This window comes from Mesorhizobium sp. B2-5-3, from assembly GCF_006441005.1.
Lineage (GTDB): Bacteria > Pseudomonadota > Alphaproteobacteria > Rhizobiales > Rhizobiaceae > Mesorhizobium.
The window spans coordinates 226,110-280,936 of the sequence record NZ_VFUS01000002.1 but is presented as its reverse complement, the minus strand read 5'-3'; the positions used below and the strand labels follow the sequence as shown (position 1 = coordinate 280,936).

58 protein-coding genes and 1 tRNA gene (1 of these 59 only partly in view) are annotated in these 54,827 nt (G+C 64.1%); 27 read left to right on the top strand and 32 right to left on the bottom strand.

The window, feature by feature from the left end:
• The 3 genes from rpoN to ptsN all read left to right on the top strand — a co-directional run.
• Positions 1-244 carry the 3' portion of an RNA polymerase factor sigma-54 gene (gene rpoN / locus FJ867_RS05970; protein ID WP_140558403.1) on the top strand. It extends 1,283 nt beyond the left edge of the window, so only the last 244 of its 1,527 coding nucleotides appear in the window; its start codon lies off the left edge, out of view; it ends in the stop codon at positions 242-244.
• Positions 245-508: 264 nt separating this feature from the next.
• Positions 509-1,087, top strand: a complete 579-nt coding sequence (gene raiA / locus FJ867_RS05965; RefSeq protein WP_140816781.1) for a ribosome-associated translation inhibitor RaiA — start codon at positions 509-511, stop codon at positions 1,085-1,087.
• A gap of 58 nt (positions 1,088-1,145) precedes the next feature.
• Complete coding sequence (ptsN, locus tag FJ867_RS05960; protein ID WP_135898701.1) at positions 1,146-1,610, top strand: PTS IIA-like nitrogen regulatory protein PtsN; 465 nt, start codon at positions 1,146-1,148, stop codon at positions 1,608-1,610.
• 69 nt (positions 1,611-1,679) lie between these two features.
• On the opposite strand, the gene FJ867_RS05955 is transcribed toward ptsN, so the two are convergent.
• A complete protein-coding gene (locus FJ867_RS05955; RefSeq protein WP_140558405.1) occupies positions 1,680-1,937 on the bottom strand; it encodes a DUF1150 family protein in 258 nt (85 codons plus the stop codon).
• 76 nt (positions 1,938-2,013) lie between these two features.
• Positions 2,014-2,439, bottom strand: a complete 426-nt coding sequence (locus tag FJ867_RS05950; RefSeq protein WP_013893014.1) for an Hsp20 family protein — start codon at positions 2,437-2,439, stop codon at positions 2,014-2,016.
• Positions 2,440-2,740: 301 nt separating this feature from the next.
• Between FJ867_RS05950 and FJ867_RS05945 the strand changes: the two genes are divergently transcribed.
• Entirely contained in the window at positions 2,741-3,682 is a 942-nt protein-coding gene (locus tag FJ867_RS05945; protein ID WP_140816779.1) for a nucleoside hydrolase, read from the top strand.
• A gap of 173 nt (positions 3,683-3,855) precedes the next feature.
• Here FJ867_RS05945 and FJ867_RS05940 read toward each other — a convergent pair whose 3' ends face one another.
• The 4 genes from FJ867_RS05940 to FJ867_RS05925 form a co-directional block, all read right to left on the bottom strand.
• Positions 3,856-4,470 carry a LysE family translocator gene (locus FJ867_RS05940; RefSeq protein WP_140522507.1) on the bottom strand — a complete coding sequence of 205 codons (615 nt, stop codon included), beginning with the start codon at positions 4,468-4,470 and terminating at the stop codon, positions 3,856-3,858.
• Between the two features lie 110 nt (positions 4,471-4,580).
• Positions 4,581-6,020, bottom strand: a complete 1,440-nt coding sequence (locus FJ867_RS05935) for an amidase (RefSeq protein WP_140816777.1) — start codon at positions 6,018-6,020, stop codon at positions 4,581-4,583.
• 9 nt (positions 6,021-6,029) lie between these two features.
• Positions 6,030-6,935: a ribokinase gene (locus FJ867_RS05930; RefSeq protein WP_140513751.1), complete on the bottom strand. Its 906-nt coding sequence runs from the start codon at positions 6,933-6,935 to the stop codon at positions 6,030-6,032.
• A gap of 161 nt (positions 6,936-7,096) precedes the next feature.
• On the bottom strand, positions 7,097-7,975 hold the full coding sequence (locus FJ867_RS05925; protein WP_140500187.1) for a bifunctional helix-turn-helix domain-containing protein/methylated-DNA--[protein]-cysteine S-methyltransferase: 879 nt from the start codon (positions 7,973-7,975) through the stop codon (positions 7,097-7,099).
• A 114-nt stretch (positions 7,976-8,089) separates the two neighbouring features.
• Between FJ867_RS05925 and FJ867_RS05920 the strand changes: the two genes are divergently transcribed.
• On the top strand, positions 8,090-8,905 hold the full coding sequence (locus FJ867_RS05920) for a class I SAM-dependent methyltransferase (protein WP_140500186.1): 816 nt from the start codon (positions 8,090-8,092) through the stop codon (positions 8,903-8,905).
• A 45-nt stretch (positions 8,906-8,950) separates the two neighbouring features.
• On the opposite strand, the gene FJ867_RS05915 is transcribed toward FJ867_RS05920, so the two are convergent.
• Positions 8,951-9,445, bottom strand: a complete 495-nt coding sequence (locus tag FJ867_RS05915) for a DUF2244 domain-containing protein (RefSeq protein ID WP_140500184.1) — start codon at positions 9,443-9,445, stop codon at positions 8,951-8,953.
• A 22-nt stretch (positions 9,446-9,467) separates the two neighbouring features.
• Here FJ867_RS05915 and nth point away from each other — a divergent pair, with 22 nt between their 5' ends.
• Entirely contained in the window at positions 9,468-10,271 is an 804-nt protein-coding gene (gene nth / locus FJ867_RS05910; RefSeq protein ID WP_140816775.1) for an endonuclease III, read from the top strand.
• A gap of 1 nt (position 10,272) precedes the next feature.
• Here the strand turns inward: nth and FJ867_RS05905 are convergent, their stop codons facing one another.
• The 3 genes from FJ867_RS05905 to FJ867_RS05895 all read right to left on the bottom strand — a co-directional run bounded on the left by FJ867_RS05905 (position 10,273) and on the right by FJ867_RS05895 (position 13,306).
• On the bottom strand, positions 10,273-11,781 hold the full coding sequence (locus tag FJ867_RS05905) for a tripartite tricarboxylate transporter permease (RefSeq protein WP_140513750.1): 1,509 nt from the start codon (positions 11,779-11,781) through the stop codon (positions 10,273-10,275).
• A 10-nt stretch (positions 11,782-11,791) separates the two neighbouring features.
• Positions 11,792-12,253, bottom strand: a complete 462-nt coding sequence (locus tag FJ867_RS05900; RefSeq protein ID WP_140496398.1) for a tripartite tricarboxylate transporter TctB family protein — start codon at positions 12,251-12,253, stop codon at positions 11,792-11,794.
• 75 nt (positions 12,254-12,328) lie between these two features.
• The gene (locus tag FJ867_RS05895; protein WP_140584278.1) at positions 12,329-13,306 is read right to left on the bottom strand and encodes a tripartite tricarboxylate transporter substrate-binding protein; all 978 of its coding nucleotides are present in this window, start codon (positions 13,304-13,306) and stop codon (positions 12,329-12,331) included.
• A gap of 307 nt (positions 13,307-13,613) precedes the next feature.
• Between FJ867_RS05895 and FJ867_RS05890 the strand changes: the two genes are divergently transcribed.
• A complete protein-coding gene (locus FJ867_RS05890) occupies positions 13,614-14,153 on the top strand; it encodes a GNAT family N-acetyltransferase (protein ID WP_140584279.1) in 540 nt (179 codons plus the stop codon).
• 112 nt (positions 14,154-14,265) lie between these two features.
• Here FJ867_RS05890 and FJ867_RS05885 read toward each other — a convergent pair whose 3' ends face one another.
• Complete coding sequence (locus FJ867_RS05885; protein WP_246675019.1) at positions 14,266-15,114, bottom strand: IclR family transcriptional regulator; 849 nt, start codon at positions 15,112-15,114, stop codon at positions 14,266-14,268.
• A 183-nt stretch (positions 15,115-15,297) separates the two neighbouring features.
• Here FJ867_RS05885 and FJ867_RS05880 point away from each other — a divergent pair, with 183 nt between their 5' ends.
• From FJ867_RS05880 to FJ867_RS05860, 5 genes are all read left to right on the top strand, one after another.
• Positions 15,298-16,275, top strand: a complete 978-nt coding sequence (locus tag FJ867_RS05880) for a tripartite tricarboxylate transporter substrate-binding protein (protein WP_140513746.1) — start codon at positions 15,298-15,300, stop codon at positions 16,273-16,275.
• A 130-nt stretch (positions 16,276-16,405) separates the two neighbouring features.
• Positions 16,406-16,942 carry a tripartite tricarboxylate transporter TctB family protein gene (locus FJ867_RS05875; protein ID WP_140816774.1) on the top strand — a complete coding sequence of 179 codons (537 nt, stop codon included), beginning with the start codon at positions 16,406-16,408 and terminating at the stop codon, positions 16,940-16,942.
• Between the two features lie 4 nt (positions 16,943-16,946).
• A complete protein-coding gene (locus FJ867_RS05870; RefSeq protein WP_140556474.1) occupies positions 16,947-18,470 on the top strand; it encodes a tripartite tricarboxylate transporter permease in 1,524 nt (507 codons plus the stop codon).
• A gap of 15 nt (positions 18,471-18,485) precedes the next feature.
• Positions 18,486-19,670 carry a CoA transferase gene (locus tag FJ867_RS05865; RefSeq protein ID WP_140522488.1) on the top strand — a complete coding sequence of 395 codons (1,185 nt, stop codon included), beginning with the start codon at positions 18,486-18,488 and terminating at the stop codon, positions 19,668-19,670.
• 16 nt (positions 19,671-19,686) lie between these two features.
• Complete coding sequence (locus tag FJ867_RS05860; protein WP_140560259.1) at positions 19,687-20,532, top strand: citryl-CoA lyase; 846 nt, start codon at positions 19,687-19,689, stop codon at positions 20,530-20,532.
• A gap of 5 nt (positions 20,533-20,537) precedes the next feature.
• On the opposite strand, the gene FJ867_RS05855 is transcribed toward FJ867_RS05860, so the two are convergent.
• Together FJ867_RS05855 and FJ867_RS05850 are read right to left on the bottom strand one after the other, a co-directional pair.
• Entirely contained in the window at positions 20,538-21,014 is a 477-nt protein-coding gene (locus FJ867_RS05855; protein ID WP_140496381.1) for an NUDIX hydrolase, read from the bottom strand.
• Between the two features lie 123 nt (positions 21,015-21,137).
• Positions 21,138-21,416, bottom strand: coding sequence for a hypothetical protein (locus FJ867_RS05850; RefSeq protein WP_224557047.1), 279 nt, complete (start codon positions 21,414-21,416; stop codon positions 21,138-21,140).
• A 366-nt stretch (positions 21,417-21,782) separates the two neighbouring features.
• On the opposite strand from FJ867_RS05850, the gene FJ867_RS05845 reads away from it, so the two are divergent.
• Positions 21,783-22,358 carry an invasion associated locus B family protein gene (locus FJ867_RS05845; protein ID WP_140816773.1) on the top strand — a complete coding sequence of 192 codons (576 nt, stop codon included), beginning with the start codon at positions 21,783-21,785 and terminating at the stop codon, positions 22,356-22,358.
• Between the two features lie 71 nt (positions 22,359-22,429).
• Here FJ867_RS05845 and coaBC read toward each other — a convergent pair whose 3' ends face one another.
• The 3 genes from coaBC to ubiE form a co-directional block, all read right to left on the bottom strand.
• The gene (gene coaBC / locus FJ867_RS05840; RefSeq protein WP_210242305.1) at positions 22,430-23,902 is read right to left on the bottom strand and encodes a bifunctional phosphopantothenoylcysteine decarboxylase/phosphopantothenate--cysteine ligase CoaBC; all 1,473 of its coding nucleotides are present in this window, start codon (positions 23,900-23,902) and stop codon (positions 22,430-22,432) included.
• A gap of 85 nt (positions 23,903-23,987) precedes the next feature.
• Complete coding sequence (gene ubiB / locus FJ867_RS05835) at positions 23,988-25,562, bottom strand: 2-polyprenylphenol 6-hydroxylase (protein ID WP_140556481.1); 1,575 nt, start codon at positions 25,560-25,562, stop codon at positions 23,988-23,990.
• 13 nt (positions 25,563-25,575) lie between these two features.
• A complete protein-coding gene (gene ubiE, locus FJ867_RS05830) occupies positions 25,576-26,352 on the bottom strand; it encodes a bifunctional demethylmenaquinone methyltransferase/2-methoxy-6-polyprenyl-1,4-benzoquinol methylase UbiE (protein WP_140816772.1) in 777 nt (258 codons plus the stop codon).
• 133 nt (positions 26,353-26,485) lie between these two features.
• Between ubiE and FJ867_RS05825 the strand changes: the two genes are divergently transcribed.
• The 3 genes from FJ867_RS05825 (at position 26,486) to FJ867_RS05815 (ending at position 28,970) form a co-directional block, all read left to right on the top strand.
• Positions 26,486-27,460: an adenosine deaminase gene (locus FJ867_RS05825; RefSeq protein ID WP_140513737.1), complete on the top strand. Its 975-nt coding sequence runs from the start codon at positions 26,486-26,488 to the stop codon at positions 27,458-27,460.
• Positions 27,461-27,590: 130 nt separating this feature from the next.
• Positions 27,591-28,220, top strand: coding sequence for a uracil phosphoribosyltransferase (upp, locus tag FJ867_RS05820; protein WP_140496366.1), 630 nt, complete (start codon positions 27,591-27,593; stop codon positions 28,218-28,220).
• A gap of 186 nt (positions 28,221-28,406) precedes the next feature.
• The gene (locus FJ867_RS05815; RefSeq protein WP_140496364.1) at positions 28,407-28,970 is read left to right on the top strand and encodes a TIGR02281 family clan AA aspartic protease; all 564 of its coding nucleotides are present in this window, start codon (positions 28,407-28,409) and stop codon (positions 28,968-28,970) included.
• Positions 28,971-29,000: 30 nt separating this feature from the next.
• Here FJ867_RS05815 and deoA read toward each other — a convergent pair whose 3' ends face one another.
• From deoA to FJ867_RS05785, 6 genes are all read right to left on the bottom strand, one after another.
• On the bottom strand, positions 29,001-30,320 hold the full coding sequence (deoA, locus tag FJ867_RS05810; protein ID WP_140657304.1) for a thymidine phosphorylase: 1,320 nt from the start codon (positions 30,318-30,320) through the stop codon (positions 29,001-29,003).
• Positions 30,320-31,126: a purine-nucleoside phosphorylase gene (locus FJ867_RS05805; protein WP_140657306.1), complete on the bottom strand. Its 807-nt coding sequence runs from the start codon at positions 31,124-31,126 to the stop codon at positions 30,320-30,322. The genes deoA and FJ867_RS05805 overlap by 1 nt, the downstream gene beginning before the upstream one ends.
• The gene (cdd, locus tag FJ867_RS05800) at positions 31,123-31,515 is read right to left on the bottom strand and encodes a cytidine deaminase (protein ID WP_140522725.1); all 393 of its coding nucleotides are present in this window, start codon (positions 31,513-31,515) and stop codon (positions 31,123-31,125) included. The genes FJ867_RS05805 and cdd overlap by 4 nt, the downstream gene beginning before the upstream one ends.
• 65 nt (positions 31,516-31,580) lie before the next feature.
• The gene (locus FJ867_RS05795; protein WP_140657308.1) at positions 31,581-32,552 is read right to left on the bottom strand and encodes an ABC transporter permease; all 972 of its coding nucleotides are present in this window, start codon (positions 32,550-32,552) and stop codon (positions 31,581-31,583) included.
• Positions 32,553-33,692, bottom strand: coding sequence for an ABC transporter permease (locus FJ867_RS05790; protein ID WP_140513733.1), 1,140 nt, complete (start codon positions 33,690-33,692; stop codon positions 32,553-32,555).
• Complete coding sequence (locus FJ867_RS05785; RefSeq protein WP_140657428.1) at positions 33,689-35,221, bottom strand: ABC transporter ATP-binding protein; 1,533 nt, start codon at positions 35,219-35,221, stop codon at positions 33,689-33,691. Before FJ867_RS05785 ends, FJ867_RS05790 begins: the two co-directional genes overlap by 4 nt.
• A 213-nt stretch (positions 35,222-35,434) precedes the next feature.
• On the opposite strand from FJ867_RS05785, the gene FJ867_RS05780 reads away from it, so the two are divergent.
• Positions 35,435-35,644 carry a SlyX family protein gene (locus tag FJ867_RS05780; protein WP_140513732.1) on the top strand — a complete coding sequence of 70 codons (210 nt, stop codon included), beginning with the start codon at positions 35,435-35,437 and terminating at the stop codon, positions 35,642-35,644.
• 17 nt (positions 35,645-35,661) lie between these two features.
• Positions 35,662-36,039: a hypothetical protein gene (locus FJ867_RS05775; protein WP_140686060.1), complete on the top strand. Its 378-nt coding sequence runs from the start codon at positions 35,662-35,664 to the stop codon at positions 36,037-36,039.
• Here FJ867_RS05775 and FJ867_RS05770 read toward each other — a convergent pair.
• From FJ867_RS05770 to FJ867_RS05755, 4 genes are all read right to left on the bottom strand, one after another.
• Positions 36,034-36,474 (bottom strand): GNAT family N-acetyltransferase, encoded by a 441-nt coding sequence (locus tag FJ867_RS05770; RefSeq protein ID WP_224706064.1) that lies wholly within the window; start codon positions 36,472-36,474, stop codon positions 36,034-36,036. The genes FJ867_RS05775 and FJ867_RS05770 overlap by 6 nt on opposite strands.
• A 130-nt stretch (positions 36,475-36,604) precedes the next feature.
• The gene (locus FJ867_RS05765; RefSeq protein WP_140496350.1) at positions 36,605-37,594 is read right to left on the bottom strand and encodes a BMP family ABC transporter substrate-binding protein; all 990 of its coding nucleotides are present in this window, start codon (positions 37,592-37,594) and stop codon (positions 36,605-36,607) included.
• A 194-nt stretch (positions 37,595-37,788) separates the two neighbouring features.
• Positions 37,789-38,106 carry a hypothetical protein gene (locus FJ867_RS05760; protein WP_140816770.1) on the bottom strand — a complete coding sequence of 106 codons (318 nt, stop codon included), beginning with the start codon at positions 38,104-38,106 and terminating at the stop codon, positions 37,789-37,791.
• A 128-nt stretch (positions 38,107-38,234) separates the two neighbouring features.
• A complete protein-coding gene (locus FJ867_RS05755; protein ID WP_224655828.1) occupies positions 38,235-38,984 on the bottom strand; it encodes a hypothetical protein in 750 nt (249 codons plus the stop codon).
• A gap of 375 nt (positions 38,985-39,359) precedes the next feature.
• On the opposite strand from FJ867_RS05755, the gene FJ867_RS05750 reads away from it, so the two are divergent.
• The 9 genes from FJ867_RS05750 to FJ867_RS05710 all read left to right on the top strand — a co-directional run bounded on the left by FJ867_RS05750 (position 39,360) and on the right by FJ867_RS05710 (position 48,555).
• A tRNA-Ser gene (locus FJ867_RS05750) sits at positions 39,360-39,449 on the top strand.
• Positions 39,450-39,709: 260 nt separating this feature from the next.
• The gene (locus tag FJ867_RS05745; protein WP_140584299.1) at positions 39,710-39,934 is read left to right on the top strand and encodes an alkylphosphonate utilization protein; all 225 of its coding nucleotides are present in this window, start codon (positions 39,710-39,712) and stop codon (positions 39,932-39,934) included.
• A 418-nt stretch (positions 39,935-40,352) separates the two neighbouring features.
• A complete protein-coding gene (gene kdpF / locus FJ867_RS05740) occupies positions 40,353-40,442 on the top strand; it encodes a K(+)-transporting ATPase subunit F (protein WP_015315765.1) in 90 nt (29 codons plus the stop codon).
• A 22-nt stretch (positions 40,443-40,464) separates the two neighbouring features.
• On the top strand, positions 40,465-42,165 hold the full coding sequence (gene kdpA, locus FJ867_RS05735) for a potassium-transporting ATPase subunit KdpA (RefSeq protein WP_140816768.1): 1,701 nt from the start codon (positions 40,465-40,467) through the stop codon (positions 42,163-42,165).
• Between the two features lie 12 nt (positions 42,166-42,177).
• The gene (locus FJ867_RS05730; RefSeq protein ID WP_246675018.1) at positions 42,178-42,408 is read left to right on the top strand and encodes a hypothetical protein; all 231 of its coding nucleotides are present in this window, start codon (positions 42,178-42,180) and stop codon (positions 42,406-42,408) included.
• Positions 42,405-44,498, top strand: a complete 2,094-nt coding sequence (gene kdpB / locus FJ867_RS05725; protein ID WP_140816766.1) for a potassium-transporting ATPase subunit KdpB — start codon at positions 42,405-42,407, stop codon at positions 44,496-44,498. The genes FJ867_RS05730 and kdpB overlap by 4 nt, the downstream gene beginning before the upstream one ends.
• 12 nt (positions 44,499-44,510) lie before the next feature.
• Complete coding sequence (kdpC, locus tag FJ867_RS05720; RefSeq protein ID WP_140739833.1) at positions 44,511-45,080, top strand: potassium-transporting ATPase subunit KdpC; 570 nt, start codon at positions 44,511-44,513, stop codon at positions 45,078-45,080.
• A gap of 53 nt (positions 45,081-45,133) precedes the next feature.
• Positions 45,134-47,866, top strand: coding sequence for a sensor histidine kinase KdpD (locus tag FJ867_RS05715; protein WP_140816764.1), 2,733 nt, complete (start codon positions 45,134-45,136; stop codon positions 47,864-47,866).
• The gene (locus FJ867_RS05710; protein ID WP_140560272.1) at positions 47,863-48,555 is read left to right on the top strand and encodes a response regulator transcription factor; all 693 of its coding nucleotides are present in this window, start codon (positions 47,863-47,865) and stop codon (positions 48,553-48,555) included. The genes FJ867_RS05715 and FJ867_RS05710 overlap by 4 nt, the downstream gene beginning before the upstream one ends.
• A 16-nt stretch (positions 48,556-48,571) precedes the next feature.
• Here FJ867_RS05710 and FJ867_RS05705 read toward each other — a convergent pair whose 3' ends face one another.
• The 6 genes from FJ867_RS05705 to FJ867_RS05680 form a co-directional block, all read right to left on the bottom strand.
• Positions 48,572-50,008 (bottom strand): MFS transporter, encoded by a 1,437-nt coding sequence (locus FJ867_RS05705; protein WP_140657314.1) that lies wholly within the window; start codon positions 50,006-50,008, stop codon positions 48,572-48,574.
• A gap of 178 nt (positions 50,009-50,186) precedes the next feature.
• Positions 50,187-50,660, bottom strand: coding sequence for a DUF992 domain-containing protein (locus FJ867_RS05700; protein WP_140816762.1), 474 nt, complete (start codon positions 50,658-50,660; stop codon positions 50,187-50,189).
• 73 nt (positions 50,661-50,733) lie between these two features.
• Complete coding sequence (locus tag FJ867_RS05695) at positions 50,734-51,741, bottom strand: hypothetical protein (RefSeq protein WP_140584305.1); 1,008 nt, start codon at positions 51,739-51,741, stop codon at positions 50,734-50,736.
• A gap of 9 nt (positions 51,742-51,750) precedes the next feature.
• Positions 51,751-52,761: a hypothetical protein gene (locus FJ867_RS05690; RefSeq protein ID WP_140522454.1), complete on the bottom strand. Its 1,011-nt coding sequence runs from the start codon at positions 52,759-52,761 to the stop codon at positions 51,751-51,753.
• A gap of 415 nt (positions 52,762-53,176) precedes the next feature.
• A complete protein-coding gene (locus tag FJ867_RS05685; protein ID WP_140816760.1) occupies positions 53,177-53,653 on the bottom strand; it encodes a DUF992 domain-containing protein in 477 nt (158 codons plus the stop codon).
• A 201-nt stretch (positions 53,654-53,854) separates the two neighbouring features.
• Positions 53,855-54,697, bottom strand: coding sequence for a tetratricopeptide repeat protein (locus FJ867_RS05680; RefSeq protein ID WP_140496334.1), 843 nt, complete (start codon positions 54,695-54,697; stop codon positions 53,855-53,857).
• Positions 54,698-54,827: the final 130 nt, after the last annotated feature.

Genomic DNA, 54,827 nt, shown 5'->3' with positions numbered 1-54,827 from the left:
GATCGCCTCGTCGGGCGGTGGCGAGGCGCATTCGTCGGAAGCGGTGCGTGACCGCATCAAGCAATTGATCGACGAGGAAAAAACCGTCGACGTCCTGTCCGACGACGCGATCGTCGACATGTTGCGCGAAAGCGGCGTCGATATCGCCAGGCGTACGGTCGCCAAATACAGGGAAGGCATGAATATCCCGTCCTCGGTGCAGCGCCGGCGCGAGAAGCGGGCCCTTGCCAGCGCCGGGCGCTAGGTTCGGCGATTTCCACAGGGTTCGTGCTTCATTGACAAGCTGCGGTGAAGTGGCTAGAAGCCCGCCCGCATGAGACGGGCTCGGCGCCCGCTAGCGGATGGTCCGTCACGACAATGGCCTAGGGATGGTCAAGAAGGCGGCTTGTGATCAACCGGAAAGTTTGGATTTAAATCGGCGCGAGTGACGCCGCAAAGCTTGTGCGCACGGACCACGAGTATAAACTCCGGCCAGTTTGAAGCCTGAGCAAGGAAGGTCAGTTTTCAGATGAATCTGCGCATATCGGGAAAACACATGGATATCGGCGATGCGTTCCGTACGCGCATCAACGATCGTGTCGGCGAGGCGATCGGCAAATATTTCGACCGCGGCTTTGCCGGACATGTCACCGTCATCAAATCGGGCTCGCGCTATTCGGCGGATTGCATGATCCGGCTGGATTCCGGCGCTTCGCTGCAGGCGACCGGCGATGCCCAGGACCCGACGCTGGCTTTCGAGGCCGCGGCGGATCGTCTGGAAACCCGGCTTCGGCGCTACAAGCGCCGGCTGAAATCGCACAATTCGGGCAATGGCGAGCTCACCGATATCGCCTACACGGTGATGGCGCCACTCGCCGATGACGACGAGGACATTCCGGAGGATTTTGCGCCGGCCATCGTCGCCGAATCGACCATGACGCCGAAGACCATGTCGGTGGCGTCGGCGGTCATAGAACTCGACACAAAGGACAGTCCGGTCTTCGTCTTCCGCAACGCCGGAAACAATCACGTCAACATCGTCTATCGCCGGCCGGATGGGAACATCGGCTGGATCGATCCGTCCACGACCAAGGTCGCACAGGGATAAAACCGGCCGCACGAGGGGTGGGGACTGGTGACGGCAGGCGAACAAGGGATTTTCAAGTATGGATCTGAGCGATCTCATCAACGTTCCGGCGATATTGCCGGCGTTGAAGGCGAACTCCAAGAAGCAGCTTCTGCAATTGCTGTCGGAGAGGGCGGCCGCGATTTCCGGCATTCCGGAGCGGGAAGTGTTCGACACCATCCTGCAGCGCGAGCGGCTCGGCTCGACCGGGGTCGGCAACGGCATCGCCATTCCGCACGGCAAGCTGGCCGGCGTGAAGCGCATCGCCGGCGTGTTCGCCCGCCTGGAGACGCCGGTCGATTTCGAGGCGCTCGACGACCAGCCGGTCGACCTGGTGTTCCTGCTGCTGGCCCCTGAAGGGGCCGGCGCCGATCATCTGAAGGCGCTGTCGCGCATCGCGCGGGTGCTGCGCGACGCCGATACAGTGGCCAAGATCAGGGGAACGCGCGACGCCGTGGCAATCCACGCGCTTTTATCGGACACCCAGGCCTCGCACGCGGCCTGACGTTTTCTGGATAAACGATGGTCGAGGGCCGCCACGGGCGGCCCCGTTCGTTTTCAGCGGAAAATCGCCTTAATGAATGGCGACCGTGGTCAGGTCGTTTTCCATGGCGCCGGCCAGCGCGCGATCGCGCGCATCCGAAAGCAGGATCGGCTGGCCGTTGGCGGCAAACAGCGCCCACAATTCCATGCCGGGCGCGATTTCGCCAATGCCCGGGAAACGGCCGAGCAGTTCCTCGCTCGTTACCTTGCGCAGATAAGCGACCGAGCCCTCGCCGAGATGGGCGAATTCACCGCTGGTCATGGTGGGATTTTGGTCAATTCTGGTCATTTCAAGCCTCCTTGGCGCGAGACGCCGCCCTGGTTCTGGGCAGTAGGCCATCCCGCATGAGAGCCATCGGCAAAGATCAGTCTTTCACCGATATGTTTATTTTCCGTACCAGCCGCTCGGACTCGGGCCGATCAAGATCGATCGACAAAAGGCCGTTCTTCAGCTCCGCCGCAATCACCCGCATGCCGTCGGCCAGCACGAAGCAGCGCTGGAATTGGCGTGCGGCGATGCCGCGGTGAAGAAATTCGCGCTCGGTATCGTCGGTCTGACGACCGCGCACAACCAACTGGTTTTCCTCCGTGGTGACATCGAGATCGCTTTCGGCGAAACCGGCGACAGCGAGCGTGATGCGCAGCCTTTCGGCCTTGCCGTCGGCGCCGCTGAGCCGCTCGATGTTGTAAGGAGGATAGCTGTCACCGGATTTCGCCAGGCGCTCCAGCGTCTTTTCCATGGCGTCGAAACCCAGGAGAAGCGGACTGGAGAAAGGCGTCATTCGGCTCATGTTACATTGTCCTCTCAAGAGCGACATAAACTGGAAAAACCCAGATGGCATTTTTCCCGATGGTCTTGATATGGTCCGCCCCACGACCAAGTTCAAGCCATCAAAACACCCGCCCAAAAAGACCACGTCGTGGACTCACAAGAATGATCGACATGGCGCTTGAAACGGCAGTGAGATGCAAGGAGAAGCGCTGCGCCGGGATTCGTCCCCCGGGCGGAGCGGTTCGGCAGCTCAAGGCCGGTTCGGTGCGTTTCGCATGCTCGCTCGGACGCATGAGCTCATGGCCAAACAAGGAATTGAAATGCCCCAAACACGCAAGATCATCATCGACACGGATCCTGGCCAGGACGATGCCGTGGCCATATTGCTGGCGCTTGGCAGCCCCGAGCTGGAGATCGTCGGCATATCAGCCGTAGCCGGCAACGTGCCGCTGAAGCTTACCGAAAAGAACGCCCGCAAGATCTGCGAACTGGCCGGCCGACCCGACATCAAGGTCTATGCCGGCGCCGTCCGTCCGCTGGCGCGTGAACTGGTTACGGCCGAGGCGGTGCATGGCCAAACCGGCCTCAACGGGCCACAATTGCCCGAACCGACGATGAAGCTGCAGGATAAGTACGCCGTCGATTTCATCGTCGAGACGCTGATGAAGGAAGAGAGCGGCAGCATCACGCTGTGCGCTCTCGGGCCGCTCACCAATATCGCGCTGGCGCTGATCCGCGAGCCGCGGATCGCGCCGCGCATCAAGGAAATCATCCTGATGGGCGGTGGCTTCTTCGAAGGCGGCAATGTCACGCCGGCGGCCGAATTCAACATTTATGTCGATCCGCACGCGGCCGAGGTGGTGTTGAAATCCGGCATTCCGATCGTGCTGATGCCGCTCGACGTCACCCACAAGGCGCTGACCACCGCCAAGCGCACCCAGGCCTTTCGCAAGCTCGGCACCAAGGTCGGTACCGCAACGGCCGAGATGCTGGAGTTTTTCGAGCGTTTCGACGAGGAGAAATACGGCACCGATGGCGGGCCGCTGCATGACCCCTGCGTCATCGCCTACCTGTTGAAACCGGAGCTGTTCAAAGGCCGTAACTGCAATGTCAGCGTGGAAACCAGCTCGGAACTGACCATGGGCATGACCGTGATCGACTGGTGGGGCGTCACCAAGCGGGAAAAGAACGCCAAGGTGATGGGCGACATCGACCATGACGGCTTCTTCGCGCTGTTGCTGGAACGGCTGGGGCGGCTTTAAATCCGCCTCCTTACCCTCTCCCCTCGCGGGAAAAGGCGGCCTCGCGAAGGGAGGTCGGATGAGGGGTGTTCCGGGGAACGCCGACGCCTCACTCCGTCACGCACCCCTCAACCATCTCGGCGCTGCGCGCCGATCCACCTTCCCCCACAAGGGGGAAGGAAAGGCGGCGGTGCTCACTTCGACCGTGAAAACGCCAGCCACAGGCCGCCGCCGATCATGAAGCTGCCGCTGATCCTGGACAGGAGCTTGACGCGGCGGGCGGACAGGATGCGACCGGCGCGGCCGGCGGCCAGCGCATAAGTCGAATCCGACATGGCGGCGAAGATCATGGCGGTGAGGCCCATGACGGCGATCTGCAGCGAATAATTGCCTTGCGGCGCGATGAATTGCGGAAAGAAGGCGCCGAAGAAGATCAGCGTCTTCGGGTTGCTGAGCGCCACCAGCAGGCCCTGCACGAAAAAGCCGCCGCGCGGCTTCCGCGCCGTTCCGTCGGCATTCAGCTTGCCCTTGGACCGGAACATCTGCACGCCCATCCAGATCAGGTAGGCGGCACCGATCAGCCGCACCCATTCGAACCAGTGCCCCATGCCCGATATCAGCGTGTTGAGGCCGATGCCGACGATGGCGATCATGACCGCCAGGCCGGCCTGCGTGCCGGCGACATTGGCCAGGCCGGCGCGGGAGCCATGACGGATGCTGTTGGCGATGATCAGCGTGACCGTCGGCCCTGGCACCAGGATGATGACGACGCACGCAAGGACATAGGCGGCATAGAGTTCCAGCGACATGATTTTTCCCTCGGGCAGAATGCCGCCTGTGCGGCGCCACAATCAATGCATGGCGGCGATGCCGGTGCAAGCCGGCACATGGAGCCGCGCGATACGCAGATGCACCGGATTCAGGCGCCGGACGGCCACGGCAGTGTCGTCTCATAGGCCGCCGCCGCCTTCAGCACAGCCATGTCGCCACGCGGCCGGCCGATCAGTTGCATGCCCATCGGCCGGCCTCTGGCGTCGAAGCCGACCGGCACGCTGACGGCCGGGCAGCCGCCCATGGTGGCGGGCGCCGAAACCTGCATCCAGCGGTGATAGCTGTCCATCGGCCGGCCGGCGATCTCGCGCGGCCAATGGGTGCCGACGTCGAACGGAAAGACTTGCGCGGTCGGCAATGCAATCAGGTCGAAGCGGTCGAACAGCGACAGCAGCGTCCGGTACCAGGACGTCCGGACGACCGAGGCGGCGCGAATCCGAGGCGCCGTCAGGAGTTGCGCGTTCTCCACCTCCCAGACGGCTTCGGGCTTCAACAGGGCGCGCCTGGCGGGATCGTCATAATGCACTTTCAGCGCGCAGCCGCTGCTTGCCTGGCGCAACGTCACGAAGGCCTGCCACAAGGCCTCGAAATCAAAATCCGGCACCAGTGCCTCGGCCTTGAACGAGGCCTGCCCGAAGCGGTCGAGCGCGGCTCGGCAGAGCTCGAGGATGCCGGGCTCCATGGGCAAATGCCCGCCCAGATCACCGAGCCAGGCGACACGGCCGCCTTTGGCGGGCACATGCAGGCCTTCGAGGAAGGAGCCTTGTTTCTCATAGGACAAGGGTGCGCGCGGATGATAGCCCGCCTGCACGTCGAGCAGCAGCGCCATGTCGCCGACATTGCGACCCATCGGCCCATCGACGCCCATCTGGGCATGAAAGACCTCGACGTCCGGGCCGCCGGGGACGAGCCCCTGCGATGGCCGGAAACCATAGACATTGTTCCAGGCGGCTGGATTGCGCAACGAGCCGCCGAAGTCGCTGCCGTCGGCGACGGGCACCATGTCCAGCGCCAGCGCCACCGCGGCGCCGCCGCTCGAGCCGCCGGCGCTCAAATCTGGATCAAAGGCGTTCAGCGTCGGGCCGAACACGGGATTGTAGGTGTTGGAGCCGAGGCCGAATTCGGGAACGTTGGTCTTGCCGATGATGATGGCGCCGGCCTTGCGCATGCGCTCGACGAAGAAATCGTCCTCCTGCGGCACGAAATCGGCGAAGATCGGCGAGCCGAAGGAGGTGCGCAGGCCGCGGGTCATTGCGAGATCCTTGACCGCGATCGGCAGGCCGAAGAGCGCACCGGCCCGGTCCGGACGGGCATCGGCTGCGTCGGCCTCGCGCAGGATATCGCTACGATCGCGCAAGGAAACGATGGCGTTGACGAGCGGGTTGACGGCTTCGACGCGGTCGAGGAATGCCGTCACGACCTCACGTACCGAAAGTTTCCTTTGCCGGATCGCGTCGGCCAGTTCGACGGCAGACAGGCGGCAGATGTCGCCGGCCGGTGGCGCGGCATGCTTTGTCTGGGGGCGCATTCTGTCGTCTCAGCGGGATTTCAGGAGTGCCTGGTCGACATCGGCGGCCAACGGGATGGCCGGCTGGGCGCCCGGCTTCAGGCATGCCAGCGAGCCGGCCGCGCCGGCCCGGGCGAGCGCCTGTTCGAGGGGCAGGCCCGACGACAGGCCGGCGGCGAAATAGCCGCAAAAGGTGTCGCCTGCACCAACCGTGTCGACCGGGGTGATCTTCAATGCGGGAACCGTCAGGGAATCGGTCGGCGTCGCCGCCATCACGCCGTCGCCGCCGAGCGTGACGACGATGGTGCGGCCGGTTTTCCCGGCAAAGTCGCGCATCCGTGCCGCGTGGTCGCGCCCGCTCAGCGACAGCACCTCGCCATACAGGTCGAACTCGGTCTCGTTGGCGACGACATAGTCGGCCTTGCCGAGTAAGCCGGCCGCGTCGCGATGGAAGGGTGCGGTGTTGAGCACGGTGACGGCACCGGCCGCGCTTGCCTGATCGAGCGCGGCTTCGACGGTCGCAAGCGGGATCTCGTGTTGCAGGAGCACGACATCGCCTTTTCGGGGGAAGGCCTTGGCCAGGTCGCCGGGCAGCACCGAGGCGTTGGCACCCGGCACCACGGCGATAATGTTCTCGCCATCGTCGCCGACCATGATCAGCGCGGTGCCCGTCGAGGCAAAAGTTTCGCCCACGCCAGACAGATCCACCTTGGCCTGGCGCAGCAGCGCCAGGGCCTCGCCGGCGAAACTATCCTTGCCGACGGCTCCCACCATGCGCACCTTGGCGCCGGCGCGCGCGGCGGCCAACGCCTGGTTGGCGCCCTTGCCACCGGGCGCGGTGGCGAAACCGGAGCCGCTCACCGTCTCGCCAGGGCTCGGCAAGCGGTCGACATTGGCAATAAGGTCGAGATTGATCGAGCCGACGACGATGATCAAGGAATGCCTCCTCATGAATGAGCGGGAAGCTATCCTGTAAGATCGTTGCTTTCCAGTGCATGCCGATATGGCAAGCGCCGCGGTGCCGCGTCATGCGAGTCAGCGGGGCGTCGTCGTTTTCCACGTGGCAATGCCGGCGGAAGTTGCCGGCGTTCCCGATTTCAAGAGGTGACCTGTCCAGCCTCCCAGCCCAGAATGGCGCGCTTGCGGGTCAGGCCCCAGTGGTAGCCGGTGAGGTCGCCGGATTTGCCGATGGCGCGGTGGCAAGGCACCACGAAGGAGAGCGGGTTGGCGCCGTTGGCGGCGCCGACGGCGCGGCTGGCGCTCGGCGCGCCGATGCTGGCGGCAATCGAGGAATAGGTGCGAGCCTTGCCCATCGGAATCTGGAGCAAGGCCTCCCAGACGCGAACCTGGAAGTCGGTGCCGATCATCACGACATGCAGCGGCTGGTCCGGGCGCCACAGCGTCGGGTCGAAGATGCGTGCGGCGTAGGGACCGGTCGCGGCCATGTCCTCGACATAGACGGCATTCGGCCAGCGGCTGGACATATCGGCGAAAGCGGCGCGTTCCTCGCCCGGATCGCTAAAGGCGAGGCCGGCAAGCCCGCGGTCGGTGGCCATGATCAGGGCGGTGCCGAATGGCGAGCTATGATAGCCATAGCGGATGGTGAGCCCGGCGCCGCGCGTCTTGTAGTCGCCCGGCGACATCGCCTCATGGGTGACGAACAGGTCGTGCAGCCGGCCGGGGCCGGACATACCGAGCTCGAATGATGTTTCAAGCAGCGGCATGCCGGAATCGAGCAGCCTGCGGGCATGGTCCAGCGTCACCGCCTGCAGGAAAGCCTTGGGCGAAAGGCCGGCCCAGCGTGTGAACAGCTTCTGCAGGCCGGTCGGCGTCTCACCGACCTCCTCTGCAAGCTCCTCGAGGGAAGGCTGGTCGCGATAGTCGAGGCTGATCTTCTCGATGGCGCGGCGCACGATTTCGTAGTCGCTGCCTTCGGGCGTGATGTCCTTCTTGAGGACTGCTGTCTGTGTACTCATGGGACTTCTCCTTGAGCCGGAATATCAGCCCTTGGGGCGCCGATCGCCACCCGAAACTTGCCTTCTTGCGGCGCATACCCAGATAAACTCTGGTTTTCGGGCCCAGGAGTCGCCATGGCGGGTGAAAAGGTAAATCTCGCCGGCGCGAAAGAAACCTTGCTGATGACGCTCTACGGCAAGGCGCTGGAAAGCCGGATGCCCCATTCGCTGCTTGGGGATCGTTTCGCCGACGAGGCGGTGCGCAAGATCGACTATGATTTCTCAAGGCTCAAGGTCGACAGCAATCTCGGCATCGGCCTGGCGATCAGGGCAAAGACGCTGGACGTCCGCGTCGAGGAGTTTCTGGCCAGAAATCCTGATGCCATCGTGCTGCATCTGGGGTGCGGGCTCGACACGCGCATCTTCCGGGTCAATCCGCTACCAGGCGTCGACTGGTTCGATGTCGACTATCCGGAAGTCATTGAACTCAGGCGCAAGCTTTACCCGCCGCGCGACCGCTATCGCCTCATCGCTTCGTCGGTAACAGAGCCGGACTGGCTGGCTGAAGTGCCCCGGAACCGACCGGCCATCGTGGTGGCGGAGGGGCTGACGCCCTATCTCCCGGCCGAGGAAGGGTTCCGCCTGTTCTCGCGCCTGGTCATACATCTTGCCGGCGGCGACCTGATTTTCGACGCTTACAGCGGTTTCGGCCTGAAGCTGCTGCGCCTCAATCCAGCGATCAGGGCGACAGGCGCCGAGGTCCACTGGGCGATCGAGGATCCGCACGAACTGGAACTGGCTGTCCCGAAGCTCCGATTCATCGAAGACATCCCGGCCTATGGACCTGAACACGCCGCCCGCATGGGCTGGCCCGCGCAGCTGTTCGTTCGGCTTTGGAAATACATTCCCGCACTGCGCAAGATCGGCAGGCTTTTGCGCTATCGCTTCTGAAACGTCGTACCCTTGTTCGACGCGGTCCGGACGCAAGCTGTTCGGCTAGCGCGCCTTGGCGGTGGCGAGCGCACGTGAAAAGGCGGTGGCGAAGCTTTCGCGGGAATCGGGGTCGAGAAAGCCGCCGATCGCCACGTTTTGTCCCTGCGCCTCGACCGCCATCCGGGTGATGCCGATTTCGGCGTGACGGGCGACCGAAAAGCGCGCCCAGAACGGGTTGAAGCGGTGCGCTTCCGATTTTCCCGACGGCGCGGTCTTGCGGATATCGAGGCTGGTGCGCGAGATCGACACCTCCTCGCGGGCGCGGGCGGCACGGTAGTTCATGCGGAAGGCAATGTAGACGGCGACAACGTCCAGACCGAAGAAGCCGAAAACCGGCCAGGCGCCGCGCGACAGGAAAAAAGCCCCGGTCACCAGCCAGCCGAACAGCAGCGCGACCATCAGCACGGCGAAGCCGGTCTTGCCCAGCGACCGGTGCGGGGTCAGCAAGGCGCTGAAGAAGGGTTCGTCCGCCTGGAACGAGGCATTTGTGTCGTTCATATCTGGATATTATAGGAAGGAAATGGCAAGCCCCAAGTCCAAAGTACCCGCACAATCCGAAAAGAAGCCACCGCCTGGACGGCGCGACGGCTCGAACGCCAAGCCGAGCCCCAGGCCGGCCCGATGCAGAACGCTCTACAGTCCGGCGGAGGTGCACGAGATTTTCCGGCGCTTTGCCGTCCAGCGGCCGGAGCCGAAGGGCGAGCTCCAACATGTAAATCCCTTCACCCTGCTGGTGGCCGTCGTGCTGTCGGCGCAGGCGACCGACGCCGGCGTCAACAAGGCGACGCGGGCGCTGTTCAAGATCGCCGATACGCCGCGCAAAATGCTGGATCTGGGTGAGGCCAGGGTCGGCGACTATATCAGGACCATCGGTCTGTGGCGCAACAAGGCCAAGAACGTCATCGCGCTGTCGCAGGCATTGATTCGCGATCATGGTGGCGAGGTGCCGGACAGCCGGGACGAACTGGTCAAATTGCCGGGGGTCGGGCGCAAGACCGCCAATGTCGTGCTCAACATGGCCTTCGGCCAGCACACGATGGCCGTTGACACGCACATCTTCCGCATCGGCAACCGCATAGGACTGGCGCCCGGCAAGACGCCCGACCAGGTCGAGCAGGGGCTGTTGAAGATCATTCCCGACGAATATATGCGCCACGCGCATCACTGGCTGATCCTGCATGGCCGCTACGTCTGCAAGGCGCGCAAGCCGGATTGCCCGGCCTGCGTCATCGCCGACCTCTGCAAGGCGCAGGAAAAGACGACCAGCGTGCCGGCGCCGCTGGTCGAGATCGCTCCGCTCGAGGAAGCGAGCGGAATTCAATAAGTTAACTCTCCTCCACAAACACCTCTTCGCGCTTCTTCTTGACCGCGGGCAGGAAGACGATGACGAGCACGGCGAGCGCGATGAGGAGCAGGCCGGCGCTGATCGGTCTCGTCACGAAGGCGCTGGGATCGCCACGCGACAGAATCATGGCCCGGCGGAGATTTTCCTCAAGCAGGGGGCCAAGCACGAAGCCGAGCAGCAGGGGCGCGGGTTCGCAGCGCAGTTTGGTCAGGAGATAGCCGAGGAAGCCGAAAAAGGCGACGGCGTAGAGGTCGTAGACATTGGTGTTGACGCTGTAAACGCCGATCGAGCAGAACGCCATGATGATCGGGAAAAGCACGTAATAGGGGATCGTAAGCAGCTTCACCCAGAGCCCGATCAGCGGCAGGTTCAGGACGATCAGCATCAGGTTGCCGATCCACATGGAGGCGATGATGCCCCAGAAAAGCGCCGGCTGTTCGGTCGCGACATTCGGGCCGGGCACGATGCCCTGGATGATCATCGCGCCGATCATCAGCGCCATGACCGGATTGGCTGGAATGCCGAGCGTCAGCATGGGGATGAAGGAGGTCTGCGCGCCGGCATTGTTGGCCGATTCCGGCCCGGCGACACCTGCGATCGCGCCCTTGCCGAATTCTTCGGGGTTTTTCGATACGCGCTTTTCGACCGTGTAGGAGGCAAAGGCCGCGAGGATCGCGCCGCCTCCCGGCAGGATGCCGAGCGCTGAACCGATGATCGTTCCGCGCACGATGGGCGCCGCCATGCGCCTGAAGTCGTCGCGGGTGGGCATGAGGCCGGAAACCTTTCGGATCATCACCGAGCGCTCATGCTCGTTTTCGAGGTTGCGAAGGATCTCGGCGATGCCGAAGACGCCGACCGCCACGGCGACGAAATTCAGCCCGTCGGCATATTCGGGGATACCGAGCGTGAAGCGCGGCGTGCCGGTGTAGATATCGGTGCCGACAATGCCGAGCAACAGACCGAGCACGACCATCGCCAGCGCCTTGACGATCGAACCGTGCGCAAGCGCGACCGACGAGACGAGGCCGACGACCATCAGCGAAAAATATTCGGCCGCGCCGAACTCCAGCGCGATCGAGGTCAGCGGCGGGGCGAAGATGGCGACGAGGAAGGTCGACACCGTGCCGGCGAAGAACGAACCGATCGCCGCGATCGCGAGTGCCGCGCCGGCGCGGCCGTTCCTGGCCATCTGATAGCCGTCGATCGCCGTGACGGCCGAGGACGATTCGCCGGGCATGTTGATGAGAATGGCCGTGGTCGAGCCGCCATATTGCGCACCGTAATAGATGCCGGCGAGCATGATGAGGGAGGAAACCGGGTCGCCGATCTGAAAGGTGATCGGCAAGAGCATGGCGATGGTCGCGGTGGCGCCAATCCCGGGCAGGACCCCGATCAGCGTGCCAAGAAGGACGCCGATCAGGCAGAATCCAAGGTTCGTCAGCGATGAAGCGGTCGAAAAGCCGAGCGCCAGATTGTCGAGGAGCTCCATGCTCATCTCCTCACAATGGCAGCCATGGGCCAAAGCGCCGGAACGGGAGGCCGAGCGCGTAGCTGAAGACGAGGAATGCAAACAGGGTCAGGCCGGTCGACAGCACGAACGCAGTCAGCGGTTTCATGCGGCCGCTGGCGAACGATGCGATCAGCGCCGTCAGGAAGATAGACGGAATGAAGCCGAGGCCGCGCACCGTCAGGCCGAAGAAGATCGGAGCGGGAAGGATAAACAGCGAGCCGCGCCACGCAATGTAGCCGATCGGATCGCCCTCGAATCGCATCGCCTGGACGAGGATGACGAGGCCAAGCAGGATCAGCACGATCGCCAGCACCAGCGGGAAATAGCCCGGCCCCATGCGGAAGGCGGTGCCGATTTCCAGGCCGAGCGACTGCAACGCGAAAAATGCGCCGAAAACGATGAACAGCGCAGCGCATATGCCGTTCGTCCTGTCGATTGCGAAAGCCTTCATGACATTCCTCCCAAGCTGCGGGCGCGCGACGATACCGAAGCGAAAACGGGGCGCCGGCGGCGCCCCGTTCAAAACTCAGTCGGCGTATTGGCCGGCGGCTTCGATGATCGGCTTCCAGCGCGCGATCTCGTTTTCCAGCTTGGCCTTCAGCGCGGCCGGCGTCGCGTCGGCCTGCGGCGACGGCCTGGTGCCGAGCTCGGCGAAGCGGGCGGCGACGTTCTCGTCCTTCAGCGCGACCTGCAGGGATTTCGACAGCCGTTCGGTGATCTCCGCCGGAGTGCCCTTGGGGGCATAAAGACCGTGCCAGATGCTGACCTGCACGTCGGGAAGGCCGGCTTCCGTCGTCGTCGGGACATCGGGCAGCACATCGAGGCGCTCCGGCGAGGTGACGGCGTAAGCCTTGATCGTGCCGCCCTGGATCTGCTTGGTGGTGTTGGTCGTCTGGTCGCACATGATGTCGACCTGGCCGCCGAGGAGATCGGTCATGGCCGGGCCGGTGCCCTTGTAGGGGACGGTGACCAGCGGCGTCTTGACAGCGCTCATGAACAGCATGCCGCAGAGATGCGAGGCAGCACCTATGCCGGCATTGGCTACGGTGACGCTATCCTTGTTGGCCTTGGCGTACTCGACCAATCCCTTCAAATCGGCCGGCTCGAGGTCCTTTCGGCCAACGATGGTCATTGGCACCTCGGTGACGAGGCCGACATATTCGAAGGCGTTCAGCGTGTCGTAGGCGAGCTTTCGGTAGAGTGTGGCACTGGTGGCCATGCCGATGTGATGGAGGAGCAGGGTGTAACCGTCCGGCTCGGCCTTCGCGACGCGGCCAGCGCCCAGCGTGCCACCGGCGCCGCCGACATTCTCGACGATGACCTGCTGGCCGAGATCCTTGGACATGGCTTCCGCGACAAGACGCGTGACCGTGTCGGTCGGGCCGCCGGCCGCAAACGGCACCACGACGGTGATGGTGCGTTCGGGATAGGTTTGCGCGCCTGCGGCGACGGGATAAAGCATGACCGCCACGGCGGCAGCCAGAGCGGCGACAAATCTTCTCATCGTGATTTCCTCCCAGAGCTTAAATCTTCAACCGCTGCGCGGAGTTCTCCTCGACACCGGCTGCACGGGTACAACTAGGGCAGGCTAACAGATTGCAATCGTACTCAAATGGCAAAGTGCTGATATCCGCAACCGTTCTGGCTTGCGATCCATGAGGCGGCCGGACCATCGGAGGAACGACTGCCCCGGCTGGATCGGGGCACGCCAAGCGCGCGCCGTCTGTCTGGAAGATGATCCGTCCTGGCCTGGCCCTTGCACGCGGCCGGTGATTTGCTAGGTGCTTTGCAGGTTTGAGCGAGGGCGACCCATGAACCATCACGACACAAGCGGCGTTCCGGTGATCGAAACGACGCGCGCCGTCCTGCGAGCGCACCGGCTGGAGGATTTCGACGCCTATGTCGCCATGTGGGCCGATCCGGTCGTCACCCGCTTCATCGGCGGCAGGCCGCGCACGCGAGAAGAGAGCTGGATGCGCTTCCTGCGTCACGCCGGGCTCTGGTCGCTGCTCGGCTACGGTTTCTGGGCGATCGAGGACAAGGCGACGGGCCGTTTCGTCGGTGAGGCCGGGTTTCACGACCTCAAGCGCGATATGGAGCCGCCGATAGAGGGCATTCCGGAGGCCGGGTGGGCGCTCGCTCCGGCCGCCCACGGCGCCGGCCTCGCCACCGAGATCGTCAGCCGCGTGCTTGGCTGGGGCGACGAGACCTTCGGACGTGGCAAAACCGTCTGCATCATCGATCCCGAAAACACCGCTTCCTTGAACGTGGCGACGAAGTGCGGCTACCGGGAGGTGGCGCGGACCATCTATCACGAAACCCCGACCATCCTGCTGGAGCGGTTGGCCTGAGCACTCGCCAAGTGCCTAAAGCGCGCGGCGTCGAAACGGATTCATGCGCTGCGCTTAGCTTTCTTGTTTTACGTCGTTCTCCCAAAGCCGAGGTCCCTTTGGGCGGCATGCATTAGCGGTCGTTCCGCAAGGGCGTCGAAATGATCCGAGAACGCCGTCTGCTCCTGATAACCGCGCCGGGACTGGCATTATCCGTTTGCACCGCGGCTTCGCGAGCCGCTTCATCGAGCATCGCGGCATCCTCGCCGAAGGCGCGGGTGGCACGGGCCGCCGCCTCGAGCAGCGGCCGCCGCATGCGCCGCAGGAAGGCCGCGTCGACGCGTGTGCTCGGGCCGGCCAGGGTCAAGGCGCCGAGCAGAACCCGCCCCGGCCCGAACACCGGCGCCGACAGGCCCGCCGTCTGCGGGTCGCGGTCGCCGATAGCGAGGCAGTTGCAAGTCTTGCGGATGGTTTCGTAGGGTTCGCCCGGCTGTCCGGAAAACGCCGCCAGCACACGCCCGCCGGAGCCCACCAGCAACGGCAGGACGTCACCCTCGCGGATCGTATAGCGGATAGGATGCTTGGACTCGACCCGGTAGAGACAGGTGCGCACGTCTCCCGAGCGGACATAGAACGCAACGCTTTCCCAGCTTAGCTCGCAGAGGTCGCGCATGATCGGCAGCAGGATGTCGACCGCCACGACTGACCGCTGATAGAGCGCGCCGAGCCGGAAGCTGGCCGGTCCGATGCGGTAGCGGCCGTCGTCCAGGCGCTCGAGCAATTGTCCGCGCAAAAGCGAATTGGCCAGGCGCAGAATGGTGCTCTTATAGAGGCCGGTTCGGGCCGCGATCTCGGAAAGGCTGAGCGAGCGGTCCGCCGTGGTGAATGCATCGAGGATGGCAATGGCCCGGTCAAGCGCGGCAACACCGTCGGCTGACGCGCTCCGGATTTCGATGCCAGCTGGTTTGCCTGCCGAATTCATTGGTCCCCAGTCGAACAAAGGTCGAGCGGCGCGATTGTGTCGCGCAGCTCAAGCATTCTGTCCAGCAGAATATCGTTCCTGTTGACGGAACGCGGTAAAGTCTGCTTGAACTCAAGCACGGGTCTGGTTTCAGGCGCGTTTTTGGCGGGCACCGGAGGAGGTGTCGTGATTTGGAGGAATCCCATGCTGAACAGACGCAAATTTTTGATGAGCACCGCTGCCGCGGGGGCCGCCGGGCTGGTGGCGTCGCGTCTTTCTCCCGCCTTTGCCCAAGGCACGCCGCAGATCCAGATTTTCGTGCCGGCGGCGCCCGGTGGCGGCTGGGACCAGACCGCGCGCACGATGGACCAGGTGCTGCGCAGCGAGAAGCTGATCTCCGGCTCGCAGATCACCAATGTCGGCGGCGCCGGCGGCACGGTCGGGCTGCCGCAATTCATCAGTCAATGGAACGGCAAGGGCAATTCGCTGATGGTCGGCGGCATGGTCATGGTCGGCGCCATCATCGCCAACAAGGCCGCCAATAATTTGACGCAGGTCACGCCGATCGCCCGGCTCACCGGCGAGTTCGAAGCGCTGGTGGTGCCGGCGGCCTCTCCGTTCAAGACGGCCGCCGACTTCGTCGCCGCGCTTAAAGAGGATCCGACGAAGGTTCCCGTCGCCGGCGGCTCGGCCGGCGGTTCGGACCATATCCTGTTCGGCCTGATCGCCAAGACGGCGGGCGTGCCGGCGACAAACCTGTCCTACGTGCCGTTCGCGGGCGGCGGCGAGGCGCTGTCAGCGCTGCTCGGCAACCAGGTGGCGGCGGGCATTTCCGGCTTTGGCGAGTTCTCCGAACAGGTCAAGGCCGGGGCGCTCAGGCTGCTCGCCATTTCCGCCGACAAGCGGCAGGAGGGCATCGATGCGCCAACGCTGAAGGAAGCCGGCATCGACGTCGAACTGTTCAACTGGCGCGGCGTCTTCGCACCCCCCGGCGTCTCCGATACCGATAAGGCGGCGATGATCACGCTGGTCGAGACCATGGCCAAGAGCGATGCCTGGGCCACGGAATGCAAGAACCGCAACTGGACGCCCATCCTGCTCACCGGCGACGACTATGCGAAGTTCCTTGCCGAGGATACGGCTCGCATCGAAGCCATCCTCAAGGATCTCGGGCTCGCCTGATTTCCCTGAAGGGGGCGGGTCCATGGTCCGCCCTTTTTCCTCCCGCCGTTCGCATGGACATGCGATCCACCGGGGATGAAGATAGGATAAAAGCCGGCTGTGAGACGCCGGCTGTCTTGGGAGGACATTCATGAGCACCAGCGACCAGCAGGCTGCGTCCTCGCGCCTTGCCAAACCCGAACTGCTGATCGGCATCGGGCTTCTGGCCTGTGCCGGGGCGGTCGCCTGGCAGACCTTGGCGATCCCGGTGTCGCCGCTCTACTCCAAGGTCGGCCCGACCGTCTTTCCCTACCTCACCATGTTCGGCCTGGTGGTTCTTTCGCTCCTGCTCATCGTCGCCGCACTGCGCGGCGGCTGGCAGCCGGAGGAGGAAAAGGAGACGCCGACCGACTGGAAGGCGATGGGCTTCGTCGTCATCGGCCTTGTCGCCAACCTGCTCCTGATCCAGCCGCTCGGCTTCACCGCGGCATCCGTCATCATGTTCGTTCTGGTCTGCTACGGCTTCGGCAGCCGGCATACGCTGCGCGATGCGCTCACTGGCCTCGTGCTGGCGCTGGCCGCCTATTTCGGCTTCGCCAGGGCGCTCGGCGTCAATATCGGCGCCGGTTTCATCGAGAACCAGCTGAATACGGTAATCGATGCGTTCACCAGCACGCTGAGGGGCTGACGCCATGGAAACGCTAGGCCATCTGGCACACGGTTTCGCCGTCGCCTTCACTCCGGTCAACCTTCTGTGGTGCCTGCTCGGCACCACGCTTGGCACCGCCATCGGCGTGCTGCCCGGCCTCGGACCGGCGCTGACCATCGCGCTGCTTCTGCCGATCACCTACCAGGTTGCGCCGGAGGCCTCCTTCATCCTGTTTGCCGGCATCTATTACGGGGCCATGTATGGCGGCTCGACGACCTCGATCCTGCTCAACACGCCAGGCGAAAGCGCTACCATCGTCACCGCGCTGGAAGGCAACAAGATGGCCCGGTCCGGGCGCGGCGGCGCCGCACTTGCCACCTCGGCGATCGGCTCCTTCGTCGCCGGCACTCTCGGCACGCTGGGCGTCGCCTTCCTGGCGCCTATCGTGGTCAGGTTCGCGCTGGCCTTCGGCCCGGCCGAATATTTCTCGCTGATGGTGCTGGCCTTCATCACGGTTTCGGCGGTGCTGGGCTCGTCCTCGGTGCGCGGCTTGACCAGCCTGTTCGCCGGCTTTGTTATCGGCATGATCGGGGTCGACCTGCAGACCGGCCAGCCGCGCTTCACCTTCGGCATGACCGAACTGCTCGACGGCGTCGACGTCATCATCGCCGCCGTCGGCCTGTTCGCCGTCGGTGAGACGCTCTACATGGCCTCGCGCCGTTATGCTGGCAAGGACGAGATCGTGCCGCTGAAGGGCTCGCTCTATATGACGGCGGCCGAATGGAGGCGCTCGTGGAAGCCCTGGTTGCGCGGCGCCGCGATCGGCTTCCCGATCGGCGCCATGCCGGCCGGCGGCGCCGAGATCCCGACCTTCCTGTCCTATGCCATCGAAAAGAAGCTTTCGAAGCACAAGCAGGAATTCGGCACGGTTGGCGCCATCGAGGGGGTAGCCGGTCCGGAGGCCGCCAACAATGCCTCGGCCGCCGGCGTGCTGGTGCCGATGCTGACGCTCGGGCTGCCGACCTCGGCGACGGCGGCAATCATGCTTTCGGCCTTCCAGAGCTACGGCATCAATCCAGGCCCGCTGCTTCTGACGACACAAGGCAACCTGGTCTGGGGACTGATCGCCAGCCTGTTCATCGCCAACGTCATTCTCGTCATCCTCAATCTGCCGCTGATCGGGCTTTGGGTGCGGCTGCTGAAGATCCCGGCGCCGCAGCTCTATGCCGGCATCCTGGTTTTCGCCACCGTCGGCACCTACGGCATTTCGCAGTCGCCGATCGACCTCGCCATCCTCTATCTCCTGGGTGCTGCCGGCTTCCTGATGCGGCGCTTCGATTTCCCGACCGCGCCCGTCATCATCGGCATGATCCTGGGACCGCTCGCCGAAACTCAATTCCGCCGCGCCATGACGATCTCGAACGGCGACTGGTCGGTGTTCTACAAGCACCCGCTGTCGCTGACCCTGCTGACGCTGGCCTTCATCGGCCTGGTCGGGCCGCATATCTGGGCCTACATCGAACGCCGCCGATTGCGGGGGCCGGAGCATGTGCCGGGCGATGCCTGATCGATTTGAAGTGACATGACAGACCTGCTTTCCGGCATTCGCGTGCTCGACCTGACCAACGTCCTGGCCGGGCCCTACTGCGCCTACCAGTTGGCGCTGCTCGGCGCCGACGTCATCAAGGTCGAGGCGCCGCAAGGCGGCGACCTGGCGCGACAGCTCGGCGGTTCGCCGGAACTCAACCAGGCCGGCATGGGAGCTTCGTTCCTGGCTCAGAATGCCGGCAAACGCTCCGTCGTGCTCGACCTCAAGAAGGAAGCCGAGCGCGAACGCTTCCTCGACCTGGTCGCCAGCGCCGATGCGCTGGTGGAAAACTTCCGCCCCGGCGTCATGGACCGGCTTGGCCTCGGTTACGAGGCGCTGAAGGCGGTTCGCCCCAGCCTTGTCTACTGCGCGATATCGGGCTTTGGCCAGACCGGGCCGATGCGCGACAATCCGGCCTATGACCAGATCATCCAGGGCCTTTCGGGCATTATGAGCATCACCGGCACGCCGGAGACGGCACCCTTGCGGGTCGGCTATCCCGTCGCCGACACGCTGGGCGGACTGGTCGGGGCCTTCGCCATCGTCTCGGCGCTGGTAAGGCAGAAGACGAGCGGCGAGGGTGCTTTTCTCGACGTGTCGATGCTTGAATGCACATTGTCGGCGCTTGGCTGGCCGGTTTCCAACTATCTGACGGCCGGGGTCGATCCCAAGCCGATGGGCAATGAGAACATGACGGCGGCACCGTCGGGCGCCTTTCGCACCGGCGACGGTCTGCTCAACATCGCCGCCAACAAGCAGGAGCAGTTCGTAACGCTTTGCCGGCTTATCGAACGGCCGGAGCTGGCGTCGGATCCACGCTTTGCCGAGCGCGAGACGCGCAAGCGGAACCGTGCGGCGCTGAAGATCGAGATCGAGGGGGCCCTGGCGAATGGCCCGGCGGCTGCGTGGGAAGAAAAACTGAACCGCGCCGGGGTGCCGGCGGGCAGGGTGCTGACGATCCCGCAAGTGCTGGCCGAACCGCAGGTGCTGGAGCGCCAGATGACCAGGGCTTTCGACGGCGTGGCTGACATGGAGAGACCGCTGACGGTTCTGCGCGGCGGCTTCATGGTCGATGGTACGGCTCCATTGCCGGCCTCCCCGCCACCGGCCCTGGGCGAGCACATGGACGAAGTTTTCGCCGGCCTGTCGCCCCGAGCGAAGACAAAGGCACTCACATGAACGAGCAAAAGACGATATGAGTGAGCAAAAGACGGGCCGCGAGCGTGCAGAGGAGTGGTGGCAGACCGGCATCATCGAAATGCGGCCGGGCGTCATCCGGCTGCGCGGCTATGAAATCCAGGACCTGATCGGCCGCGTCAGCTTCCCGGCTGTCATCTGGCTGATGCTGCGCGGCGAATTGCCCAGCGAGGAACAGGCCGCGCTGCTCGGCATTGCGCTGGGCGCCGCAGTCGACCACGGGCCGCAGGCGCCGTCGATCGCTATCGCCCGCATGGCGGCGACCTGCGGTGTCGGCATCAACAGCGCCATGGCTTCGGCCATCAACGTGCTTGGCGACGTCCATGGCGGCGCCGGCGAGCAGGCGCTTGCCTTCTATGGCGACATTGCCGCGGCGCTCGATGGCGGCACGACGCTGAAAGAGGCTGTCTCGGGGCGGCTTGACCGGTTCTTTGCCGGGGAAAAGGGCTACGTGCCGGGGCTGGGCCATCGCTTCCATCCGGTCGACCCGCGCGCGCCGCGCCTGATGGAACTGACTCGGGAGTTTGCCGCGCGCGGCGTGATCCATGGCCGCTTCGCCGATATCGCCGAGGCGATCGAGGCGGAGGTCGCGCGGCGCAAGGGCAAAAAGATACCGCTCAACATCGATGGCGCGACCGCCGTCATTTACGGCGAGCTCGGCTTTCCGCCACCGCTAACGCGGGGGCTTTTCGTGCTGTCGCGCTCGGTCGGCATCCTGGCGCATGCCTGGGAACAATCCCAGCAAGCCGAGCGGAACAAAGGTCCGCTGCCACGCGAATGGCTGTGGGCCTATGCCGGGACGCCAGTGCGACCGCTCCCCGAAGAGGACGGCGCCGGGGCGTGAGGCCTTTACGTAGGGCCGATTTGTGCCGGCTGGGGAAGCTTCAAGGTCCTTACCAGCGTCGAAAGTTCGGGTTCGTCGATGAGCATGGCCGCATCGGCCGGCGCCAGCCAGGCCCGTTGCCGCCGTTTGGCTTCCTGCCAGTCGGCGAGCTCTTGCGTTACTTCCAACAGATAGACGATGACATCGACGCGCACGAACCGGTTGGCCAGCCGCTTCCAATAGGAATAGGTGCCCGCTGGCTGCTTCAGGGTCTTGCCGAGCACGCCCGCTTCTTCCTGCGCCTCGATGGTGGCCGCCTTGCGTCCGCTCTTGCCTTTCATCGGCCAGCCCTTGGGTACGATGAAGCGCCTGGTGGTGCGCGAGGTGACCAGCATCACCTCGATGTCGCCGCGCTGGTCCAGCCGAAAAGGGATAGCCGCGACCTGGCGGATCGTCTCGCCCTTCTTGGCCTTGCGCACGGCCTTTTTCTTGGTGGCTGCCATTCGTAAAATCCAGTCGGTGCAGTGCCCATACCGTGACGCGGTGTCGTTGCAAAACCCAAACTGCCGCAAGGGCACCGGAACGCCCCTACCATGTAAGTCGGCTAAATAAAAGGGAAGCCCGCCTCAGCGGCAGGTGCTTACGGCGGTGTTGCCGATTATCTGGGTCTGGCAGTTCGGCCTGACCCGCGGCACGATGGGCGGCGGCTGTTGCACGATCACCCGGTCCTGAGCCCGATTCTGTTGCTGCTGTTGCTGAAACTGCTGCCGCTGGACACGGTTTTGCAAGGCCTGCAGATCGTTCTGCTGGATCAACGCGTTGTTGTCGACGGAGGGAATGAGCACCTGCGCGGAAGCAGGCAGGCAGATGCCCGCCAGCGTCGAGGCTGCCAATGCCGCCGTCATGAAAACCGTTGATGGCCGAAGCGCCAACATCTGCTCATTCCCGCACAAACAAAATTCACTCTACATATAGTGCGTTTGTCCCCTCGTGCCACGCCAGAGTGCCGATTAACAGGAAATCGCGTGATCGCGCCCCCTTCGCGGCGGAGGAGAATCTGCCCCGCCGCCCGCATCGCACTTGACGGAAGCGGTCGATTCACCGCTCTATCGGGTTGACGCTGGCCTCGAATTCCATGGCGTCAACGGCGTCGGCATGTCCGTCGGATGCAACGGCGCCTTCGAGGAAACGGTCAAACAGAACGCCGACAGTGCGTCCTCACGGTCAGCATCCAGCTGGCTCAGGGATGGAGCCGGGCAAAAGGGGTCCTTATGAGGAAGCATGCGTATCTGCTGGCGATGCTGGCGGCTGCCTGCATCGCCGGTCTGCCGGCCGCGGCGGCGCAGACAAAAGGCGACAAAGCGGCGGCCGCGCCCGCCGCCAACCAGCCACAGTTGCCCGGCGGCGCATCGGCCCTGTCCGAAACCCATGGCGACTGGGCGGTCAACTGCCAGATATCGGGCGCGGCCAAGGCATGCAGCCTGTCACACCAGCAGTTCAACAAGCAAAGCAACCAGCGTCTGCTGGCGATAGAGCTGTCGAGCAGGACGGGCGAAGACGCGACCGGTACGCTCGCTTTGCCGTTCGGCCTGGCGCTCGCCAAGGGCGTCACCCTGACGATCGACGACCAGAAGCTGGACGGCAGTCTGCAGTTCAACACTTGCCAAGCCGTCGGCTGCCTGGTGCCGGTGGCGTTCGATGCCAACGTCGTCCCCGTGCTCAAGGCGGGCACCACCTTGAAGGTCGATGCCTTCGCGGCGGATACGGGGCAAGCGGTTAGCTTCTCCATCCCGCTCAATGGCTTCGGAAGTGCGCTTGCCCGGACGGCCGAGCTTCTTGCCGACTAGCGGTTCAGCGTTCGACAGAATCGCTAGCTTGCGCTAAGCCTTTGTTTTAGGAATTCCGACGGTCCAGCTCGTCACGCTGCGGTCGTTTTCAGCCGTTCCGCGATCAGGGTGGCGAGCCGGGTCGCCACTTCGTCCTTGCTCATCTCGGGCCATTCCTCGACGCCGGTCTTCGAGACGATGCGAACACGGTTGCGGTCGCCGCCCATCACACCGGATGGGCCGACGCCGCTGGTCTGCGACACGTCGTTGGCGACAATGAAGTCGGCGCCCTTCTTCCTCAGCTTGGCTTCGGCGTTGCGCAAAAGGTCCTGCGTCTCGGCGGCGAAGCCGACCACCAGCGCCGGCCGCTGCTTGTGATGCCCGACGCCCGCAAGGATGTCGGGGTTCTCGATCATGCGCAGCACCGGCGGGCCTTCGCCCGGCGCTTTCTTGATCTTCTCGCCAGCTGGGCTGTCGGTGCGCCAATCGGCGACGGCGGCGACGAATACCGCCGCATCGGCCGGTAGAAGCTGTTCCACGGCATCGCGCATTTCCTGCGCCCGCTCGACGTGGATGGTTTTCACACCAGCCGGATCGGCGATGCTGACGGGACCGGAGACCAGCCTCACGTCGGCGCCGAGCCTGGCCAATGCCGCCGCTATGGCATGGCCCTGCTTTCCCGACGATCGGTTGGCGATGTAGCGAACGGGGTCGATCGGCTCGTGCGTCGGGCCTGACGTGACGATGATCTTCTTGCCGGCCAGCGGCTTGGATCCGGTATCAAGCAGCGCCTCGATGGCGGCGACGATCTCCAGCGGCTCGGCCATGCGGCCTTCGCCAGCCTCGTTGCTCTCGGCCATCTCGCCTTTGGCGGGGCCAACAAAGGTGATGCCATCCTTGTGCAGCGCCGCACGGTTGCGCCGCGTCGCCGGATGCGCCCACATTCTGGGGTTCATGGCCGGCGCCATCAACACCGGTTTGTCGGTGGCCAGGAGCACGGTGGAGGCAAGATCATTGGCGTGGCCGTTGGCGAGCTTGGCCATCAGGTCGGCGGTGGCGGGCGCCACGACCAGCAGATCGGCCTCGCGCGACAGCCTGATATGGCCGACATCGTGCTCGTCATTGCGATCGAAGAGATCGGTAAAGACATGGTCTGCCGAGAGCGCACCGGCCGACAGCGTGGTGACGAATTCCCGCGCAGCCGACGTCATGACCACGCGCACCGCCGCACCCCTTTCACGCAGACGGCGGATCAGGTCGAGTGCCTTGTAGGCGGCGATGCCGCCGCCGATGATGAGCAAGATGCGCTTGCCGGAGAGGCTACTCCGCGGCAGGCCCTTGCCCACCGGAGTTGGCACCGGAATCGGAGTGCCTTGCGAACTCGCCAGTTGGTTGAGGGCTTTCTCGATCTGATCGAGGCGGCCAACGGGGCCGATCTGACCGTCGACAGCGGCACGGATCATCACCCGCGCCTGTTCTTCCATGGAGCGATCGTTTTCCGCTGCCAACAGACGCAGCAGTTCCTTGACCTCATCGTCGAGGTTGCGGATCGTGATGCTGGCCATGTGATTGCACTCTGCTCGTCCTGTCCGTTAGCAATGATAGCAATGCAATCAAATTGCCGCAAGCCACGCTTCGAATGGGGCGAGGCTAAAGAAGCTTCCAGGCGATATAGACCAGCGTAAGAGCTATCACCCAAAGCGCCACGCGGCCGGAGCGGTTGTAGCGCGCTTCGGCCTTGCCGATGGCACGGGCCGTCGCCTCGTCGAAGCGCAGGCCATGCTCGGCCATCAGGTCGATCTCGCGCGACAGCCGCTCGGTTCGCGCTGCCAACTCGGGGGCTTGGCGGATCAGCGTCAGCATCGCCTTGCCGCCGTCGCGGGCGTCGGCCAGCAGGCCGCTTGGCCCGAGATTTCCTGATATCCAGCCGCTGACCACGGGTTCGGCGGTCTTCCACATGTTGAAGGCCGGATCGAGCGTGCGCGCCACGCCCTCGACCACCACCATGGTTTTCTGCAGGAGGATCAGTTCGGGCCGTGTCGCCATGTCGAAGAGTTCGGTCACCTCGAACAGCAGCGTCAGAAGCTTGGCCATGGAAATGGTCTCGGCCGGCTGGCCATGGATCGGCTCGCCAATGGCGCGGATCGCCTGGGCGAAGGCCGCGACATTGTGCTGGCGCGGCACGTAACCGGCCTCGAAATGAACCTCGGCGACGCGCAGGTAGTCGCGCGTGATGAAGCCGTAGAGGATTTCGGCGAGGAACCGGCGCTCCTTCTTGCCGAGCCTGCCGGCAATGCCGAGATCGACCGCGACGATCGTGCCATCAGCCTCGACGAACAGGTTGCCCGGATGCATGTCGGCGTGAAAGAAGCCGTCGCGCAGCGTATGGCGCAAGAACGACTGGATGAGGTTGGCCGCGATTGCCCTCAGATCGTGTCCAGCGGCGGCGAGTCCGGCGATGTCGTTCATCTTGATGCCGTCGACCCATTCCATGGTCAGCACGTCGCGGCCAGTGCGCTCCCAGTCGACGGAAGGGACGCGAAAGCCCGGATCCTCCCTGGTGCTTTGACCAAGTTCGGAAAGCGCGGCCGCCTCGAGGCGCAGGTCCATCTCGATCTTGGTGGTCTGCGCCAGCGTCTCGGTCACCTCCACAGGCCGCAGCCGGCGTGAGGAGGGGATGTATTTCTCCTGCAGGCGGGCGGCGAGGAAATAGCTTTCGAGATCCTGGAAGAAGCGGCGGCGCACGCCCGGCCGGATCACCTTGACCGCTACCTTCCTGGCGACGCCGCCATCGACGGTTTCAGCGGCATGGACCTGGGCGATGGAGGCCGCGGCGACCGGGTCGCCGAACTGCGTGTAGAGGTCGCCGAGCTTGCGCCCGAGCGAGCCCTCGATGGCCGCCACCGCCTCGGCCGTCGGGAAGGTGTGCATCTTGTCCTGCAGCATGGCGAGATCGAGCGCCATGTCGTTGCCGACGACATCGGGTCGTGTCGCCAGAAACTGGCCCAGCTTGACATAGGACGGCCCGAGCCGGACCACCGCCTTGGCCAGCCGATCGCTGCGCTCATAGGCGAGCGCGCGGCGGCGGGTAAACAGCCGCGCCAGCCGCCAGCCCAATTTCGGCAGGCCGGACAGTTCCTCGCCGGGCAAAGCGGCGACGACGCCCTCGCGCACAAGCACCCAGCCGGCCCGCATGAGCCGAAATCCAGCGCTGACGGTGCTCATGCCCGGGCCTGCCTCAAAGTTTCCAGCCCGAATGAAGCGCGGCGATGCCGCCGGAATAGTTGCGGAACGAGACCCGATCGAAGCCCGCGCGGGTTATCATGGAAGCAAAATTCGCCTGGTTGGGGAATTTCGCGATCGACTCGACCAGATAGGAATAAGGCTCGCCGTCGCCGGTGACGGCCTTGCCGATCTTCGGAATGGCCTTGAACGACCAGGCCTCATAGACCCTGTCGAGCAACGGCATCTCGACCTCGGAAAATTCCAGGCACAGGAACCGCCCGCCCGGCTTCAGCACGCGCAACGCTTCGCTGAGAGCGACGTCGATCCTGGGGACGTTGCGGATGCCGAAAGCGATGGTGTAGGCGTCGAAGGTGGCGTCCGCGAACGGCAGTTCCTCGGCATTGGCTTCGACGAAGTCGGTGTTGCCGGACATGCCTTTCTTTTGCGCCCTGTCGCGACCGACGGCGAGCATCGAGCCGTTGATGTCGAGCACGGTGGCATGAGCATGCCCATGGCTGGCATCGACGATGCGAAAGGCGATGTCGCCGGTGCCGCCGGCGACATCGAGCACGCGCCAGCCCGGCCGCTTCGGCGGATTGAGCCAGGCTACCATGGCGTCCTTCCACAGCCGGTGCAGGCCGCCCGACATCAGGTCGTTCATCAGATCGTAGCGGTTGGCGACCTTGTGGAAAACATCGTTGACCAGGGGCTGCTTGTCGCCTGCCCCTACACGCTTGAAACCATAGGAGGTTTCCATGCCGCCGGCGGCCGTGGTTCTCTCAACTGACATTTTTTTGATCCGTCATAAAACCGGCGGGACCATAGCCGATCGATGGTGCGGGCGCTATTGTTTAAGGCGCGGTGTTCGGCCGCGCTTCCAGGTGGCGGGTTTCGAGACCTGGACTGACCGACGGGATGTTTGAATGCCTTTGAAAGCGGAACTGCACTGCCACATCGAAGGGGCAGCGGCACCGGAACTCGTCATCCGACAGGCGCAGAAATACGGCAAGGACATCTCGCCCTATATCCAGAACGGCTCTTTCGTCTGGCACGATTTCACCTCTTTTCTCGCCGCCTATGATTTCGCCTCCGACCTGTTCCGGACCGAGGAAGACTATGCGCGGCTGGCTGACCATTATCTGACCAGCCTGGCTCGTGACGGCGCCATCTACTCAGAGGTCTTCACCTCGCCGGATCATGCCATGAAGGCGGGCCTGTCGCCCAAGGCCTATACTGACGCGCTCGGCGAAGGCATGGCCCGCGCCAAGGCCAAGACCGGCATCGAGGGCCGCATGATCGTCACCGGCGTGCGCCATGCCGGCGTCGAGTCCATCGAGCAGGCAGCGCGCTTTGCCGCGCGCTGCGGACATCCGCTGGTAACCGGCTTCGGTGTCGCCGGCGACGAGAGGGTCGGCGAGATGGAGGACTACGTCAGGGCATTCGAAATCGCCCGCGAGGCCGGGCTCGGCATTACCGTCCACGCAGGCGAACTGACGGGGTGGGAGACGGTCCAGGCGGCGCTCGATCACATCCGCCCGTCGCGCATCGGCCATGGCGTGCGCGCCATCGAAAACCCCGATCTTGTCCGGCGCATCGCCGATGAGGGCGTGGTGCTGGAATGCTGTCCCGGCTCCAACATTGCGTTGAAAGTGTTCGACAGTTTCGCCGCCCACCCGTTCCCCGCCCTGCTAGCGGCCGGCTGCAAGGTGACGCTCAACTCGGATGATCCGCCCTATTTCTGGACCTCGCTGAAACGCGAATACGACATTGCGGCCGAGTATTTCTCGATGAACGAGAAGGCGCTGGCGGCCGTTACCCGAACGGCCATCGAGGCCGCTTTCGTCGACAGGAAGACCAAGGCAACGCTGCTCAGCCGGCTGGATGCGAAGGCCAGGTGAATGAAGGCTGGGTGGACAGGGAGTGGCCAGCAGTGAGCAGTTTGGCGGAGCGCGCATCGGGACTCGCAAATCGGCTCACTATTCACTACTCACTATTGGCTACTCACCACGAACCACGTCGGAGCACATCATGAAGGGCGTCACCGTCGTCGACCACCCGCTTGTCCAGCACAAGCTGAGCATCATGCGCAAGAAGGAGACATCGACGGCCGGTTTCCGGCGGCTGCTGCGCGAGATCTCGCTGCTGCTCGGCTATGAGGTGACACGCAATCTCGAACTCACGACGACGACCATCGAAACGCCGATCGAAACGATGGAGGCGCCGACGCTGGAAGGCAAGAAGCTGGTCTTCGCCTCGGTGCTGCGCGCCGGCAATGGCTTGCTCGAAGGCCTGCTCGACCTGGTTCCGGCGGCCCGCGTCGCCCATATCGGCCTCTATCGCGACCATGAGACGCTGGAGGCGGTCGAATATTTCTTCAAGGCGCCGAGCGACCTTGCCGACCGGCTGGTCATCGTCGTCGATCCGATGCTGGCCACCGCCAATTCCGCCATCGCGGCGATCGACAAGCTGAAGGGGCGCGGCGCCACCAACATCCGCTTTCTGTGCCTGCTGGCGGCGCCCGAAGGCATCGAGCGCTTCACCAAGGCACATCCCGACGTTCCCGTCTTCACGGCTTCCATCGATCGCCAGCTCAACGAGAAGGGCTACATCATGCCCGGCCTCGGCGACGCCGGCGACCGCATGTACGGGACAAAGTGATTTACCGAAAGTTTACGCAACGGCGCGGTTTCGAGCGGCGTTAAAACGGCAAACACCATCCCGGCGTTAAGGATCGGCCTTCACGACACCGCCGTGCGTCCTGTCGGACGCTGCGGCACTTTGATTTGCGCGTGATCCTTTCCGAAATCGATCCCGATTTTCGGGGTCATGCGTCGGGGCCGATCCATGCTGCGCAAGCTACTTATCCTCAGCGTCTTTGCCGGTACATCGGCATCCATCCCGATTGTCTATCAGTCGAATCCGCAGATGTTCGAAAGCCTGCTGAAAACGGCGGTGACGGCCAAGCCAGCGGCCGACGCCCGTCCGGAGGTCGCCTTGGCAGCGGCTCCCGACAAGCCGGTGGCGCCGTTGCCGATGGGCCGCAAGGTTGTCGTCACGGCCGACGCGCGAGGGCATTTCTCGTCGGCCTTCAAACTGAACGGACGCCAGATCGACGGCATGATCGATACCGGAGCGACACTGGTCGCCGTCAACACCTCGACGGCGCGCAGGATCGGATTGTCGCTGAACCCGTCGGATTTCAGTCATGAGGTCAACACGGCCAACGGCACGATCAAGGCGGCGGTGGTGATGATCGACCGCTTGCAGATCGGCAGCATCACCGTCAACGACGTGCAGGCTATCGTGCTCGACGACAAGGCGCTGCACACCAATTTGATCGGCATGAGCTTTCTCAATCGGCTGGGCAAATATCAGGCCGAAAACGGCACGCTGCTTCTTGTCCAGTGAGCGGGCACGGCCGTTCGGGGCTGGGTCATATCAGCCACGCGGCAGGATGCGCCGGATGACCGACTTGTCGGCAGGCGGCTTGGAAGCGCCGATCGCATAGGCCGAAAGCACCGTTGCCGCCGCGGCTTCGGCGTCGGACACCGAGCGGGCATGGACCAGCGCCAGCGGCTCGCCAGCTCGAACCTCGGCGCCGACCGGCAACAGCCTGGTGATGCCGACCGCCGGGTCGACCTTGTCGTCTGGCCGGGTGCGGCCGCCGCCCAGCCCGACCACGGCAAGGCCGATATCACGCGTGGCAATGCCGGTGACGAAGCCGTCCGCGATCGCTCTCACCGCGTGTTCCGTTGGCGCAACGGGCAAATATCGTTCCGGCTTGTCGATGAAATCGGCGGGGCCGCCGAGCACCGTCACCATGCGCGCGAAGGTGGCGGCGGCGCGGCCGCTGGCAAGCGTTTCGGTGGCCCGCCGCATGCCGTCTTGGTTGGACGGCACCAGACCCGCCGCCTGCAGCATTTCGGCGGCGAGCGCCAGTGTCACATCCTCCAGGCGCCGGTCGCGAAGGCGGCCGGTCAGGAAATCGACGGCGTTGCGCACCTCGACCGCATTGCCGGCGGCCGAGGCCAGCGGTTCGTTCATGCCGGTGATCAACGCCGAAACTTTTAATCCGGCGCCGCTTGCGACTTCGACCAGGCTGTTGGCGAGCGCCGTCGCGTCGCGCGACTTCTCCATGAAGGCGCCATTGCCGACCTTGACGTCGAGCACCAGCGACCCCAGGCCTGCCGCCAGTTTCTTCGACAGGATCGAGGCGGTGATCAGCGGCACCGACTCCACGGTTCCGGTCACGTCACGGATGGCATAGAGCCGGCGGTCGGCCGGCGCGAGGTCCGCGGTCTGGCCGATGATGGCGCAACCCGCCTCCAGCACCGCCTTGCGAAACAGCGTGATGTCGGGCTGGCTGGCGTAGCCGGGGATGGAATCCATTTTATCCAGCGTGCCGCCGGTGTGGCCGAGGCCGCGGCCGGATATCATCGGCACATAAGCGCCGCAGGCAGCGACGATCGGCGCCAGCATCAGCGAGACGTTGTCGCCGACGCCGCCTGTCGAATGTTTGTCCGTGACCGGGCCGGGCAGGTCCGACCAGTCGAGCACGTCGCCGGAATCGCGCATGGCCAATGTCAACGCCACGGCCTCGTCGCGGCCCATGCCGTTGAAGAACACCGCCATGGCGAAAGCCGCGACCTGGCCATCGGTGACGGCGCCATCGGTTACGCCAGCGATGAAGTCGGCGATTTCGCGCGCCGGCAGTCTGTGGCCGTCGCGCTTGTAGCGGATGATTTCCTGCGGAAGCATCAGTTCTCCAACAGTCCGTCGCGGAACACACGCTTCAGGATCGTCGCCAGCCGCGCGCCGCCGACCGGGGCCATATCCTTGGTCTCCTGGTGCGAAAGCTCGGCTCCGGTCATGCCGGCGGCAAGATTGGTGATGATCGAGCAGGCGGCGACACGCAGGCCAAGGAAGCGGGCAAGGATGACTTCCGGCACGGTCGACATGCCGACCGCGTTGGCACCCATGATGCGCGCCATGCGGATCTCGGCCGGCGTTTCGAAGCACGGGCCGGAGAACCACATGTAGACGCCCTTGTGCAGCGCCGTGCCGGTCGCCTTTGCCGCCTGTTCGATCGCCTTGCGGATGCCGGCATCGTAGGCTTCGGTCAGGCCGACGAAACGGCGGTCGCTCGGCTCGCCGATCAGCGGGTTGGTGCCGGAGAAATTGATGTGGTCCGATATCAGCATCACCGAACCCGGCCCCATCTCCGGATCGACCGAGCCGGCGGCATTGGTGAGGATCAGCTTGGTGATGCCGGTGCCGGCAAGCACCTCCAGCACCGGCCGCATCGCCGCCGCGTTGCCGTGCTCGTAATAGTGGGCGCGGCCCGACAGCATCAGCACCGGCGTGCCGGCAAACAGCCCGACCACCACCTCTCCGGCATGCCCGGAAACGCCGCTTCTGGGAAAGCCGGACAGATCGGCATAGGAGACACGGATCGGGTTCTCGACCTGGCTGACCAGCCCTCCCAGGCCAGAACCCAGCACCAGCGCCGTGGTCGGCGCCAGGCCGTCCAGCCGTTCGATCAGATGGTCGAGCGCTTCCTTCATTTCAGCATGTCGCCGCGAAAGCCGTAAGGCAGCATGTCGCCCATGGTCACGGTTTCGGCGACGCCCGCATTGTCGCAGAGATAGAGTTTCGTTTCCGGACGGCAGAATTCGGCCAGCCGCTGCCGGCAGCCGCCGCAAGGCGAGCATTTGGCCATGCGCTCGGCAAGGACGGCGATTTCCATGATCTTGCCGCCGCCGCCCATGATGTAATGGCCGAGCGCCGTCGTCTCGGCGCACCAGCCTTCCGGATAGGAAGCGACCTCGATATTGGCGCCCGTGAAGACGCGCCCGTCCTCGGTGCGAAGTGCGGCACCGACCGGAAATTTCGAATAGGGGGCATAAGCCTTGGCCATGGCAGCCTTCGCCGCTTCGAACAATTCATGCGACATTTCAGTGTTCTCTCCGATGATCTTGTCCATAAGCCGGCGCGCCTTTTGCGTCGCGCCCTCGATCCTCAGCGTTCCTTGACATAAGGCACGCCGCCGGCGCGCGGCGGGATCGCCTTGCCGATGAAACCGGCGAGCAGGATGACGGTGAGAATATAGGGCAGGGCCTGCATGAACTGCACCGGCACCTTGCCGATGAGCGGCAGCGGCGAGCCTTGCAGGCGGATCGACAGGGCGTCGAGGAAGCCGAACAGCAGGCAGGCGAACATGGCGTTGACCGGCTTCCACTTGGCAAAGATCAATGCGGCCAGCGCGATGTAGCCCTTGCCGGCGGTCATGTCCTTCACGAAGCCGCCATTCTGCACCATCGACAGATAGGCGCCGGCGACGCCGGTCAGGATGCCGGTGCAGATCAGCGCCCTGTAGCGCAGCCAGGCGACCGAGATGCCGGCGGTGTCCACGGCGGCCGGGTTTTCGCCGACCGCGCGCAGCCGCAGCCCAAAGCGCGTGCGAAACAGCACCCACCAGGTGAAAGGCACCATCGCGAAGGCGAGATAGACCAGTATCGAGTGGCCGGAGATCAGTTCCGCGTAGATCGGCCCGAGGACCGGCACGCCTCGGACGGCCTCGGCGCCGGGCCAGATAATGGCTTCGAACCGCTCGGCTGGTTGCAGCGCCGGCGTGCGCCCGCCTTGCTGGAACCAGGCCTGGCCGAGGATAATGGTCGAGCCGGCGGCGATGAAGTTGATCGCCACGCCGGAAACGATCTGGTTGCCGCGATGGGTGATCGAGGCAAAGCCGTGGATCATCGCGAACGCGACCGAGATCAGGATCGCCATGCCCAGTCCGAGGAAGGCGGAATGGAAGACCGACGCGGCCGCCGCACCGGCGAAGGCGCCGACCAGCATCTTGCCTTCGAGGCCGATGTCGAAGATGCCGGCGCGTTCCGAATAGAGGCCGGCCAGGCAGGCGAGCAGCAGCGGCACCGAGAGGCGGATGGTGGAATCCAGCGTCTGGACGATGGCGTTGAAGGTGTCCATTCAGGCGCCTTTTCCCTTGACCGCTTCCATGCCGACCGACCTCGGGCTGAGCGAGGCGAACAGCGCCTGGATGTAAGGCCTGAACATGTGTTCGAGCGCACCGGCGAACAGGATGACCAACCCTTGAATGATCACGATCATGTCGCGGCTGATCGCAGGCATCTCGAAGGCGAGTTCGGCGCCGCCCTGGTAGAGCATGCCAAACAGGATGGCCGCCAGCACGATGCCGACAGGGTGCAGGCGACCCATCAGCGCCACGGCGATGCCGACGAAACCGGCGCCGCTGACGAAGTCGATCGCGACATTGTGCTGGTCGCCCATCACCGGATTGAGCGCCATCATGCCGGCGAGCGCGCCCGAGATCATCATGGCGGTGATGATGATGCGGGTTTCGGAAATGCCGGCATAGCGCGCCGCCTTTGGACTGTGGCCGTAGGTGCGCATCTCATAGCCGAGCTTGGTGCGCCAGATCAGCAGCCAGACCAGGAAGGCCATGAGCAGCGCGAGCAGGAAGGAGATGTTGAGCGGCGCCGACCGGATCTTGGCGCCGAACAGCTCGATGACCCAGTTGAGTTTCGGCAATTCCGCGCCCGCCAGGAAGTTGCGCGTCTGCGGCGCCTGCGAGGCTGCCGGTTTCAACGGGCCGACCAGCAGGTATACCATGATCGAAGCAGCGATGAAGTTGAACATGATGGTGGTGATGACGATGTGCGAGCCGCGCCTGGCCTGCAGATAGGCGGGGATCAGCGCCCACAAGGCGCCCACGGCGGCCGAAGCCACGATGGCCAGCGGAAATGTCAGCCACCATGGCAGCACGCTGTCGAAGGAAAGACAGACGATGGCGATGCCGAGGCCGGCGATGTAGGCCTGCCCCTCGGTGCCGATGTTGAACAGGCCGCAATGCGCTGCTACCGCCACCGACAGTCCGGTGAAGATGAAGGTGGTGGCATAGAAGAGGGTAAAGGCGATACCTGTTCCCTTGCCGAAGGCGCCCTCGACCAGGATGACGGCGGCACGGAACGGGTTCTCGCCGACCAGAAGCACGACGAAGCCCGCGACGATGAAGGCCACAGACAGATTGATCAGCGGGATCAGCCCATAGTCGGCCCAGGCCGGCAATTTGGCATAGGGCGTGCTCATTGCGCCGCCTCCTGGCGCTCAACACCCGCCATCAGCAGGCCGAGCTCGCCCTCGCTCGCCTCCGGCCCGCGTTCGCCGACGATGCGGCCGGCAAACATGACCAGGATGCGGTCCGAGAGCGAGCGGATCTCATCGAGCTCGACCGACACGACCAGCACGGCCTTGCCCTGCTCGCGCATGGCGATCAGGCGCTTGTGGATGAACTCGATGGCGCCGACGTCGACGCCGCGCGTCGGCTGGCCGACGATGAGAACGCCGGGGTCCTGTTCGATTTCGCGCGCGAGCACGATCTTCTGCTGGTTGCCGCCGGAGAAGTTGGCGGTCTTCAGCCGTGGATTGCCGGGGCGGATGTCGTATTTCTCGATCTTGTCCTTGGCATCGGCAACGATGGCATCGATGTTGAGGAAGGGTCCTCTGAGGTAGCGGGGATCGTCATGGTAGCCGAGGATGGAATTCTCGTTCTCCTCGAAGGCCAGCACCAGCCCGACATGATGGCGATCCTCAGGCACATGGGCGAGGCCGCGGTCGCGCAGTTCGCCGGGATCGGCCTTGCCGGTGAGATCGATCGGCTTGCCCTCGAGCATCACCGAACCGGAAACGGCGTGCCTGATGCCGGAGATCGCCTCGAGCAGTTCGGACTGGCCGTTGCCGGCGACACCGGCGATGCCGACGATCTCGCCGGCGCGCAGGTCGAAGGAGATGTCGTCGACCATGGTGACGCCGCGGGAATCCTTGACCGTCAGGTTCTTGACCGCGAGTTTTACCGCGCCGGCTTCCGCTTCGCCCTTCTCCACCCGCAAGAGCACGCGGCGCCCGACCATCAGCTCGGCCAGTTCCGCGACGGTGGTCTTCTTCGTTTCCCTGGTCGCCACCATCGTGCCCTGGCGCATCACCGAAACCGTGTCGGTGATGGCCATGATCTCGCGCAATTTGTGGGTGATCAGCACCACCGTCTTTCCCTGCTCCTTCAATTGCTTGAGGATGCGGAAGAGGTGGTCGGCCTCGGCCGGCGTCAGCACGCCCGTCGGCTCGTCGAGGATCAGGATCTCGGCGCCGCGATAGAGCGCCTTGAGGATCTCGACGCGCTGCTGCAGGCCGACCGGCAATTCCTCGACGATGGCGTCGGGATCGACCTCGAGGCCGTATTCACGCTCCAGCCGCTCCAGTTCGGAACGCGCCTTGGCGATGCTTTTCTTCAGCAAGGCGTCGCTTTCGGCGCCCAGGATGACGTTCTCCAGGACCGAGAAATTGTCGACCAGCATGAAATGCTGGTGCACCATGCCGATGCCGAGCGCGATCGCATCGTTGGGCGTGCTTATCGATGCCGGCTTGCCGCCGACGCGGATCTCGCCGCTGTCGGCCTGGTAGAAGCCATACAGAATCGACATCAGCGTCGACTTGCCGGCGCCGTTCTCGCCGACGATGCCGTGGATGGTGCCGCGCGCGATTTCCAGGTTGATGTCGCGGTTGGCGCGCACGGCGCCAAAGCTCTTGTTGATGCCAATCAGTTCGATTGCGGCCAGTTCAATCGCGGCATGCGCCATGCAGCCTGTCCCACTCTTATTTTTTTATCGCTTGGTCAAAATGCCTAGCATGACGCTCCGCCCGTGCCAATTGGCCGGAGCAGCGTCCACTCTCGACAAATCCCGGCGCGCTTGTCAATTTCGAACGTGGCCGAAGCTCTCATATTCGCTAATATGGCAAGCCGATTTGACACTGCGCGCGACACCTGAGGACTTTGCATGACCATGCCCGCCGACCGGCTGACGACGCTGGAGATCCGCTCCGCCGAGCAGGAGAAGACCATCGAGGAGCTGTCCGGCCAGATCGCCGAGCAGTGGAAGGTGATCGAGCGCATGCAGCGCAAGCTCGACGCGCTGACCGACCGCTTCCTGGCGCTGGAGGAACAGGCGGCACCCGACGTGCCGGTGACCAAGCCGCCGCACTGGTAGGGGAGGGAAGCCGAGCGATGGCCAGCGATCGCATCGCAAGAGCCGGCGACTACGTGCTTGGCCTGATGAACGATGCAGAGCGCGAACGGGCCGAGCGCGATCTGGAGGTCGACCCCGCCTTTCGCGATGCGGTGGTCCAGCTTGCCGAGCGCATGCATATTTTCGACCGCGCCGAATCCGCCGGTGGCGCGGAGCGCTGGCGGCAGATCACGCAGCGCATCGGCGACTTGCCGCAGATGCGCGCTGTCGGCCTTGAGGACGCTAAACCGGTGATCCGGGGCCCCGCCAAGCCGCATGATTTCGGCTTTTTTTCTCTCGGCGGCCGGCGCGGACTTGCGGTCGCCATTGGACTGGTCGTGGCTTTCGCGCTGGGTTATCTGGCGGGAAAGCTATAGCCCACATTGGCGCGACATCAGCGCCATCGGTTCCCCGTTCTGCCTGAACGGCTCGACGACCCTCCAACCAAGCCTCATGTAGAAATCGCGCGCCTCCCACGTGTAGAGATAAAGCGCCTCCACGCCGAGCGATGTGGCATGAGCTTCAATTGCCCTGACCAGCGCAGTGCCGATCCCTCGGTTCTGGTGCTCGGGAGCGATGGCCAGGCCGGCCAGCCATGGTGTCAGATCATGCGCCGGTTCGAGTTCGTCGCGGACCAGCAGGCAGGTCCCGACCGGCACGTCGCCGATCCGGGCCACGAACGCCGTTTCGAAGCCGTCGCCGTGCAGCAGTTTACGAAGTCCGGCCACGTCGTCGTCCGGCGTTCGTCCGGTGCCCGTGAAAAAGGCGGCAACGCGCAATCGCGCCACCGCTGCAATGTCACGTTCGTTCATGGGTTCGACTGTCAACTGCACCATTGGCCTGGGGTCGTGTTTCTTGCGAGACGTCTGCGTCTACCCGGCAGCGACTTCCAAAACAAAACCGCCGGGACGATGCCCGGCGGTTTGCAGTCGGTTTGGCAGATCAATACGGGCAGGCGTTGTCGGCGGTGTAGTCGTGCACCTCGACCTTGCCGGCGATGATGTCGGCCTTGGCCTTCTCGACCGCCGCCTTCATCTCGTCGGTCACCAGCGCCTTGTTGTTGTCGTCCATGGCGTAGTCGACGCCGCCTTCCTTGAGGCCGAGATTTTCGACGCCGCCCTTGAAGGTGCCGTTCTTGCCGTCCATGAAGGCGGTGTAGACGGCAACATCCACGCGCTTCAGCATCGAGGTCAGAACCTTGCCGGGCTGGAGGCCGTTCTGGTTGGAATCGACGCCGATGCCGAGCTTGCCGGCATCAGCCGCCGCCTGCAGCACACCGACGCCGGTGCCGCCGGCGGCCGCATAGACCACGTCGGAACCCTGGTCGATCTGCGTCTTGGCGATCTCGCCGCCCTTGGCCGGGTCGTTCCAGGCGGCCGGCGTGTCGCCGGTCATGTTCTGGATGACGTCGGTCGCGCCTGCCGATTTGGCGCCGCCGACATAGCCGCATTCGAACTTGCGGATCAACGGAATGTCCATGCCGCCGACGAAGCTCACCTTCTTCGTCTTGGAGGCCATCGCCGCCATGATGCCGACGAGATAGGAGCCTTCATTCTCCTTGAATACGAGCGAGCGGACATTGGGCAGGTCGACGGCATCGTCGATGATGGCGAAGTTGAGATCGGGATATTCGGTCGCGACCTTCTTCAGCGCATCCTCCCAGGCGAAGCCGGCCATGACGATCGGGTTGTGGCCGTCCTCGGCGAAGCGGCGCAACGCCTGCTCGCGTTGCGAAGCGTTGGAGACCTCGAACTCGACATAGGGGACGCCGGTCTCTGTCTTGAACTTTTCGGCGCCATGGTAGGCCGCCTCGTTGAAGGATTTGTCGAACTTGCCGCCGAGATCATAAAGGATGGCCGGCTGCACATCCGCGGCGAAAGCCGGAAGAACCATTGCAGTTGCGGCCAGAAGGCCGAGAACGATACGTTTCATTTGATCCACACCCTGTCGGTTATTTTTTTCCGTTACGCCCCGCCCGCCTGCCCGGTTCTCCGGCATGCGCGCGACGTCAGCCAGGAGTGTATATTCCCCTCCCGCTCAGCGGCAATCTGGCACGGCCCGAAACAAAATTCACGTGGAATTTTGACCTTTTGGAAAAGCATGGCGGGGTGCGATGCCCGTGCCCTTCAGGCGAATTGCCTCGTGCGCCGCTGCCGCCTGTAGCCGATGGCGTAGAGCAGCAAGGCAAGCACCGCGAACACGGCAAAGCCCGGCTGGTTGAGCACCCAGGCGATGGCGCCGTCCCATAGCAGCGGGCCGGCCTTGGCGCGAACGAAGCTTTCAAAGGCGGCGCGCGTGTCGGGCGACACGGCCAGCCAGCTTGCATTGAGCGGGGTCAGCACCAGTGCCGAGGCGGCCACCGTGCGTGTCGTGTCAAGCACCGCCATGATGACCGAAATCGACAGCGCGACCATGGCCGCGAGACGAAAGACAAATCGAAGCATCAAAGACCTTTCCCCTGGCCGATCCTCAATATCCTCCCGAGGTCTCCGGCGGTGTTCCGAACGAGAAATAGAGCGCGTAGACCCTATTCGCAATCACGGCACGCGAATTGAATCGCGGCCGACGCAGCCTAGCCGGCCGGCCTGCGCTTGCGCCGGTTGGCGAGCCAGACGGCGAGAATGCCGCCGGCAATGGCGCCGACCACCAGCCCGGCCAGGCCGATGAAGGCGGCGAAGTAGCCGCACGCACCCTCAAAGCAACTCACGTCGGTGATATCGGCGATGAGCGAACCGGCCAGGAAGCCACCCACCGCGCCGACGACCGCGCCGAGGATGATGCCGAGCAGCGCGGCGACAATGGAAACGAAGACCGACGGCGCTTCGGCTCGCGGCCTGGCATAAACGGTCTCGGCGCCGGAGCCGCGGCGCAACAGGTAGATGCAAAGCAGGCCGATGGCGATCTCGGCGGCGGTGATGGCCAGGCTTCTGGCGGAGAAGACGAAGCCCGGCACGGCGAGTGCGTAAGCGTGACTTGCCAGCAGCCATATGATCGTGGCGGCCTGCCAGATGGTGAAATGGCTGGGGAAGCGCGCCGAACGGCCGAAGGCGAGGCCGAGCAGGTAAAGCCCCCATAGGATGGTGATGATGTCGGCGACGAGCCCGCTGAAGAGGAAATAGAAAACGGGGTCCGGCAGGCCTGAACTCCCCACCAGCCACAAGGCCGACGCCAGCCAATAGACCGACAGGGCCATAACGATAACCAGCCAGCCCACCGGGACATAGGAAAGTCCGCTGTCCAGATGTCGGGCCGGGATCTTTCCCTCGGCCGGTGGCTGTCCGTTGTCCGGCGTACCGCCCGGAATTCCGCTGCTTGACGTCATGTTGCGACGATGCCCCCCGCAAAGCCTTTCGGACACTCGACAGGCCGCTCGGGACGAAGTCAAGCGCGGCTGGCCTCGCAGCCTTGCCCGTGCACATCATCAAGCAGCGATTGAAGTGGCGGGACTCCAAACGGACGTGCCGGCGGCCCCCATGAACGCCGTGTGGCCGGCAAAGCGAATTGACCGCCGTTATGGCTTGGCATTCGGCGCCGGATCGACTAGATGAGCCCCGCGCCTGTTGCTTCGACGGCTCAGGTGCGGGCAGGGAGTCCGCTGGTTGGCGGCGCCCGGTGCGGGCATTTCCGCACGCATCCCCAAAGGGAGAGCATCTCCCCAACCCGCGCGGCGAAACCGGCCGACGCGAAAGGCAAGGACGGAGAGGTGGCCGAGTGGTTGAAGGCGCACGCCTGGAAAGTGTGTTTACGGGAAACCGTAACGCGGGTTCGAATCCCGCTCTCTCCGCCATCCTGCTTCGCTCTTCGAGCTTCGCAGGATTGGCTCAATCGACAGCGCGAAGCAGGATGCCCTCCGAAGCTTCAGCGTAGGAGGGCAGGGTCATCAACCTTGCCGACCGGCTTGCACGATTAAAAAAGCAGCTGTTAGTTTCGAGCGCTTTGGGAAGCGCGTCGAGTGATCCTTGGGCATTCTATGAACACGCCGCCCCCGACCCGGTTTTGGAATTCCCGGTGATCTGGTAATGGGTGATCCCGACCACAGGAGATGGCATGCCGGACGATGTAATGGTGCGCGACAGCAACGGCGCTCAGTTGAGTGACGGCGATTCCGTTACGCTGATGAAGGACCTCAAGGTCAAGGGCACTTCGGAGACGATCAAGCGCGGCACGTTGGTGAAGAACATTCGCCTTAACGGTAATCCCGGTGAGATCGAATGCAGTACCAGGCAAGTGAAGGGCCTGGTGCTCAAAACCGAGTTCGTAAAGAAGGCGTGACCCTCAAGGCGGTCGAGCCGCAGGGGTAGAATGCGTTTACCGGCGGCGAGCCGTTTCGTCGGCCAACCTGTTACCCCTTACGACTGACGATATCGCTGGAGCGCCAGGACGCGTTCACCACTTCCAATTCATCCGCCGAAAATCTTTACAAAATTCCTATTTCTTTCCGCTTTGCCCCGTCTCGAACCTTTATGGCGATCGGGTCCATATTCCGCTTTGAGAAAAACGTCGGACGCCGTCACCCAAGTGGGCGGGGCGTTCTCACGTAATCGCCAAGCTGCTTCGAGCGGGCGCAAAGTGGAAAAATCAAAGCAAGGACAAGCATAATGGACATCATTGTTCTCGGGATCGGGGTTTTGTTTTTCGCCCTCTCCTTTGCCTACGTCAAAGCCTGCGACAGAATTTGAGCGATCGGGCCATGCTTGTCGATTACATCCTCGGTGGCGGCGTGACGTTGTTCCTGCTCGCCTATCTGACATACGCCCTGATCCGCCCGGAACGCTTCTGACCGGCGCACGGAAAGCCACATCATGACTATCAACGGATGGATACAGATCCTTCTCTATTGCGGGATCCTGGTTTTGCTCGTGAAGCCGCTGGGCGGCTACATGCATCGCGTCTTCACCGGCGACCGCACCTTGCTGTCGCCGGTGCTCGGCCCCGTCGAGCGGGCCCTTTACCGCCTGGCTGGAACCGGCGACCAGGAGCAGCACTGGACGGGTTATGCCGCCGCCATGCTGTTGTTCAACCTTGCCGGTTTCCTGGCGCTCTATTTCCTGCAGCGCCTGCAAGGCGGCCTGCCCTACAACCCGGCCGGCATGAGCGCGGTCGAGCCGGGGCTCGCCTTCAACACCGCCGCCAGTTTCATGACCAATACCAACTGGCAGAACTACGGCGGCGAGAGCACGATGTCCTATCTCGTGCAGATGGCCGGCCTCACCGTGCAGAACTTCCTGTCGGCGGCCACCGGCATCGCCATCGCCATGGCGCTGATCCGCGGCTTTGCCCGCGCTTCCGGCAAGTCGATTGGGAATTTCTGGGTCGATATGACCCGTGCCACGCTCTACGTGCTTTTGCCGCTCTGCGTCGTGCTCACCCTGGTCTATGTTTGGCTCGGCATGCCGCAGACGCTGGGAGCCTATGTCGACGCCACCACGCTCGAAGGCGTGCAGCAGACCATCGCCGTCGGGCCGGTCGCCTCGCAGATCGCCATCAAGATGCTCGGCACCAATGGCGGCGGCTTCTTCAACGCCAATGCCGCGCATCCCTTCGAGAATCCGGACGCCATCTCCAACCTGATCCAGATGCTGTCGATCTTCGCCATCGGCGCGGCGCTCACCAACGTCTTCGGCCGCATGGTCGGCAACCAGCGCCAGGGCTGGGCGATCCTGGCCGCTATGGGCGCGCTGTTCATCGCCGGGGTCGCGGTCTGCTATTGGGCGGAAGCCGCGGGCAATCCGCTGGTCCATGCGCTGGGCATCGACGGCGGCAACATGGAAGGCAAGGAAACCCGCTTCGGCATCGCGCTTTCGGCGCTGTTCGCGGTCATCACCACGGCGGCCTCCTGCGGCGCGGTCAATGCCATGCATGACTCGTTCACCGCGCTCGGCGGCATGATCCCGCTCATCAACATGCAGCTCGGCGAAGTCATCGTCGGCGGCGTGGGCGCCGGCTTCTACGGCATCCTGATGTTCATTCTCATCGCCGTCTTCGTCGCCGGCCTGATGGTCGGTCGCACGCCCGAATATCTCGGCAAGAAGATCGAGGCCAAGGAGGTCAAGATGGCGATGCTGGCGATCCTGTGCCTGCCGCTGGCGATGCTGGTCTTCACGGCCATCGCGGTGCTCCTGCCGAGCGCCGTGGCATCGATCGCCAATGGCGGGCCGCATGGCTTCTCCGAGATCCTCTACGCCTATACGTCGGCGGCGGCGAACAACGGCTCGGCCTTCGGCGGCCTCACCGGCAACACGCCCTGGTACAACATCACGCTGGGTCTCGGCATGCTCATGGGCCGTTTCCTGGTCATCATCCCGGCGCTCGCCATCGCCGGCTCGCTGGCGGCGAAGAAGACCGTGCCCGCCTCGGCCGGCACCTTCCCGACCGACGGCCCGCTGTTCGTCGGACTGCTGGTCGGCGTCATCGTGATCGTCGGCGGCCTGACCTTCTTCCCGGCGCTCGCCGTCGGGCCGATCGTCGAGCATCTGGCCGCCATCCACGGGCAGACATTCTGAGACGGAAGTGTCTTGGCTGAAACGGAAATGTCCTGGTTCAACAACAGGCATCGCAACGATCGCCATCCCGCCGACAACGGAAAGGAGGAACGGCCTCCTCCTTTCCCCACCATGTCGACATTCCTCGGCATCGCCGCCGTCATGATCGTTCTGTGGTTGCTGGCCTACGGGCTTCCGCATCTTCTTTCGGCATCCGACCGCTCGGTGCCGCCCAACAACACCGAAGCTGGAGCTTCAAAATGAGCCAGTCGAAATCAGCCAGCATCATGGATGCCGGCATCCTGTGGCCCGCCATCGGCGGCGCCTTCAGAAAGCTGAACCCACGCACATTGGCCAGGAACCCGGTAATGTTCGTCGTTGCCGTCGTCTCGGCGCTGACATCAGTGCTTTTCGTCAAGGACCTCGCCAGCGGCGGCGGCAATCTCGGCTTCACCATCCAGATCATCATCTGGCTGTGGTTCACCGTGCTGTTCGCCAACTTCGCCGAAGCCGTCGCCGAAGGCCGCGGCAAGGCGCAGGCCGATTCGCTGCGCAAGGCGCGCACCGAGACCCAGGCCAAGCTTCTGACCGGCGAGGACCGGACGAAATTCAAGCTGGTGCCCGGCACCAGCCTGAAGGTGGGCGACGCCGTGCTGGTCGAGGCCGGCGACATCATCCCCTCCGACGGCGAGGTGATCGAAGGCGTGGCTTCGGTCAACGAGGCGGCGATCACGGGCGAATCGGCGCCTGTCATTCGCGAATCCGGCGGCGACCGCTCCGCGGTCACCGGCGGCACGCAGGTGCTCTCCGACTGGATCCGCGTGCGCATCACCGCCGCCGCCGGCCACACCTTTCTCGACCGCATGATCTCGCTGGTCGAGGGCGCCGAGCGCCAGAAGACTCCGAATGAGATCGCGCTCAACATCCTGCTGGTGGGCATGACGCTGATCTTCGTGCTGGCCACCGCTACCATCCCGAGCTTCGCTTCCTATTCGGGGGGCTATATCCCGGTCACGGTGCTCGTCGCTTTGTTCGTGACCTTGATCCCGACCACGATCGGTGCGCTTTTGTCGGCCATCGGCATCGCCGGCATGGACCGTCTGGTGCGCTTCAATGTGCTCGCCATGTCCGGCCGCGCCGTCGAAGCGGCCGGTGACGTCGACACGCTTTTGCTCGACAAGACCGGCACCATCACGCTCGGCAACCGCCAGGCGACCGAATTCCGGCCGGTGAAGGGCGTCACCGAGCAGGAACTGGCCGACGCGGCGCAGCTTGCCTCGCTCGCCGACGAAACACCGGAAGGCCGCTCGATCGTCGTGCTGGCCAAGGAAGAATACGCCATCCGCGCCCGCGACATGGCGACACTGCACGCCACCTTCGTGCCCTTCACCGCGCAGACCCGGATGAGCGGCGTCGACATAGACGGCTCCTCGGTGCGCAAGGGCGCGGTCGATTCCGTGCTCGCCCATGTCAACCAGTCGACTGTCGCCAGCCACGCGACGCGCCCCAGCAGCGATACGATCAGGGATTTGCAGGCGATCGCCGACGAGGTCGCCAAATCGGGCGGCACGCCGCTTGCGGTGGAGCGCGACGGGCGCCTGCTCGGCATCGTGCACCTCAAGGACATCGTCAAGGGCGGCATCCGCGAGCGCTTCGCCGAGCTGCGCAGCATGGGCATACGCACGGTGATGATCACAGGGGACAATCCGATGACGGCGGCGGCCATCGCGGCCGAAGCCGGCGTCGACGACTTCCTTGCCCAGGCGACGCCGGAGGACAAGCTGAAACTGATCCGCGACGAGCAGGCCAAGGGCAAGCTGGTCGCCATGTGCGGCGACGGCACCAACGACGCGCCGGCCCTTGCCCAGGCCGACGTCGGCGTCGCCATGAACACCGGCACGGTGGCGGCGCGCGAGGCCGGCAACATGGTCGACCTCGACAGCGATCCGACCAAGCTGATCGAGATCGTCGAGATCGGCAAGGCGCTGCTGATGACGCGCGGTTCGCTGACCACCTTCTCCATCGCCAATGACGTGGCCAAGTACTTCGCCATCATCCCGGCCATGTTCGCCGTGTTCTACGTCGCACCCGGCCACACCACAGGTCCGCTGCAGGCGCTCAACATCATGCATCTGGCGACGCCGCAGAGCGCCATCCTGTCGGCCATCATCTTCAACGCGCTGATCATCATCGCGCTGATCCCGCTGTCGCTGCGCGGCGTCAAATACCGGGCAATCGGCGCCGGGGCGCTGCTCAGCCGCAACCTGCTCGTCTACGGCCTCGGCGGCATCATCGTGCCGTTCGCCGGCATCAAGATTATCGACATGGCCGTCACGGCCCTCGGCCTTGCATAAGGGATCACTCCGATGCTCAAGCAAATCAGACCCGCGATCGTCATGATCGTCTTCTTCACCGTGCTGACCGGGCTCATCTATCCCCTCGGCATGACCGGCATCGCCCAGGCGCTGTTCCCGAAACAGGCCAATGGCAGCCTGATCGAGAAGGACGGCAAGGTGGTGGGTTCGGAACTGATCGGCCAGGCCTTCGCCAGCGACCGCTATTTCCACGGCCGGCCCTCGGCGGCCGGCAATGGCTACGACGCCGGCGCCTCCAGCGGCTCGAATCTGGGTCCGTCCAACCCCAAGCTGATCGAGCGCATCAAGGGCGACGCGGCGAAGTTGAAGGCCGAAAACCCCAATGCGCCGGTTCCGATGGGCCTTTTCACGACATCGGGCAGCGGGCTCGATCCCGACATCAGCCCCGAGGACGCTTCTTTCCAGGTTCCGCGTGTCGCCAAGGCAAGGGGCATCGATGAAGCCAAAGTCAAGGCGCTCGTCGACAGCCATGTCGAGGACCGGGAGCTCGGCGTGCTGGGCGAGCCGGTGGTCAATGTGCTGGCCCTTAACCTCGCATTGGACGACACAGCCAAGCAATGAAGAACAGCGCCGGGGATCGACACCGTCCCCGGCGCCGTTCAAACTGGATGCCGATGCCGGACGACAGAAGCAACGTCGAAAACAGACCTTCCCCCGACGCGCTGCTCGAGCATGCCGAGCGCGAGGGCCGCGGGCGTCTGCGCATCTTCCTGGGCGCGGCACCGGGCGTCGGCAAAACCTATGAAATGCTGATGTCGGGACGCGCCAGGCTGGCCGACGGCATCGACGTGGTGATCGGCGTGGTCGAGACGCACGGCCGCAAGGAAACCCTGGCCCTCGTCGAGGGCTACGAGGTCATTCCGCGCCGCCCGGTCGAATACAAGGGACGCACCCTCGACGAGATGGACATAGACGCCATCCTGGCACGCCGCCCGGCACTGGTCCTGGTCGACGAACTCGCCCATACAAACGCGCCCGGCAGCCGTCACCCCAAGCGCTATCTCGACGTGCAGGAAATCCTGGCGCGCGGCATCGACGTCTACACGACGCTCAACATCCAGCATGTCGAAAGCCTGAACGACGTCGTCGCCCAGATCACGCGGGTCAGGGTGCGCGAGACGGTTCCCGATTCCATCATCGACCAGGCCGACGACGTCGAAATCATCGATCTGACGCCCGACGACCTGATCAAGCGGCTGGAGGAAGGCAAGGTCTATTTCCCCAACACCGCCCAGCGCGCCATCGAGAACTATTTCTCGCCGGGCAATCTGACGGCGCTGCGCGAACTGGCGCTGCGCCGCACCGCCCAGCGTGTCGACGAACAACTGCTCAACCACATGCAGTCCCATGCCATCCAGGGCCCATGGGCGGCGGGGGAAAGGGTGCTCGTTTGCCTCGACGCGCGTCCGGGCGGGGCGGCGCGCGTGCGCTATGCGCGCAGGCTGGCCGACCGGCTCCGCGCGCCATGGACGGCGCTTCATGTCGACACGCCTCGTTCGGCCGCCATGTCGGAAGAAGAGAAGGGCAGGCTGGCGAACCATCTGCGCCTCGCCGAGCAACTCGGCGCCGAGGTGACGACCATTCCGGGCCAGAACGTCGCGCAGGACATCGTGCGCCATGCGACGGCGAACAATTTCACCCATATCGTGGTCGGCAGGCCGACCCGGTCGCGCTGGCGGGAATTGATCGAGGGCTCGCTCACCTATGATCTGATCCGCAATGCCGGCGACATCAGCGTCCATGTCATCTCGGGAACCGAGCGCGATACCGACGCAGCATCGAGAAAGGTCAGGACGGCGGCCGAGCAGCGGCCGTTCCAGATATGGCCGTATCTGTTCGCCACGGCCTATGTCGCGGGCTCGCTGGCCGTCGGCACGGTTCTCGATCAGTTCCTCGACGTGCGCAATCTGGCGATCGTGCTGCTGCTGGCGGTGCTGACATCGGCGGTGACGTTCGGACTGTGGCCGGCCTTGTACGCCTGTTTCCTGAGCGCCCTTGCCTTCAACTACTTCTTCCTCGAGCCGCGCTACACGCTGACGATCAGGGATCCCGAGAGCATCGTTGCGTTTGCCGTCTTCCTCGTCGTTGCCGTCATCGCCAGCAACCTGACGGCGCGCGTGCAGCGTCAGGCCGCCGCCGCCCGCTCACGGGCGCGGGCCACGGAGGATATCTATCTGTTTTCCAAGAAGCTTGCCGGCGCCGGTACGCTCGACGACGTTCTGTGGGTCACGGCCTTCCAGATCGCCTCGATGCTGAAATTGCGGGTGGTGCTGCTTTTGCCCGAAAACGGCGCCATCACCGTCAAGGCGGGCTATCCGCCCGACGACACGCTGGCCGAGGCCGACATCGCCGCCGCCCGCTGGGCCTGGGAGCACGATCGCGCCGCCGGCCGCGGCGCCGATACGCTGCCCGGTGCGAAGCGGCTCTATCTGCCGCTACGCACCGGGCGCACGGCGGTCGGCGTGGTCGGCCTCGACAACGACAAGCAGGGTCCGCTGCTGACGCCCGAGCAGCAGCGGCTGCTCGACGCGCTGGCCGACCAGGCAGCGGTCGCCATCGAGCGCATCCAGCTCGTCGCCGACGTTGATCGTGCCAAGCTCGCGGCCGAAGCCGACAGGCTGCGCTCGGCGTTGCTGACCTCCATCTCCCATGATCTGAAGACGCCGCTCGCCGCCATCATGGGCGCGGCCGGCACTCTCAGGGAGTTCGCGCCTGATCTACCCGAGCAGGACCGGACGGAGCTGTTGTCGACGGTGGTCGACGAAGCGGAACGGCTGAACCGCTTCATCGCCAATCTGCTCGACATGACCAAGATCGAATCCGGTGCGATGGAGCCGAACTATGCGCTGCACTATGTCGGCGACGTCGTCGGCACCGCGCTCGATCGCGCCCGCAAGATCACCAGCGAGCACAAGATCGAGGTCGATATTCCGCCCGACCTGCCGATGCTGAAGCTCGACCCTGTGCTGTTCGAGCAGGTCCTGTTCAATCTGCTCGACAATGCGTCGAAATATTCGCCGCCCGGCTCGACGATCCGCCTGCAGGGCTGGACCGACATCGGCTCCGTCGTGCTTCAGATCATGGATGAGGGATTGGGCATCCCTCCGCAGGATCTTGAGCGCGTGTTCGATACTTTCTACCGGGTGCGCAAGGGCGACCAGGTGCGCGCCGGCACCGGGCTCGGCCTGTCGATCTGCCGCGGCTTCATCGAGGCGATGGGCGGCACGATCTCGGCCGCCAACCGGACCGACCGTTCGGGTGCTGCCTTCACCATCAGGATGCCGGTGCCGGCGGAGTTGCCCAACATCGGCAATCGCATCGGCTCCAGCGCGGATCAGCCTCGATGACCAATTCGAACGTCAGGATATTGGTCGTCGATGACGAGCCGCCGATCCGCAAGTTGCTCCGGGTCGGCCTCGCCAGCCAGGGCTACGCGGTCAGCGAGGCGCCGAACGCCAAGGCGGCTATCGAGCTGATGGTGCAGGAAAAACCGGATCTCGTGCTGCTCGACCTTGGCCTGCCCGGCATGAGCGGCCATGAACTGCTGCGCAAATGGCGCGACGACGGCCTCGATATCCCGGTGGTCATTCTCTCCAGCCGCGCCGACGAGGCCGGCATCGTCGACGCGCTCGAACTCGGCGCCGACGACTACATCACCAAGCCGTTCGGAATGAACGAGCTGGTGGCGCGCATCCGTGTGGCACTGCGGCACAAGTTCCAGCAGCAGGGCGAGAGGCCGGTGTTCCAAACCGGTGATCTCAGCGTCGACCTGGTCAAGCGCATCGTCAAGGTCGGGGGCAAGGAGGTGAAGCTGTCGCCCAAGGAATACGACATTCTGCGCATTCTCGTGCAGTATGCGGGCAAGGTTCTCACGCACCAGTTCCTGCTGAAGCAGGTGTGGAACGATTCGACCGACGTGCAGTATCTGCGGGTCTATGTCCGGCAGTTGCGGCAGAAGATCGAGAAGACGCCGGACCAGCCGCGCTACATCACCACCGAGACCGGCGTCGGCTACCGCCTGCGCGAGGTCGAATGAGCGTTGCCTGGCCTGATTAGCCGACAGCTTCCGGCAGCCGGTTCGCGGTCGTCGATGTGCGCAGGGCGGCGAGGCAGCCAATGATGCCGAGCGGCACGAAGGCGAGGAACAGCCAGGTTGCCACATCAGCCGCCGCGTCCCGGTTCAGGCCTTGCGAGAAGCCGCTGGCATTGGCGACGATGCCGGCAAGGGCGGCACCCACCGCATAGCCGATGCGCTGCATGGTCGGCACCGCGGCCGAGGCGATGGTCTGCTCATCTTCCGGCGCGGAGGCCACGATGACGCGCGTCAGGAACGGCCAGGCAACGCCGAAGCCGCCACCCTGCAAAAGGGCGCATACCAGGATCAGCGGGATCGAGCCTGCCGGGATGGTGTAGGCGAAACCAGCGAGGCCGGTGGCGATCATCAGGGCGCCGATGACGATGATCGATCTCTCACGCTCCTGTGGCGCGTTGGCGACAAGGATCGACAGGATCGACCAGGCGATCGATTCGGCGGCGATGATGTAGCCGGTGGTCAGGAGCGGAACGTGGTGCAGCGTGGTCAGAAGCAGCGGGCCGTAAATGGCAAAGGAACAGGTCGCCACCGAGAAGGCGGCGACCATGGTCATGCCGCTGCCGACCGGCGTGCGCCACGAGAACAGCCGCGAGGGGAAAAGCCGCGATTTCGGCTTCAGCGCATCGATACGGAAGAACAGCACAAGGCCGATCAGGCCGAGCACCATCAGCAGCGACGAGCGCAGAAGGGCGATATCGACCCCCGCCGAGGCGATCAGCACGACGGCGACGGCAAGGCAGCCAAGCGCTATGAGCGGGAAGGGTGGTGCCTTGCCCGCGCCGGCACTCGGCCTCGTCGCTTCCGGCGTGTCGAGCACGACGAAGCTCGCCAGCGCCATCGCCGCACCGCCGAACACGAAGATGCCGAACGCCCAGCGCCATGACAGAAGCTCTGTCATGATCGCGCCAAGCATCGGCCCGCTGAAGGCGGCGACGCCCCAGATCGCCGACATGATACCGAAAAGCTGCGGCCAGATGGCCCGCGGAAACAGGCGCTCCACCGAGACGAAAGCCAGCGACACCAGCGCGCCGCCGCCCAGGCCCTCGATCAGGCGCCCGGCCAGGAACAATTGCATCGAGGGCGCGGTGGCGCAGATCAGCGCGCCGGCCGCGTAAAGCAGCGCCGCGACCACCATGTTGGTGCGCAGCGCCACATAGCTGACCAGCCGTCCGGCCGCGGCACCGGCGACGATGGCGCCCAGTTCATAGATCGCCAGCGACCAGCCGACGAGCTGCACGCCCGCCAGTTCGCCGATCATGGCGGGCATGACGGTCGCCACCATCGTCTCGTTGGTGGCGTGCAGCAGGATGCCGAGGCTGATGAAGCAGAAGCGCGCGAGGTCGCCGCTCGCCCACAATGCGCGCCAGTCGACCCTGTTTGTGCTGATGTCGGTCACTTCGGTCCCTCGAATTTCATATCCCGATGCAAACGCATGGCGCCAGGAGCCGGCTCGGGGGTCCGGCAGGACCATGGTCGGATGGGTTTGTAGAACCTCAACCAAGCTTGAGCTCAAGCGATTTTTTGGACATGTTCGTGGATGCCCGCATCCCTGGCCGGCCGGCATCGCCGGCCAATCAGTTCTCCGTGCTGCGCAGCTGGAACTGGCTGACACCGATGGCGAAATTGATGCCGGTCTGGGTCTGCAGGCTGAGCGGCTGCAAGGTGAAGGAGCCGCCAACCAGCAGATTGGCCCCGGCGCCGACGGTTGCCGTCACCTCGGCGCTGGCGCCGACATAGTCGCCGGCCAATGCGCCCGGCGCGTAGATGTTCTTCAGCGGCGTCAGCACCAGCCATCGCATCACCGCCTGCTTGGTCGTGCCGATGTCGAGGCCGTATTTGTTGACCGCGCCGAAATAGGCTTCCGGCGCGAAAGTCTTGTCGGCAGGGGTGAAGGTGCAGCTCAGATCCTTGCTCGAGCCGAAGATGAAGCCGGTGCCGCCCGATATGGCGCATTCAAGTGTGCCGAGCTCGATGCCCTGGTCCTGTGCCTGGGCCAAGGCGGGGCTGGCAATGGCAACGATGGCAGCAAGGATCATTTTGCGTGTCATGGGCCCCTCGTGCATTCGCTGCAGCCATCTTTGAGGAGCAGATGACACTGCTTCGCGAGCGAAGGATGCCAGGTCAGTGCACGGGGTCCGGTCGGTGATCGTCGGGCTTTGGCCGGCAACCGTCTATGGCGGGATGTATCGTCCACTGGTTCTGAGGCTCCTGCTGGGATGCGACGGTCAATGGCGATCCTGCCGTCTCAACGGCTTCACACCAGCGCGCGGGGCTGCCGTCGGGAACCGGGGATTCGTTCCAGCTGCCGTTCCAGGTGCCGATCTTCTGACAGTGCTTGATGGGATGGATTTCGTTCCAGCCGTCATGTGCCGAATCGTAGACCCACGTTCCCTTGACGAACAGGATGTCCGCGCCGCGGCGCGTCGGATCGTTGACGTGAAGATCGCCGAGATTCTCGTCGAGATCCGTCGGATTGGCTGTGTCGAGCAGGCCGACTATGCCGCCTATGATGACGATGACCGCCGCGATGAGCGACAGGACCGCGCAGGCGATCCAGCCGAAGAAGGGAATGGCGCAAGCAACCGCGGCGGCCGTGGCGACTGGAATTGCGGCAAGGCAGGCTATCATGAGGTCGTAGACGCCGGCGCCTTCGAACTCGCAATGCAGCACCGCGGTCGGGTCGTCATTGGCCCATTGGCGCGCTTCCTGACCTTTCCAGTCGAGGCCCGCGCCCTGGATCGCAGGCGTGTTGGCGATCAGGCGTCCAAACGGCGCTATCTTTTCGGCCGTTGCCTGGTTGGTGAATTCGACGACATTGGCCGGCACCAGATTGAGACTGTAGTCGGTGTCGAACCGGTCCAGTCCCGACTTCTCCTCCGGCGGATCGACCTTGAGCAGCCAGCCCACCGCGCATTCGTCGCCACCGAGACAGATCAGCCGGTCGTACAGCCACCAGCGGCAATAGGCCAATATGGCCGCAAGCGCCACCAGCATGGCGGCCGGTCCGGGAAGGGCGCCCACAAGGATGAGCGGCAAAGCGACCACGGCCGCCGCAATGATCATCTGCCCGTATTGTTTGCCGTGGTGATTTCCGACCGATACGCATTTGGTGTAGTGCCGATAAGCCATGGCGACCCCCTATCGCTCGACATAGAGCGTCACGCCGCCGGCGAGGCCGCGGGCCGAGAAAGCATGAACGTTGATTGCCTTACGGCCGGTGAAACCGGCTGGCGGTTCAATATTGACAGTGACGGGGATTTCCTCACCCGGGGCAAGGTCCGCTTGTGCGGGCTCGAACGTGACAAGCCAGCCGGCGGGCAAAGGATGCGATTGACGGGTGTGGCCGACAGGCACTGCCGCGATGGTGCCGGGGAAGGTGCGCAAGGGCCGGCGACGCGGCCTCGGGCGAGGGCGCGGCTCACAGACCGGCAATTCAGGAAGGGAATAGGCATCGGCCTCGAGACGAAATCCCATCCTCTCCCGCTCGCCATTGCGCAGGCGAAATTCAAATCTTGCGGGCGAATGGGCGACACCGACGGTGGTGTTGTCCTGGCCTAGGTTGTTGTTCGGGTTCGCATCGTCGAGCCAGTCGAGCAGGACCTGGATGCAATAGTGACCAGGCGCTGCCGGAGTTCGCCATTTGACCGACGCGAAAGCCGGATGGTTGGCCCCGCCCTTGACGCCGAGATCGGTCCTGGTCTCATCGATCCAATGCGACACCGTGCCGATGCCGAAACTCAGATAGGAGAATTTCACCGGCAGATCGACGACCGGGGCCTCGGTCGAGTTGTTCCAGATACGGGCGACGATTTCATATTCGGTGTCGGGCGCCAGCATATGTGGTGCGACAGGATTGCCGCCGCTTCGGATCTCGATGTCGGGGTTGTCCCATGTGACGGCGAGGCCCTGGCCCATCAAATAATACTGCGCGTAGATCAGGGGATCCGGGCGTTTATAGGCGGGGTCGCTGATCTTGACGCAACGTTGCGGCCCGCTTCGGTCCAACCGATCGGGGAGCTTCATTCTTTCGCAGAGCAATCTGGCGAGGGCGCAGATCCGGGCAGCGATCTGGCGCAGGTTCGATGGCCACTCGGTGAACGCGTCGGCGAGCGCGTTCAGGAAATCCAGTACTTTGGGGAGCGGGTTCATGGCCAGTCCGCGGCCATTTCGTCAACGTCGCTGTCGACGCATGAAAAACCAGACAGCGGCAATCAAGAATGGTGCGAGTATCAGAAGAAGTTCGAAGGATCCCGACCCGCCATCGGGCGAAAATCCGAATAACTGCTCGATGAAATCCATCATGGCCTCCGGCAGCTGCAACAAAATTGCATTCGACGATGTCTTTACATCTGCCGGAGCTCGCGCGCATTTTCGCGCAGAGCCAGCAACATTTCCGGTTGGTAGCACAGAACGAGCAAGTCTTCCATCGGCAATAATTTCGATCTGCTAGCTTGGCCTGGTCACAGCAGTTCGCAAATGCAAAGCGCGCGGCGGAACCAAGTCCACCGCGCGCTATTTTGATCATCGCGCGGTTGCCGTCCGTGCCGAGAAGATCAACGTGCCGTTACTTGAGAGAGTGGATCAGCTCAAGCGAGGTCACGGCAACGGCCAGGTTGACGCCGGTCTGCGCCTGGACGCTGAGCGGCTCCAGCATGAAGGCGCTGTCGAAGCCGCCGACCAGCAGATTGGCGCCGCCGCCGGTCACGACGCTCGCCTCGGCATTGACGCCGTAGTAGCTGCCGGCAAGGTCACCCGCGTCGCGGTCACGGGTCGCCGCCAGTACGGCCCATACCAACTGGCCCTGGTGCGTCTGGCCGACGTCGACGCCGAGCTTGGAGATGACCCCGGTGTAAATTTCCGGCGCCCCGTGATGGGAAGGACGGAAGACACAGGACACGCCCTTGTTGGATGTCACGATGTAGCCGGTGCCGCCGTCGATGGTGCAGTCGAGCGTGCCGAGCTGCAGTCTGCCGGCGCTTGCCGGTGCAACAGCGAACATGGTCGTGGCGAGCGCAGCGGCGCAGACGAGTTTCTTGATCATGGGAGGTCCTTTCGCAAAACGCTTCAAAGTAACGGCTGGGTGACCAGACCGTTCCGCTGAAACCTTGGCGCGAACAAGGCAGGCGATCACGGCTTGCAGCGGGGTCAGCGCGCGGTTGCCGGATTGATGGCGATCTGCGGCGATACGTGTCCTTTCGGACACGCATCCGACGCGTGTGGGCTTGGCCGGCCTTGCCTGATCTCAGCTGACGCGGGCGAGGCCATCCTTGGCAGGCTGGTAGGTGGGATCGAGCCGAACGGCTTCGCGGTAGGACTTGGCCGCCTTGGCCTTGTCGCCGCGCCGCTCGTAGATCAGCGCCTGGTTGGACCAGGCTTCGGCGTTCTTGCCGTCGAGCTTGATGGCCATGTTGAAATCGGAAAAGGCATTGTCCTCGTCATTGGTGGCGAGGTAGGAAAGGCCGCGGCCATTATACGGCTCGGCGGCGTCCGGGGCCAGCGAGATGGCGGTCGAGAAATCCTCGATGGCGAATTTGTGCTGGCCCTGGCTCTGATAGATCAGGCCCCGATTGTGATAGGCGCGGGCATCGGTCGTGTCGAGCTGGATCGCCTTCTGGAAGTCGTTGAAGGCTTCCTGGGTGCGGCCGGCCTTGCGGTAGAGATTGCCACGGCCGATATAGGCGGCATCGTAGTTGCCATTGATCTGGATCGAGCGGTTGTAGTCCGCCAGCGCTGCTTCCTGATTGCCGAGGAAGCGCTGGATGAGCGCACGGTTCGAATAGGCCTGGTAGAAATTCGGGTTAAGCTGGATGGCCTGGTTGAAATCCTTGAGCGCCGCCTGGTATTGGCCGCCCCGGCCATAGGCCGAGCCGCGCACATTGTAGCCTTCAGGATCCTGCGGATTGCGCTGAATCACCGCCGACAGCGAGGAGATATTCTCGCTCGACCCTTGCGCCTTGTCGATGTTGTTGAACTCGCCGGTCGGGCCTGAGGTCTGGCAGCCGGCAAGCATCAATCCGGAAAGCAGGGCTGTCGCCAGGGCAAAGCCACGAAATGTGGTTTTGCTCTCCACGCTGATTGCGTTCATGTCTGCCCTGTCCTCACTTGCCGCGTCATTCAGGTCCGGATCCCCCCTCCGGGCCGGGTCACATCAAAATAAAAAGGTGGCGGCGATTCCGCATCGCGCCACCCCTGGTATCCTTCGAAAAGGACGAAAT

Bases quoted from the DNA above. Each gene is read 5' to 3' on its own strand.
- upp (WP_140496366.1), top strand. From the start codon at position 27,591: ATGAAGGGCGTCACCGTCGTCGACCACCCGCTTGTCCAGCACAAGCTG.
- FJ867_RS05825 (WP_140513737.1), top strand. From the start codon at position 26,486: ATGCCTTTGAAAGCGGAACTGCACTGCCACATCGAAGGGGCAGCGGCA.
- FJ867_RS05790 (WP_140513733.1), bottom strand. From the start codon at position 33,692: ATGAGCACGCCCTATGCCAAATTGCCGGCCTGGGCCGACTATGGGCTG.
- deoA (WP_140657304.1), bottom strand. From the start codon at position 30,320: ATGCTTCCGCAGGAAATCATCCGCTACAAGCGCGACGGCCACAGACTG.
- FJ867_RS05935 (WP_140816777.1), bottom strand. From the start codon at position 6,020: ATGCGCCCCCAGACAAAGCATGCCGCGCCACCGGCCGGCGACATCTGC.
- FJ867_RS05855 (WP_140496381.1), bottom strand. From the start codon at position 21,014: ATGGCAGCCACCAAGAAAAAGGCCGTGCGCAAGGCCAAGAAGGGCGAG.
- FJ867_RS05760 (WP_140816770.1), bottom strand. From the start codon at position 38,106: ATGCTTCGATTTGTCTTTCGTCTCGCGGCCATGGTCGCGCTGTCGATT.
- FJ867_RS05925 (WP_140500187.1), bottom strand. From the start codon at position 7,975: ATGAGTACACAGACAGCAGTCCTCAAGAAGGACATCACGCCCGAAGGC.
- FJ867_RS05940 (WP_140522507.1), bottom strand. From the start codon at position 4,470: ATGTCGCTGGAACTCTATGCCGCCTATGTCCTTGCGTGCGTCGTCATC.
- FJ867_RS05905 (WP_140513750.1), bottom strand. From the start codon at position 11,781: ATGGAGCTCCTCGACAATCTGGCGCTCGGCTTTTCGACCGCTTCATCG.
- FJ867_RS05690 (WP_140522454.1), bottom strand. From the start codon at position 52,761: ATGAACCCGCTCCCCAAAGTACTGGATTTCCTGAACGCGCTCGCCGAC.
- FJ867_RS05795 (WP_140657308.1), bottom strand. From the start codon at position 32,552: ATGGACACCTTCAACGCCATCGTCCAGACGCTGGATTCCACCATCCGC.
- FJ867_RS05865 (WP_140522488.1), top strand. From the start codon at position 18,486: ATGACAGACCTGCTTTCCGGCATTCGCGTGCTCGACCTGACCAACGTC.
- FJ867_RS05780 (WP_140513732.1), top strand. From the start codon at position 35,435: ATGACCATGCCCGCCGACCGGCTGACGACGCTGGAGATCCGCTCCGCC.
- nth (WP_140816775.1), top strand. From the start codon at position 9,468: ATGGCAAGCCCCAAGTCCAAAGTACCCGCACAATCCGAAAAGAAGCCA.
- cdd (WP_140522725.1), bottom strand. From the start codon at position 31,515: ATGTCGCATGAATTGTTCGAAGCGGCGAAGGCTGCCATGGCCAAGGCT.
- FJ867_RS05890 (WP_140584279.1), top strand. From the start codon at position 13,614: ATGAACCATCACGACACAAGCGGCGTTCCGGTGATCGAAACGACGCGC.
- raiA (WP_140816781.1), top strand. From the start codon at position 509: ATGAATCTGCGCATATCGGGAAAACACATGGATATCGGCGATGCGTTC.
- FJ867_RS05915 (WP_140500184.1), bottom strand. From the start codon at position 9,445: ATGAACGACACAAATGCCTCGTTCCAGGCGGACGAACCCTTCTTCAGC.
- FJ867_RS05700 (WP_140816762.1), bottom strand. From the start codon at position 50,660: ATGACACGCAAAATGATCCTTGCTGCCATCGTTGCCATTGCCAGCCCC.
- ubiB (WP_140556481.1), bottom strand. From the start codon at position 25,562: ATGAGCACCGTCAGCGCTGGATTTCGGCTCATGCGGGCCGGCTGGGTG.
- FJ867_RS05815 (WP_140496364.1), top strand. From the start codon at position 28,407: ATGCTGCGCAAGCTACTTATCCTCAGCGTCTTTGCCGGTACATCGGCA.
- ptsN (WP_135898701.1), top strand. From the start codon at position 1,146: ATGGATCTGAGCGATCTCATCAACGTTCCGGCGATATTGCCGGCGTTG.
- FJ867_RS05685 (WP_140816760.1), bottom strand. From the start codon at position 53,653: ATGATCAAGAAACTCGTCTGCGCCGCTGCGCTCGCCACGACCATGTTC.
- FJ867_RS05770 (WP_224706064.1), bottom strand. From the start codon at position 36,474: ATGAACGAACGTGACATTGCAGCGGTGGCGCGATTGCGCGTTGCCGCC.
- FJ867_RS05775 (WP_140686060.1), top strand. From the start codon at position 35,662: ATGGCCAGCGATCGCATCGCAAGAGCCGGCGACTACGTGCTTGGCCTG.
- FJ867_RS05850 (WP_224557047.1), bottom strand. From the start codon at position 21,416: ATGACGGCGGCATTGGCAGCCTCGACGCTGGCGGGCATCTGCCTGCCT.
- coaBC (WP_210242305.1), bottom strand. From the start codon at position 23,902: ATGGCCAGCATCACGATCCGCAACCTCGACGATGAGGTCAAGGAACTG.
- FJ867_RS05805 (WP_140657306.1), bottom strand. From the start codon at position 31,126: ATGAAGGAAGCGCTCGACCATCTGATCGAACGGCTGGACGGCCTGGCG.
- FJ867_RS05880 (WP_140513746.1), top strand. From the start codon at position 15,298: ATGCTGAACAGACGCAAATTTTTGATGAGCACCGCTGCCGCGGGGGCC.
- FJ867_RS05870 (WP_140556474.1), top strand. From the start codon at position 16,947: ATGGAAACGCTAGGCCATCTGGCACACGGTTTCGCCGTCGCCTTCACT.
- FJ867_RS05845 (WP_140816773.1), top strand. From the start codon at position 21,783: ATGAGGAAGCATGCGTATCTGCTGGCGATGCTGGCGGCTGCCTGCATC.
- FJ867_RS05710 (WP_140560272.1), top strand. From the start codon at position 47,863: ATGACCAATTCGAACGTCAGGATATTGGTCGTCGATGACGAGCCGCCG.
- kdpC (WP_140739833.1), top strand. From the start codon at position 44,511: ATGCTCAAGCAAATCAGACCCGCGATCGTCATGATCGTCTTCTTCACC.
- FJ867_RS05860 (WP_140560259.1), top strand. From the start codon at position 19,687: ATGAGTGAGCAAAAGACGGGCCGCGAGCGTGCAGAGGAGTGGTGGCAG.
- FJ867_RS05875 (WP_140816774.1), top strand. From the start codon at position 16,406: ATGAGCACCAGCGACCAGCAGGCTGCGTCCTCGCGCCTTGCCAAACCC.
- FJ867_RS05950 (WP_013893014.1), bottom strand. From the start codon at position 2,439: ATGAGCCGAATGACGCCTTTCTCCAGTCCGCTTCTCCTGGGTTTCGAC.
- FJ867_RS05945 (WP_140816779.1), top strand. From the start codon at position 2,741: ATGCCCCAAACACGCAAGATCATCATCGACACGGATCCTGGCCAGGAC.
- kdpA (WP_140816768.1), top strand. From the start codon at position 40,465: ATGACTATCAACGGATGGATACAGATCCTTCTCTATTGCGGGATCCTG.
- FJ867_RS05680 (WP_140496334.1), bottom strand. From the start codon at position 54,697: ATGAACGCAATCAGCGTGGAGAGCAAAACCACATTTCGTGGCTTTGCC.
- kdpB (WP_140816766.1), top strand. From the start codon at position 42,405: ATGAGCCAGTCGAAATCAGCCAGCATCATGGATGCCGGCATCCTGTGG.
- FJ867_RS05885 (WP_246675019.1), bottom strand. From the start codon at position 15,114: ATGAATTCGGCAGGCAAACCAGCTGGCATCGAAATCCGGAGCGCGTCA.
- FJ867_RS05900 (WP_140496398.1), bottom strand. From the start codon at position 12,253: ATGAAGGCTTTCGCAATCGACAGGACGAACGGCATATGCGCTGCGCTG.
- FJ867_RS05895 (WP_140584278.1), bottom strand. From the start codon at position 13,306: ATGAGAAGATTTGTCGCCGCTCTGGCTGCCGCCGTGGCGGTCATGCTT.
- FJ867_RS05715 (WP_140816764.1), top strand. From the start codon at position 45,134: ATGCCGGACGACAGAAGCAACGTCGAAAACAGACCTTCCCCCGACGCG.
- FJ867_RS05695 (WP_140584305.1), bottom strand. From the start codon at position 51,741: ATGGCTTATCGGCACTACACCAAATGCGTATCGGTCGGAAATCACCAC.
- ubiE (WP_140816772.1), bottom strand. From the start codon at position 26,352: ATGTCAGTTGAGAGAACCACGGCCGCCGGCGGCATGGAAACCTCCTAT.
- FJ867_RS05745 (WP_140584299.1), top strand. From the start codon at position 39,710: ATGCCGGACGATGTAATGGTGCGCGACAGCAACGGCGCTCAGTTGAGT.
- FJ867_RS05765 (WP_140496350.1), bottom strand. From the start codon at position 37,594: ATGAAACGTATCGTTCTCGGCCTTCTGGCCGCAACTGCAATGGTTCTT.
- FJ867_RS05755 (WP_224655828.1), bottom strand. From the start codon at position 38,984: ATGACGTCAAGCAGCGGAATTCCGGGCGGTACGCCGGACAACGGACAG.
- FJ867_RS05955 (WP_140558405.1), bottom strand. From the start codon at position 1,937: ATGACCAGAATTGACCAAAATCCCACCATGACCAGCGGTGAATTCGCC.
- kdpF (WP_015315765.1), top strand. From the start codon at position 40,353: ATGCTTGTCGATTACATCCTCGGTGGCGGCGTGACGTTGTTCCTGCTC.
- FJ867_RS05920 (WP_140500186.1), top strand. From the start codon at position 8,090: ATGGCGGGTGAAAAGGTAAATCTCGCCGGCGCGAAAGAAACCTTGCTG.